This window comes from Kitasatospora sp. NPDC032757 (assembly GCF_055579305.1).
This window is the reverse complement of the sequence record NZ_JBVINN010000020.1, coordinates 1-57,671: the sequence shown is the minus strand read 5'-3', so window position 1 is coordinate 57,671 and position 57,671 is coordinate 1. Positions and strand designations below refer to the sequence as shown.

Genomic DNA, 57,671 nt, shown 5'->3' with positions numbered 1-57,671 from the left:
ACGGCCGGGGCCGCCGTGCCGTCCGCGATCTCCCGGCAGAGGCGGGCCAGGGGAACCCGTGTGCCCCTGCGGGCCGTGGTGATGGCTTCGCGCCGGATGATGTGCTGCATGTTACGGGTTACCCCCCTGAGCCTTGACCAGGCCGAGCTGGTCGAACGTGCCGGAAAGAAGGACGTCGAGGGCCGCCATGCCGTCGGCGGGCTCGATCGAGGCCGCGCCGGCCCTGCTCATCCGCTCCTGGTACTCCTGCGAGGCGACGATGCCGACGCTGCCCCAGTAGCCCCAGTTCATGGTCTTCACCGGGGCGGAGAGAGCGGAGCCGAGCCGGTGGGCGTAGGCGTCCTTGAACACGGAGCCGGCCACGTAGTTGCACTGCCCGGGCGCCTTGAGGAACGAGTTCATCGAGGAGAAGAAGAGGACGAAGTCCAGCGGCTCGGCCCGGAAGACCTGGACGAGGCGCACGCTGACGTCGACCTTGGCGGTGACGGCGGCGCGGAAACGCCCCTCGTCCATCCGCTCCAGGCTCTGGTCGAGCAGGACGATCGCCGAGTGGATCACGCCGTGGACGACCGGGTGGCTCTGCTTGATGCGCTCGTACGCGCCCTGCAGTGACTCCCGGTCGGCGGCGTCGGCCTGTACGTACCGGGGCTCCGGGCCCAGCCGGCCCAGGCGCTCCAGCTTCTCGCGGATCGCCGCGTCCTCGGCCCGGCGGCCGATCCAGACGACCTGCGCCCCGTAGGTGCGGATCATGTGCTCGGTCCACGCCTCGCCGATGCCGCCCGCGCCGCCGATCACCACGTACGTGCCGCCCTGCCGGTACACCGGGTGGGCGCCCGGCGCGGAGTGGTCGGCCGCGACGCTCTCCCGGATCGGGAGGAGCGCCTGCTGGTACCAGCGCTTGCGGCGGTACGCCCAGACGCTGCCGCGCTCCTCGCAGGGCAGCGCGAACAGCTCCGCGAGCGGCCAGTCGTACCCCTTGTCGAGGTCGGCCAGGCGCACGTTCCAGCCCGGGTACTCCTTGGCCACCGAGCCCAGCAGACCGTGCAGGCCGGCGTGGGTCGGGTCCACGGTGTCGCTGCGCCGCACCGGCAGGCTCTGCTCGGTGACGACGGTCAGGTCGAGCGTGCGGCGGCCGTAACCGAGGCCCAGCAGCGCCTTCAGCGTGCGGAAGCAGGCGTAGAGACCGCCCTCCTGCGCGTCGACCAGCGCGTCGTCGGTGACGCCCGGCGACGTCTGCTGGGGGGCCAGCCAGACCAGGTGGGCGAGCGGGCCGCCGGCCTCGTCGAGCCGGGCGGCGATCGTCTCCACGGTGTCCGCGGGGCCGACGGGCAGGCGCTCGGCGGTCGGGTGGACGGTGCGGATCCGCTCCCAGTGCTCCTCCGTGCCACCGGCCACGAGGACGCGGCCGTTCGGCGCGGCGGGGGTCTGCAGGGCGGGCTTCGGGACGACGTCCCAGACCGGCTTCAGCAGGATGTTCGCCGCGGCCGCCGGGGCGGAGGCGGGTGACCCGGCCGACGGGGCCCGGGCGGGTGCCACGGCCGCGGGCGCGGCGGGCACGGGTGCGGGTGCGGCGGGCACGGCCACTGCGGGCGCGGGCCCGGGTGCGGCGGGAGCGTCGGTGCCGTCCTCGGCGGGCGTGAACCAGTAGCTCCCACGGGCGAAGGGGTACGTGGGCAGCGGGACGCGGCGGGGTCGCCCGTCCGCGTACAGCTGTGCCCAGTCGACGGCCGTCCCGGTCACCCAGAGCTCGGCCAGCCGCTCGCACTCCGCCGCGGACGGGGTGCCGCCCGGGGCGGGCGGGGGGACGTGCACGGCGCCCCTCCCCCGGACCTTCCTCGCCTGACCGGTGTGGACACCGCCGGCCCGGCCGCCCTCGGCGAACCGGCTCAGCTTCTCCGCCAGCTCCCCGAGGGTGGCGGCGACCAGCGCCAGACGCTGCGTCATGGCCTCGCGGCCCAGCTGGAGCGAGTACGCCAGGTCTTTCGGGTCCAGCGACGGGTGCGACCGGACGTGGTCGCCGAGGCGGGCGGCGGCCGTCCTGAGCTGCTCCTCGCTCCTCGCCGACAGGACGAAGAGGCGGGGGGCGTGCAGCGGCTCCGGCGCCGTGTCCCCGGCGGCCTCCTCGTACTCCTCCAGGACGAGGTGGGCGTTGGTGCCGCTGAAGCCGAACGAGCTCACGGCCGCACGCCGCGCGGTGCCGGCCTCCGTCTTCCACGGCGTCAGCCCGGTGTTGACGTAGAACGGCGAGCGCTCGAAGTCGAAGTGCTCGTTGTGGCGCTCGAAGTTCAGCGTCGGCACCAGGTGCTTCTGCTGCATGCAGAGCACGGCCTTCTGGATCGAGGCGATGCCCGCGGCCGCGGAGGTGTGCCCGAGGTTGCTCTTCACCGAGCCGATGGCGCAGTACCCGACCTTGTCGGTCTGCTCGCGGTAGACGGTGGCCAGCGCCTCCAGCTCGATCGGGTCGCCCAGCTTGGTGCCGGTGCCGTGCATCTCGACGTAGCCGATGCCGGCCGGGTCGATGCCGTGGCGCCCGTAGACGTCGCGCTCCAGCTCCATCTGGCTCACCACGCTCGGCGCGGTGATGCCATTGGTCTTCCCGTCCTGGTTGATGCCCGAGCCGAGGATGACGCCGTGGACGTGGTCGCGGTCGCGCACCGCGTCGTCGAGCCGCTTCAGCACGAGCGCGCCCACGCCCTCGCCCGGTACGAAGCCGTCGGCGCCGTTGTCGAAGGTCTTGCAGCGGCCGTCCGGCGAGAGCATCCCCGCGCCGCACATGCTGATGTACGCCTCGGGGCTCAGGTAGAGGGTGACGCCGCCGACCAGGGCCATGTCGATCTCGCCGCTCTTGAGCGCCTGGGAGGCCAGGTGGGTCGCGACGAGCGAGGAGGAGCAGGCCGTGTCCAGGGCGATGGCCGGGCCCTTGAGGTTCAGGAAGTAGGCGATCCGGCCGGCCGTGATGGCGTTGCTGTTGCTGGTGGCCGAACTCGCGTCCGCACCCTGCTTCTGCATGAGCATGCTGTACTCGTTGCTCATGATCCCCAGGTAGACGCCGCACTTCTCCCCGCTCAGCGCCCGCGGGTCGTACCCCGCGTCCTCGAAGGCGTGGTACGCCTCCTGGAGGAAGATCCGCTGCTGCGGGTCCATCGCCTCGGCCTCGGCCGGCGGGATGTTGAAGAACAGCGGGTCGAAGACCTCGATGTCGTCGAGGACACCCATCGACCGGCAGTAGACCTTGCCCTTCTGGCTCGGGCGCGGGTCGTAGTACTCGTCCACGTCCCAGCGGGACTTGGGGATCTCCCGGACGCAGTCGCGCCCGTTGGCCAGGTTGTCCCAGTACTCCGCCAGGTTCTCGGAGCGCGGGTAGCGGCCGGCCATGCCGACGATCGCGATCGCGTCCCCGCGGCGCGGGTCGGCGGCGCGCGCCTCGGCCCGGGCGGGCGCGGGGGCGGAAGCCGCCTGCTGCACGGCCGGCTGCACCGCCACAGGAGCCGGCACGGGCTCGGCGGCCGGCACGGGCTTCGGCGTGGGGGTCGGCAGGACAGCGGGTGCGGCACCGGGGGCCGGTACGGCGACGGGTGCGACGGCGGCGGAGGCCGTCCCGGCGGAGACCGTCTCGGCGGGGGCCGTCTCGGCGGGGGCGGTCAGCCCGCGAAAGGGACGCCCCTGAGGGGCGCCTCCCTTCTCCAGCTCCCGGAGGATACAGGCCGTCAGCTCCTGGATGGTCGGGTGGTCGTAGAGCCTGGTGGCGGGCAGGTCCAGCCCGTACTGCTTGTTGATCGCCTTGATCCACTCCACGCCGATGATGGAGTCGAGGCCGAAGTCGGTGAAGCTCCGGTCGAGGTCGAGCTCGTCCTCCGACACGTACAGGGCGGCGGCCAGGCTGCTCAGCAGGTCCGCCTGGACGTCGTCCTCCGAGAGGGCCGGCTGCGGCTGCTCCGCCGGCACGACGGGCGCGACGGCCACGGGCGCGACGACGGCAACCGGCGCGACGGCCACGGCGGCAACCGGCGCGGCCGGGGGCGCCGCCGGGGCGGGCGCCGCGGTGCGCAGCAGGTTGTGCAGGTAGGCCGCCAACTGGCGGACGGTGGGCGTGTCGTAGAGCCTGGTCGCGGCCAGGTCGAGCCCGTACTGCTTGTTGATCGCCTTGATCCACTCGACCCCGACGATGGAGTCCAGCCCGAGGTCGGTGAAGTTGGTGTCGGTGTCGACGTCCTCCTCCGCCATGTACAGGGCCTGGGCGAGGCTTACCGCCAGCTCGTCGACGAGGGTCTCCTCGTCCGGGCCGGCGAACGCCGCTGCCACCGGGGCGGGCGCCTCAAGCGGAGCCGGGGCCGGGGCGGCGGCCGGCGCGGGCGCCGGGGCGGCGGCGGCCGCGCCCACCGGCGCGAGGGTCACCGCCGGGGCGGGACGCCGCACGGGCGCCGTACCGGACGCAGTGGCCGGCTCGCCGCCGAGCGGGGCGAGGCCGATCCCCCGCGGCTTCGCGACGGCACGGGCGCCGCCCGACGGGAGGGGCACGGTGGCGGTGACGGCGGGCCGCACCGGCGCGACCGGCTTCAGCGCGACGGGCTCGGCCACCGCGGCGGCGGCCGCGACCACGGCGGCGGGCGCGGCAGCGGAGACGGGCGCGGCGGCGGAGACGGCGGGCGCGGTCACGGCCGGGGCGGCCGGCGCGGACGCCGGGGCCCAGAACCGCTTGCGGGCGAACGGGTAGGTCGGCAGCGAGACCCGGCCCGGCAGCGGCGCCGGGTAGAAGCTCCGCCAGTCCAGGCCCAGTCCGTTGACCCAGAGTTCGAGCAGCTTGCCGAACTTCCGCTTCCGCACCCAGGCCTCGATGGTGTGCGCCATGTCCTCGTCCTCGGCGAGGAACGACACGGCGTCCTTCGCGCGCTTCACGCGCCCCCGGTACACCTCGCCGACGGCGTCCTTGCCGTCCAGGTGGTCGCGGAGCCGGGCGAGCAGCTCCTCGGCGGAGCCGGCCAGGAAGGCCAGCCGCTCGTCCAGGTGCTCGCGCCCGGTCTGGAGCGTGAAGGCGATCCCGGGCACGTCGGCGTCGCCGATCCGCTCCTCCTGCGCCCAGTCGAGGAGCCGCTGCGCCTGCTCCCGCAGCTGTTCGGCGGTACGCGCGGTGAGCACGACGACGGACGCCAGCGGCTGCCCGGCCGGGTCGGTCTCCGCCGGGCGGGCTGCCGGGACGTACTCCTCGACGACGACGTGCGCGTTGGAGCCGCCGGCGCCGAAGGAGGAGACACCGGCGATGCGCGGGTACTCGCGGGGGCCGTCGGCGGTGTCGATCACCGGCCGCTCCCAGTCCCCGAGTTCCCGCTGGACGCGGAAGGGCGTCCCCTCGAAGTCGATGTGCGGGTTGAGCACCTCGGAGTGGAGCGAGGGGGCCAGCTTGCCGTGCTTCAGCTGCAGCAGCACCTTGGTCAGCGCCGATATGCCGGCGGCGCTCTCGGCGTGCCCGATGTTGCTCTTCACCGAGCCGATCGCGCAGAACTGCCGGTCGTCGGTGTGGCGGGAGAACGCCTTGGTGAGGCCGGCGATCTCGATCGGGTCGCCGAGCGACGTCCCGGTGCCGTGCGCCTCGACGTAGCTGACGGTGCGCGCGTCGACGCCCGCCTTGTCCAGGGCGTGCGCGATCACACCGCTCTGGGCGGTCGGGTTGGGCACCGTGTAGCCGTTGGTCCGGCCGCCGTGGTTGACCGCGGTGGCCTTGATGACGCCGTGGATCCGGTCGCCGTCGGCGATCGCCCGGTCCAGCGGCTTCAGCAGGACGGCGCCGACGCCCTCGCCGGGCACGTAGCCGTCGCCGCCCTCACCGAAGCTCTCGCACCGGCCCTTGCTCGACGCGAAGCCGGTCTGCCCGAGCAGCAGGTACTTGTTCGGGTGGAGCGACAGGTTGACGCCGCCGGCGACGGCGACCTCGCAGTCGCCGAGCTGCAGGCTCTGGCAGGCGAGGTGGATCGCCGTCAGGGAGGAGGAGCACATGGTCTTGAGCGTGATGCTCGGGCCCTGCCAGTTGCAGAAGTACGAGACCCGGTTGGCGATGTTCGCCGCGTTGCCCGGGATCACCCGGCCCTCGGCCATCGCCTGCTCGGTCGCACCGTACAGCTGGTACTCGTCGTACATCGCACCGACGAAGACGCCGACGTTGCCCTCCACGCCGTTCGAGCGGTGCCGGAGGAGGTCATGTCGCGTGTACCCGGCGTCCTCCAGCGTCTCGTAGACGCACTCCAGGAACAGGCGCTCCTGCGGGTCGGTGAACTCGGCCTCGCGGGGCGACATGTTGAAGAACAGCGGGTCGAACCGGTCGACGTCGTCCAGGAACCCGCCCCACCTGTGCGAGGTCGTACCCGGCTCGGCCGTGTCCTCGGCGGAGTGGGCGCGGTGGTCCCAGCGGTCCGCGGGCACCTCGGTGATGCTGTCCCTGCCCTCGGCCAGGTTGCGCCAGAACTCGCGGAGGTCGCGGGCCTGCGGGTAGCGGCCGCCGAGGCCGATGACGGCGATGTCGGCGCTGCGCGGTGCGACCGCCGCACGGGGCTCGGACACGACGGCGGGCGCCGGAGCCGCCGGGGCCTCGACCACGGCGGCGGGCGCCGCGGCAGGCACGGACACCGCAGCGGGCACCGCCGCGGGCGCGGGAGCCGCGGGCGTCACGCCCAGCAGCTCCGCCAGCCGCTCCCGGTGCGCGTCGACCAGGTAGCCGGTGAGCTGCTTGATGTCGCGGTACTCGAAGAAGAGCGTCTTCGGCAGGCGGCCGAAGACCGCCTCCAGCTTGGCGGTCAGGTTCATCGCCATCACCGAGTCGATGCCGTACCGCTCCAGCGGCAGGTCGGCCTCGATGCGGTGCGCGGGCACCTTGAGCGCGCCCGCCAGCAGCGAGGTCACGTACCCGACGGCCCTGTCCTCCAGGCCGTCGTCCTGCCGCTCCGGTTCCGCGACGGGGATGTCGGTGCTCACTGGTCCTGTGTCCTCACCGGCCTGCTGCATCGTCAGCGCCTGCCTGATCCGGGCCACGTCGCCTGCGGCGACGAGCACTTGGTGGTGGTTCGTCTGGAGGCTGCGGGAGAGGGCCTCGATCCCGGCCGCGCGCTCCAGCAGGGAAATCCCGAAGCGGTCGCGGAGCACCGCCTCCGTGGCGGCGTCCGGGCGCATGCCGCCGTCCGCCCAGAGCGGCCAGTCGACGGAGAGCGTGCGGCCGTGCCGCAGTCCGGCCGCGACCAGGCTCTGCCGGTACTCGGCGAAGCCGTCCATGAAGGCGTTGGCCGCCGCGTAGTCGGCCTGGCCGGCGTTGCCGGTGACGGCGGCGCCGGAGGAGAAGGCGACGAAGAAGTCGAGGTCCGCGTCCTTGGTGGCCTCGTCCAGGTTCACCAGGCCGCCGACCTTCGGCGCCAGGACGGCGCGGAACTCGCGGACGGGCTTCTTCAGGATGAAGTTGTCCTCGATCACGCCGGCGCTGTGGATGACGCCGTGGAGGTGCCCGGCGGTGCGCACGATCCGGTCCACCAGGGCCACGACGGCGTCCCGGTCGGCGACGTCGAGCCGGGCGTAGGAGACGTCCGCCCCCGAAGCCCGCAGCCGCTCCACGATCCGCCGTGTCCGCGCGCTCTCCGGCGAGCGGCCGGCGAGGACGAGCGTGGCGTCCTTCACCTGGCCGGCGATCTCCTCGGCGAAGATCTGCCCGAGGCCGCCGAGGCCGCCGGTGACCAGGTAGACGCCGCCGGCCCGCCAGGGCGGCCCGGGGCGGTCCGCCGCGGGCTCCTCGGCCCAGGTCAGCACCTCGCGCCTGCCGTCGCGGTACCGGACGGCCGTGCCGGCGGCGTGGTCCTCGGCGGTGCCGTCGCCGGTGCCGGCCGGGGTGCGGCGCTCGGCCGCGAGCAGCGCGCGCAGGGCCTCCGCTCCCGTGGCGGCGTCCACGAGGACGACCTGACCGGTGATCCGCGGGTTCTCCAGGCGGGCCGTCCGCAGCAGTGCGCCCAGCCCGGAGAGGGCCGATGCCTGTGGCCCGTCCGCCAGCAGGACCTGGACGAGCAGCTCGGACCGCGTGCCGTCGGTCAGGACCGCCTTCGTCCGATCGAACACCTGGAGCGCGTAGTCGGTGTAGCGGCCGCCGAGGCCGGCCGCCGGGGAGGTGAGCACCTCCACCTCGCAGCCGCTGTCCGCGGCGATCGCGTCCGCGAGGGCGCCCCCCTCGGCGAAGACCAGGGTGCGCCGCGCCCCCACGGTCGCCGGCGCGGGCAGCGCCCGCTCGCGCCACTGCGGGAAGGCCAGGACGCTGCCCGCCGCGGGCCCGGACGGCACAGCCCGGACGGCGAAGCCGGTCAGGCGCACCCGGACCTCTCCCGCGTCGTCGCACAGGTCGAGGTCGAAGCGGCGGACGGAGGTCTCCTGCGGGCCCGCCGCGCTCGGGCGGATCCAGACCCAGAGACCGGGCGTGAGGGCGCCGAACACCTCGACCCGGTCGACGGCGAACGGCAGCAGGGTCTGCTGCGGGGCGTCCGGGTCGGCGGCCGGCATCCCCAGGCAGGCCTGGAGTGCCGCATCCGTCAGGCCGGGGTGCAGACGGGTGGAGTCCCAGCCCGGCTGCGCGGCGGCGGGGAGCACGAGGCGGGCCAGCACCTGGTCCGCGCCGACCAGCAGGTGGTCGATGCCGCGGAACGACGGGCCGTACTCGATCCCGGCCGCCGCGAACGCCGCGTAGACCTGGTCCGCGTCGAGCCGGCGCGCGCCGCACTCGGCCCGCAGCCGTGCCAGGTCGACCCGGCCGGGCGTGCCGCCGCCGGGCACGACCGTGCCGGTGCTGTGCAGGACCTGGGCCGTGGCCGGCCCGTCCGCGTCCTCGTCCGCGGCGAAGACCTCGAACCGGACGCCCTGCGCCTCGTCGGGCCGCAGCGCGACGTGGAGCTCGCGCGGGCTCCCGCCCACCCGGAACGGGCGGGCCCAGACCACGTCGGTGAGGGCCGTACCCGCCGACGGCGTCCGCCCGCCGGCCGCGGCCGCCAGCGCCATCTCCAGGTGGGCGACGCCGGGCAGGATCCGCTCGCCGCGGATCCGGTGGTCGCCGAGGAACGCCTCCTCGCCGGTGAACGTCGAGGTGTAGCGCTGCCGCCCGAACTGGGAGGTGTCACGGTGCACCAGCGGGTGCGGCGCCGCCGGAGCGGCCGCCGCGGGGCCGGCCTGCGCGCCCGGCTGCGCCTCGACCCAGTACCGCTCCTTGGCGAAGGGGTAGGTGGGCAGCGGGATCCGGAACGGCCGGTCGGGCGCGTAGAGCAGCGGCCAGTCGACGGCGCAGCCGCCGGCCCAGGCCTGCGCGACGGCGGCGTGGTCCCCGGCCGCGATCCAGGAGCGGACGAGCGCCTTGCGGTCCTCGTCCTCCTCGTCCCAGGTCAGCTGCTCGGGGGCCCGGCCCCGGAAGAGGGCGGTGTCGCCGCCCCGCCCCAGGTGGGTCCGCAGGCCCCGCGCGACCGCGGTGGTGGAGTCGGCCACGAAGGCCAGCCGGTGGTCCATCGCCTCCCTGCCCACCTGGAGCGAGAAGGCCAGGTCGGTCAGGTCGAGCCCGGGCTCGTCCGCCAGGAAGGCGAGCAGGTTCTCCGCCGCGCTGTCCAACTGCGCCTCGGTCTTGGCCGACAGGGTGACGACGACGGCCGCCGAAGCGGTCCGCACACTGCTGTCACGCATTGCGATACTCCTCCAGCACGACGTGGGCGTTCGTTCCGCTGAATCCGAACGAGCTCACGGCAGCGCGCCTCGGCGCCCGGCCGGCCTGGGGCTCCCAGGGTTCGAGGCGGGTGTTGACACGGAAAGGGGAATGGGCGAAGTCGAAGTGCTCGTTGGGCGTCTCGAAGTTCAGCGACGGCACGAGCAGGCCGTGACGCATGCTCAGCAGCGCCTTGTGCACCCCGGCCACCCCGGCGGCCGCCGAGGTGTGCCCGATGTTGCTCTTCACCGAGCCGATCGCGCAGGAGTTGGTGGGCACGCCCCGCTCGCGGTAGACGGTGCCCAGCGCGTCGAGCTCGATCGGGTCGCCGAGCTTGGTGCCCGTGCCGTGCATCTCGACGTAGCCGATGGACGCCGCGTCGATGCCGTGCCGGTCGTAGACCGAACGGACCAGCTCCATCTGGCTGTTGGCGCTGGGTGCGGTGATGCCGTTGGTCTTGCCGTCCTGGTTGGTGCCCGAGGCCGCGACGACGCCGTAGACGTGGTCGTGATCGGCCTCGGCGTCGCCCAGGCGCTTCAGCACCAGGGCGCCGACGCCCTCGCCCGGCACGAAGCCGTCGGCGCCGTTGTCGAAGGACCGGCACTGCCCGTGCGGCGAGAGCATGCCCGCCTCGGACATCCCGACGTAGGTGTCCGGCAGCAGGTAGAGCGAGACGCCGCCGACCAGTGCGATGTCGATCTCGTGGCTCGCCAGCGCCTGCTGGGCGAGGTGCAGCGCCACCAGCGAGGAGGAGCAGGCGGTGTCGATCGCGATCGCCGGGCCCTTGAGGTTGAGGAAGTAGGCGATGCGCGAGGCGGCGATGGCGTTGCTGCTGCTCGTCGCGGCGTTGGTCTCCGCGCCGTTGCGGAACACCAGGAAGCTGTACTCGTTGCCGCTGATGCCCAGGAAGACGCCGCACTTCTTGCGGCTGAGGGACTGTGGGTCGTAGCCGGCGTCCTCGAACGCCCGGTAGGCCTCCTGGAGGAACAGCCGCTGCTGCGGGTCCAGCCCCTCCGCCTCCAGCGGCGAGATGTTGAAGAACAGCGGGTCGAAGCAGTCCGCGTCCTCCAGGTAGCCCAGCCACTTGCAGGTGGTCCTGCCCTTCTGGCCGGGGCGCGGGTCGTAGTACTGCGCGACGTCCCAGCGGGACGGCGGCACCTCGCGGACGGAGTTGCGGCCGTTGCTGAGGTTGTCCCAGTACCGGCGGAGGTTCTCCGCCCCGGGGTAGCGCCCGGACATGCCGATGACGGCGGCCCGGTCGCCGGTTCGGACGGCGGGCGGTGCGGCCTCGCGCGCGGCCGGGGCCGGGGCGGGGGCGGGGGCGGGGGCGGACACGGCGGGCGTCGACACGGCGGGCGTCGACACGGCGGGCGTCGACACGGCGGGCGCGGGGGCGACCGGGACGGCGGGGGCGACCGGGACGACCGGCGCGGGCTCCGCCGGAGCGGCGGGCGCAGCGGGCGAGACCGGAGCGGGCGCCGGGGCCGGCTGGACGGCGGCGGGCTCGGCCGGGGCCGGGATCTGCGTCTCCAGGTGGCCGGCCAGCTCGCGCAGCGTCGCGTAGTCGTACAGCCGCGTCGCCGTCAGCGACGTGCCGTACATCCGGTTGATCGTCTTCACCCACTCGACGCCGATGATGGAGTCCATGCCGAGCTCCACGAAGTTGCGGCCGGCGTCGATCTCTCCCGACTCCAGGAACAGGGCCTCGGCGAGGCTGCTCCTCAACTCGTCGATGAGGACGGACTTCGGGCGCACCGGCCGGGCCACGACGGGCACGGGCTGCGCCGCGGCCTCGGGCGCCGGCTCGGCCACGACGGGGGCGGGCTCCGCCACGGGCGCGGGCTCGGGCGCGGGCGCGGGCGCGGCCACCGGTACTGGCGCCGGCGCGGAGGCCGCCATCTCACCGTTCAGGAAGTCCGCGAACTCCCGCACCGTCGGGTAGTCGTAGAGCCGCGCGGCCGTCAGCGCGGTGCCGTACTTCTTGTTGAGGGTCTTGATCCACTCGACCCCGACGATGGAGTCCAGGCCCAGCTCGATGAAGTTGCGGTTGAGGTCGATGTCGCTCTCCGGCAGGTACAGCGCCTCCGCGAGGCCGGCCCGCAGCTCCTGCCGCAGGACGCTCGTGGACCGCACCGGCGCGGCCGGGGGCTGCACCGCAACGGCGGAGCCCGCGGCAACCGGGCTCACAGCCGCCGGACTCGCGACCGCCGGACTCGCCACCACCGGGCTCGCGACCGGCGCGGGCCGCTCGGCCGGGCGGCCCAGCTCGCCCAGCCGGACGTTGCGCGGCTTGGCGACGGGCGAGGTGGGCGCGGCCGCCTTCGCGCCCGGGCTCTGCAGCACGATCTTCGCCCGTCCGGCGATGCCCGCCTTCACAGGCGCCGCGGGTACAGCGGGTGCGGCGGGAGCAACAGGTGCAGCGGGAGCAACGGGAGCCGGCGCCACGGGAGTCAACGCCACCGCAGCCACCGGGGCCACCGGCTCCGCCGCCACGGGACGCTGCTGCGTGGCCCAGTACCGCTTGCGCGAGAACGGGTAGCCGGGCAGCGCCGTCAGGTGCGGCCGCTCGCCCGCGAAGAGCTTCTGCCAGTCCGGCGTGGCGCCCTGGCAGTAGAGGGCGCCGAGGGCGGCGAGCACGTCGCGGTGCCTGGCCGCCGGAACGCCGGCCGCCGCGAGCTCGGTGAGCAGTGCCTGTGCCTGGATGTCGAGCAGCGAGCGGTCCTTGCGGTCGCGCGGCACCTCGCCGCGGCGGACCGCCGGCAGCTCCTCGCCGCGCGCCGCCGCGTCCAGCGCGGCGAGGGCCTCGCCGGCGTCGCCGGCGACGAGCGCGCAGCGGTGGGCGAAGTGCTGCCTGCCCTCCAGCAGGGTGTACGCGGCGTCGCCGAGGCGGGTGGCGTCGAAGTCACCCGCCCGCAGGGCCTCCCGCAGCTCCCGGATCCGCTCGTCCAGCGACTCGGGGGTCTTGGCGGACAGGACGAGCAGCCGGGCCGGGGCCTCCGCGGTCGGCGCGGGGCGCACGGCGGCCCGGTGACTCTCCACGACCATGTGGACGTTGGTCCCGCTCATGCCGAACGAGCTCACCGCGCCGAGCCGGGTGCCCTCCGCGCCGGCCGGCCAGGCCTTGGCCGCCTTGTTGACGTAGAAGGGGCTTTCCTTCCAGGCGATGTAGTCGCTGTCCTGCTCGCAGTGCAGGCTGGCGGGGATGACGCCGTGGCGCAGCGACTGGACGAGGGCGATCAGGCTGACCACGCCGGAGGCGGCCAGGGTGTGGCCGACGTTGGTCTTGGTCGAGGTCAGCGCGCAGTACCCGGCCCGGCCGGTGCGCTCCTTGAAGACCTCGTTGAGCGCGTTGACCTCCACCGGGTCGCCGAGCCTGGTGCCGGTGCCGTGGGCGACGATGTGCTCGATGCGCCCGGCGTCGATCCCGTGCCGGCGGTAGACGCTGCGGTAGAGGTTGGCCTGGGCGGCGCCGTTCGGCGCGGTGATGCCGTTGGTGCGGCCGTCGTAGTTCATGCCGCTGCCGCGGATGACGGCTAGGACGTTGTCGCCGTCGGCCTCGGCCTGCGACAGGCGCTTCAGGACGACGACCGCGACGGCCTCGCCGAGCACCATGCCGTCGGCCCGCGTGTCGAACGCGTGGCAGACGCCGCTCTCGGAGAGCATGCCGGCCTTGCTCGTCTCGGCGAACACCCTGGAGGTGGTCGCCAGGTTGACCCCGGCCACCACCGCGGCGTCGCACTCGCCGCTGCGCAGGCTCGCGCACGCCTGGTGGGCGGCGGCCAGGCCCGAGGAGCAGGCGGTGTTGATGGCGAGCACGGGCCCGGAGAAGTCGAGCAGGTAGGCCAGGCGCGAGGCCATGATCGCCTCGTGCTGGGCCGTGATGCTGCCCTCGCCCTGGGTCAGGTGCAGGTAGTCGCCCTGCTCGGCGCCGACGAACATGCCGATCTGTTCGTCACGGAGCCGGCGCTCGCCGTAGCCGGCGTCCTCCAGGGCCCGCCAGGCCTCCTGGAGCAGCAGCCGCTGGCGCGGGTCCATGCTCTGCGCCTCGCGCGGCGAGATCTCGAAGAACGCGGGGTCGAACTCGGCGATGCCGGGGACGAATCCGACCCTGGTCCGCTCCGGGTCCTGGGCCTGCGGGTCGCTCCAGTCGGCGCGGCGGTCCTCGGGGACGGGCGACAGCACGTCCCGGCCCTGCTCCAGGATGCTCCAGAGCTCGTCCACCGACCGGGCGGCGGGGAAGCGGCCGCTCATGCCGATGACGGCGATCGCCTCCGGGCCGTCCTGCTCGCTGCGCCGCCGGGCCGGCGCGGGCCGGTCCGCGCGCTCGGCCTCGGGGGCCGCCGTGACCTCGGGGGCCGCGGCGGCCGGGCGCTCGGGCCGCGCCGTGTAGCGGGCCCGCAGGGCCTCCTGCTGCTCCGCCACCAGGTGCGCCACCAGCCGCTGCGGGGTGGGGTGGGAGAAGAAGACCGAGGGCAGCACCTCGAAGCCGAAGTGCCGGCTCATGGCCCCGGCGAGCTTCGCCAGGTTGACGGAGTCGAATCCGAGGTGCGAGAGGTTCTCGTCGGCATGGATCTGCTCGCGGGGTACCCGGAGCGTCTCACCGATCATCGTTTCCAGGTCCGACAGGACAAGGGCGTCGAGGTCCACGTGCTCCGATCCCGGGACAAGCGCGGTGTGCGCGGTGGTGGTGGCAGGTGCGGCCGGTGCCGCGGGTACAGCGGGTGGGGCGGGTACAGCGGGTGGGGCGGGTACAGCGGGTGTGGCGGGCCGTTCGCGGCCGGCGGGCGTCCGGTCCACGCCGAGCAGCCGCCGGACGCGGTCCGGTTCCCCGGCCAGGACGAGCTGTTGGGTCGAGCCCTGCCCCAGCAGCCGTTCGAAGAGCGCGATGCCCTCCTCCCGGTCGAGCAGGCGCAGCCCGCTGGAGGCGAGGTACAGCTCGGCGCCCTGCGCGTCGGCGAACCCCATGCCGCCGTCGCGCCACAGCGGCCAGTTGACGGCGACGGTCGCGCCGGAGAGCGACCCCTGCCGCACCAGCTGGTCGCGGTGCCGGGCGTAGGCCGTCTGGAAGCGGTTGCCGACGGCGTAGTCGCAGCTGCCGAAGTCACCGAGGACGGCCGCAGTGGACGAGAAGTAGCAGACGAAGTCGAGGGGTTCACCGGCGAGGACCTCGTCCAGGACGAGGGTGCCGTCCACCTTGGAGGCGAGCCGGTCCCGGAACTCCCGGGCGTCGCTGGTGAGCAGGCTGCCCTGCCCGGCGACGCCGGCGGCGTGGATGACGCCGTCGATCGCCCCGAAGCGCTCGTGGGCCGCGGTCACGACGGCGCGCACGGCCTCCCGGTCGGCGACGTCGGCCCGGCCGTACAGGACTTCGCCGCCGAGCGCCTCGATCCGGGCGATCAGCTGCTCCCGGCGGGCGTCGAGGGGCGAGCGGCCGGTCAGCACCAGGCGGGCGGAGCGGGTCCGGGCGAGGTGCTCGGCGAAGAGCAGGCCCAGGCCGCCCAGGCCTCCGGTGACGAGGTAGGTGCCGCGCTGCTTGAGGAGGTCCTTCCCGGCGCCGGGGGTGCTCGGCCGGACCTTGCTGACGTGGCGGACGCCGCCGCGGTACAGGGCGCTCGCCGGCTCGGCGGCGGTCAGTTCGTCCAGGAGACGGGCGAACCAGTCCCCGGGCGCCGTCCGGCCGTCGCCGTCCCGGGCACCCCGTCCACCCCCGGCGTCCTGGGCGTTCTCGACGTCCTGGGCGTTCTCGACGTCCTCCAGGACGGCGGTGAACCCGACGCCCGGAAGCACCCGGCCGAGGGAGCGCTCGAAGCCGAGCCAGGACTCCAGGTACGCCTCCTCCGTCCCGTCACGGAACTCCCCGGCCTGAAGGATCCGCCGGACCGTCAGCCCGGCCGCGGCCACGGCCCGGAGGAGGTGGACGGTGGCGGGGTAGGCGGCCGGACCGGCGCCGTCCGCCGGCGCCCACAGGTTGAGCAGGGCGTCGACCGGGCCGTACTGCGCCCCGATCTCCTCGAAGGCGCGGACGCAGTCGCCCGCCTCCCGGACGTCGACCTCGTAGGAGCGGTCGGAGGTCTTCCGGAAGGCCTCGCCCCTGGTCACGAACACCAGCGTGGTGGCGGGGTCCAGGCTGCGGGCGGCGCGCGCGAGCTCCTCCTGAGCGGCGCGGTCCGCGCAGAGGCAGACCAGGGTGCGCGGCGCCGCGGCCGGGCCTGCGGGCAGTGCCTCGGGCTCCCAGGACTCCGTGAACACCAGCGCGGACGGAGCCTGTTCCACCGGGGTGCCGGCCACCGCCGCGGCGGTGCGCGAGGTGTCGATCCAGTAGCGGTCCCGGCTGAACGGGTAGGCGGGCAGGGCGATGCGCGCCGGCGCCTCGCCGTCGTCCAGCCCGGTCCAGTCGACGGTGACGCCCCTGACCCACAGGTCCAGCAGCCTGGCGAGGTCCCGGCCGGTGAGCGCGTCGTCCAGCCGCTCGTCCGCGGCGAGCCGCGCCAGGGCCTCGGAGTCCCCGCTCGACCGGCCGCGGACCAGGCCCTCGGCCTCCTCGCCGGCGGCGAAGGCCGTGAGCCGCGCGACCAGGCCCGGCAGGGAGTCCACCACGACGCCGAGCCGCTCCCGCATGGCCTCGCGCCCCACCTGCAGCGTCCGGGCGAGCGAGGGCAGGTCGGCGTCGGAGAGGCCCTTCGCCTCGATCCAGTCGGCGAGTCGGCGCGCCTTCTCGGCCAGGCGGTCGGCGCTGCGGGCGGAGAGCACGACCAGGACGGGCGCTCCGGAACCGGCCTCTGCCGCGGCCGCGGGCTCCGCCCGGTACTCCTCGACGACCAGGTGGGCGTTGGACCCGCCGGCACCGAAGGAGGAGATGCCGGCGATCCGGGGCAGCTCCCGCTCGGCGCCGTCGACCGTCATGACGGGCCGCTGCCAGTCGGCCAGGGTCTGCTGGACGGTGAAGGGCGTGCCGTCGAAGTCGATGTGCGGGTTGAGCTCGGCGGAGTGCAGCGAGGGGGCGAGCTTGCCGTGCCGCATCTGCAGCAGGACCTTGGTCAGGCCGGAGATGCCCGCCGCGCTCTCGCAGTGCCCGATGTTGCTCTTGACCGAGCCGATCGCGCAGAACCGGTCGTCCTGGGTGTGCTGCCGGAACGCCTTGGTGAGCCCGGAGATCTCGATCGGGTCCCCGAGCGCGGTGCCGGTGCCGTGCGCCTCGATGTAGCTGACCGCGCGCGGGTCGACCCCGGCCTGCTGCCAGGCGTCGGTGATCGAGCGGGCCTGCGCCAGCGGGCTGGGGACGGCGTAGCCGTTGGTCCGCCCGCCGTGGTTGACGGCGATGCCGCGGATGACGCCGTGGATGCGGTCGCCGTCCGCGACGGCCCTGGCCAGCGGCTTGAGCAGGACGGCGCCCACGCCCTCGCCCGGCACGTAGCCGTCGCCGCCCTTGCCGAAGCTCTCGCACCGGCCCTTGCTGGACACGAACTTGCCCTGGCCGAGCATCAGGTACTTGTTGGGGTGCACCGACAGGTTGACGCCGCCGGCGAGCGCCACCTCGCACACACCGGACCGGATGCTCTGGCAGGCGAGCTGGATGGCGCTGAGCGAGGAGGAGCACATCGTGTCGACGCTCATGCTCGGGCCGCGGAAGTCGAAGTAGTAGGAGACCCGGTTGGCGACGGCCGAGGGGTTGCCGGAGAGCGCCACCGGGCGCCCGAGGGCCTGCTCCTGGGCGCCGTAGAGCTGGTACTCCTCGTACATCACGCCGACGTAGACGCCGATGTTGGGCACCGTGCCGTTCTCCGAGGGCGCGTTCAGGCCGGCCGGGGTATAGCCGGCGTCCTCGACGGTCTCGTAGGCGCACTGCAGGAAGAGCCGTTCCTGAGGGTCCATCAACTCGGCCTCGGAGGGCGAGATGTGGAAGAACAGCGGGTCGAACTCGGCGACGCCGTCGACGAACCCGCCCCACTTGCTGTACGTCTTGCCGGGCGCGTCCTTGTCCGGGTCGAAGTAGGCGCGGTGGTCCCAGCGGTCCGCCGGGATCTCGGTGACGCTGTCGCGGCCGGCGGCCAGGTTGGCCCAGAACTCGTCCAGCGTGCGGGCCTGCGGGTAGCGCCCGGAGAGGCCGATGATCGCGATGTCGAGCCCCCGCGACGCGTCCGGCCGGGCCGGAGGCGCCGGCTCGGACGTCCGGGCCGGCTCGGGTCGGCCGGCCGGCGCGGGTGCCTCGAACCGCGTCGCCCACCGGCTCGACGCCAGGGGCTTGCGCGGCACGGCACCGCCCGGCACCGCCTTGGCCTGCGCGGCACCGCCCGGCACGGCCTTGCGCGGCCGGCCGGTCGCGGCGGGCGTCTCCTCCTCGGCACCGCCGAGGAGGCGCAGCAGCGCCGGCCGGTGGGTGGCGAGGAGGTGCCGAGCCAGCCCGTGGAGGTCGCGGAACTCGAAGAAGAGGGTCTTCGGCAGCGACCCGAGGACGGCTTCGAGCTCTGCCGTCATGGTCATCGCCATGACCGAGTCGATGCCGAAGCTCTCGAACGCCCGGTGGGCGTCGACCCGGCCGACCGGCACCTTGGTGGCCTGGGAGAGCAGGCCCTTGAGGTACGCGGTCGCCTTCGCTTCGAGCTCGTCGTTGTCGTTGTGCGTCACGGATTCGTCCCGACGGCAGAGGTGACAGGGAGGGTCTGGTGCGAGGCAGGCGAGGCAGGTGTTCCAGGTGGTCCGGACGGGTCGGCCGCGGTGACCATCACCTGGCTGTGCGGGGAGTTGAGGATGCGGTGGAACGCCGTGACCCCTTCGGCCGTCCCCAGCGGGACGACGCCGTGGCGCGAGCGCAGCAGGGCCTCCGTCTCCGGCGTGACGTGCATGCCGCCGTCGGCCCAGAGCGGCCAGTTGACGGACTGGCTGTGCCCGGCGCGCTCGCCGCGGGCGACGAGCTCCTGCCGGTACCAGGCGTAGGCGTCGAGGAAGGCGTTGGCCGCCGCGTAGTCGACCTGGCCGACGTTCCCGGTGGCACCGGAGACGGACGAGAAGGTCACGAAGAAGTCGAGCGGGAGGGCGCGGGTCGCGGCGTCGAGGTTCACCACGCCCGACACCTTGGGTGCCAGGACGTCGCGCAACTCCCCCGCCTGCTTGCGCAGGATGAAGCCGTCGTGCGTCACGCCGGCGCCGTGGATCACGCCGTCGATCCGGCCGCACCGCTCCAGCGTCCGCGCGACCAGCGCGTCGGCGTCGGCGCGGCTCGCCGTGTCGGCCTGCTCGTAGTACGCGGCGCGGGCGCCGAGGGCCACCAGCTCGTCGAGCGTGCGGCGCTTTTCCCGGTCGGACGGGGAGCGCCCGGTCAGGACCAGGGTGGCGTTCCCGGTCTGCGCGGCGATCTCCCGGGCGAACACGAGGCCGAGCGCCCCCATGCCGCCGGTGACCAGGTACACCCCGTCCTCCTTCCAGGGGAGCGGAGTGGCGGACGCCGTGGCGTCCTCGGCCCAGACCTGCACCTCGCGCCGGCCGTCGCGGTAGCGCACGAGGGTGTCCTCCGGGTGGGCGCGGTTCTCCAGGATCCGTCCGACGGCCGTCGCCGGGGTGTCGGCCGGGTCGAGGAGAAGCAGCTGGCCGGTGACGTTCGGGTTCTCCAGCCCGGCCGTACGGAACATCGCGGCGAGGCCGGAGAACGGGAGTGCGTCCGGGCCGCCGGCGAACGCCAGCTGGAGGTGGGCCTTGCCGGCCGTACCGCGCACCTCGGACTTCAGCCGCTCCAGCAGCTGCACCGCGTAGCCGGCGTACCGGCCGTCGAGGGTCCCGCCCTCGGGGGTCAGGACGACGACCTCGCTGTCGTCGCTGCCGCGGAGCAGCTCCGCCGCCTCGGGCAGTCCGGCCAGGAGCACCGTCCGCCGCGCGCCGTCCACGGTGGAGGGCCCGTCCTGCGCGGGCCTCGCCTGCCACGACGGGTAGGAGAGTGCCGCTGCGCCGGGGATCCCCGCGGGATCGACCGGAATATGAGGCAACGTCACTTGAGGAGACGTTACATGATCACCAGTCGACTCCGGGATGGAAATCGGATCATGATTTTTCGTCAGATCCAGCGTGCGGAACGACAGCCCGCCGATGCGTACACGGACGCATCCGTGCTGGTCGGCCAAGTCCACGTCGAGCTTGCGGGTGGCCGCGTCGCCGCCCTGGTCCGCGCTCGGACGCACCCACGCCCACATCGCGTCCGTGCAGGCGTCGAGGACGAGGACGTCGTCCACGGCGAACGGCACGGCGAGGCCGGAGCCGTCCGCCGCCGCCCCCTCGGCGCCCGGCCGGCCGAGGACGCCGACACAGGCCTGGAGCGCCGCGTCGAGCAGGCTCGGGTGCAGGGTGAAGTCGCCCTCGGTGCCCCGGAGGACGTCCGGCAGCGCGAGCTCGGCCAGCGCCTGCTCCGGCCCGGTCCGGATGTGCCGGACGCCCCGGTGCGCGGGCCCGTAGGCGATGCCGGCCGCCCGGTAGAGCTCGTAGCACTCGTCGGCGGAGAGCCCGGGGAGGTCGCAGGCCTCCCGCAGGGCCTCCAGGTCGAGCACGGTCTCCTCGACGCCCTCCACGAAGTAGAGGGCCCCCTCGCTGTGCACGACGGGCTCCGCCCCCTCCGGGGAGCTGTAGGCCCGGAACCGGATGTCGCCGTCGGCCTCGGGGTGGAGGCCGACGTGCAGCTCCTGCGGCCGGTCGCCGACCCGCAGCGGCTGCGCCAGCACGATGTTGCGCAGCGCCACCGGCGCGGACGGCCCGACGGCCGTACGGCAGGTGAGGCAGGCGGCGGCGACCGCCATCTCCAGGAACGCCGTGCCGGGCATCGTCCGTGAGCCCTGCACGACGTGGTCGCGCAGGAAGAACTCCTGGCCACTGAAGACCGAACTGAACCGCTGCTCCGCGAAGTCCGAGGTGTTGGCCTGCACCAGCGGGTGCAGCCGGTCCGGGGCCTGCGGGGCCCGCGCCACGACGGGCGCGCCGTCGAACGGGAAGCAGCGCTCGCGGGCGAACGGGTAGGTCGGCAGCGCGATCCGCCGGGGGGCGCCGGCGCCGTGCAGCAGCCGCCAGTCCAGCGGCACGCCGTTGGCCCACAGTTCGAGCAGTTTCTCGTACTTCCCCTTGGCGGCCCAGGCCGCGATCATCGCGTCGAGGTCGGTGTCGGGGACGAACAGCGAGAGCACGCCGCCGTCGCGGGTGGCGGTGCTCCGGACGACCTCCTCGCCGCCGGCGCCGCCGTCGAGGAAGTCCCGCAGCTTCGCCACCAGGTCGGGCACCGACGTGGCGAGGACGCCGAGGCGCTCCTCCATCGCCTCGCGGCCGACCTGCAGGGTGTGGGCGACGTCCGCGAGGGCGAGCCCCGTGTGCTCCGGGCGCTCCAGCCAGTCCAGCAGGTTGCGGGCCTGCGCCCGCAGCTGCTCCGGCGTCCGCGCCGAGAGCGGGACGATGGCGGGCTGCTCGTCGCCGGCCGGGGCCGGCTCCGCCGTCTCGGGCAGGTACTCGGCGATGACGATGTGGGCGTTGGAGCCCCCGGCTCCGAAGGACGAGACGCCGGCGACCCGCGGGGCCGCGGTGCCCGTGCCGTCGGCCGGCCCGGGGCTCGGCCAGTCGGCCAGCTCCCGCTGCACGACGAACGGCGTCTGCGCGAAGTCGATGTGCGGGTTGAGCGTCGTCGCGTGCAGCGAGGGGGCGAGCTTGCCGTGCTGGAGCTGGAGCAGGACCTTGGTGATCCCGGCGATGCCGGCCGCGCTCTCCGCGTGCCCGATGTTGCTCTTCACCGAGCCGATCGCGCAGAACTGCCGGTCGTCGGTGTGCTCGCCGAACGCCTTCGCCAGCCCGGCGATCTCGATCGGGTCGCCCAGGGCCGTCCCCGTGCCGTGCGCCTCGATGTAGCCGACGGCGCGCGCGTCCACGCCCGCCGTCGCCAGGGCCCGGCCGACGACGTCGGACTGGGCCTGCGGGTTCGGTACCGAGTAGCCGTTGGTCTTGCCGCCGTGGTTGACGGCCGTGCCCTTGATGACGCCGTAGATCCGGTCGCCGTCCGCGACGGCCTTCGCCAGCGGCTTGAGCAGGACGGCGCCCACACCCTCGCCCGGCACGTATCCGTCGCCGCCCGCTCCGAAGCTCTCGCAGCGGCCGTTGGTCGACGCGAACCTGCCCTGGCTGAGCAGCAGGTACTTGTTCGGGTGCAGCGAGAGGTTCACCCCGCCGGCGACCGCCACCTCGCAGTCGCCCCACTTCAGGCTCTGGCAGGCCAGGTGGACGGCCGACAGCGACGACGAGCACATCGAGTCGACGCTCATGCTCGGGCCCCGGAGGTCGAAGTAGTACGACACCCGGTTCGCGATGGACGCGGGGTTGCCGGCCACCGCCAGCGGCGTGCCGCCGAGCTGCGCCTGGGCGCCGAGGAGCTGGTACTCCTCGTACATGACGCCGACGAAGACGCCCACCCGGCCGTCGAGCACATTGCCCGTCCGGCCCTTCGCCGACGCCCGGGTGTAGCCGGCGTCCTCCAGGGTGTCGTGGACGCACTGGAGGAAGAGCCGCTCCTGCGGGTCCATGATCTCCGCCTCGCGGGGGGAGACGTTGAAGAACATCGGGTCGAAGTCGTAGGCGCCGTCGAGGAACCCGCCCCACTTGCTGTACGTCCTGCCGGGGGTGCCCGGGGCGGGGTCGAACACGGCGCCGACGTCCCAGCGGTCGGCCGGCACCTCGGTGACGCAGTCCCTGCCGGCGGCGAGGTTCTGCCAGAACTCCCGGACGTCGGCGGCCTGCGGGTAGCGCCCGGCCAGGCCGATGATCGCGACGTCGCCGCTGCCGGCGGCGGCGTCCCCGGCCGGGGCGGCCCCGGCCCGGGCCGGGGCCAGGGTGCGCCAGGTGCGCCCGGGCGCGGACGCCGTCCGCTCCGGGGCGGCCGGGGAGGGCTGCGGGCGGGTGCCCGTGGTGGGCAGCAGCTCGCGCATCCGGTCCGGCTCGGTCTCCAGGAAGTGCCGTGTGAGCGCCGCGATGGTCCGGTGCTCGAAGAACAGCGTCTTCGGCAGCGAGCCGAAGACCGTCTCCAGGGTCCGCGTCATGTCCATCGTCATCACGGAGTCGACGCCGTAGTCCTCCAGCGGCGCCTCCGCGTCGATCTTGGCGGCGGGCAGGTCGATGACCGAGGCCAGGAGCTTCCTGAAGTACGCCGTGGCCTTCCGGGCGGTGTCCTCGTCCGGGCCGGTCCCGCCCGCGGCCTTCTCCGGTGCCGCCGGACGGCTCGCGACCGGGGCCGGGGCCACGACCGGGGCCGGGGCCGGGGCGGCGGCGGCCCGGTCGGCGAGGAGGCCGGCGAGCAGGGTCTCCCGCAGCCGGGGCCGGTCGCCCTCCAGCACCAGCACCTGGCTGTGCGGCGAGGCCAGCGCCCGGTGGAGGGCACGGACGCCGGTCTCCGTGCGCAGCGGGACGAGGCCGAACCGCTCGCGCAGCGACTGCTCGGTGCCCGCGTCGACGTGCATGCCGCCGTCGGCCCACAGGGGCCAGCCGAGCGACACCGTCCGCCCCTGCCGCTCCCCCGCCGCCACGAGGGCGTTGCGGTGGTGCGCGTAGGCGTCCATGAAGGCGTTGGCGGCCGCGTAGTCGCACTGGCCGACGTTGCCGAGGGCCCCGGCGACGGAGGAGAACGCGACCAGGAAGTCGAGTCCGTCCTCGCGGGTGGCCTCGTCCAGGTTGACCAGCCCGGCGACCTTCGGTGCCAGGACGCGGGCGAAGTCGTCCGCGTCCTTGCGCAGGATGAACGCGTCCTTGATGAACCCCGCGCTGTGCAGGATGCCGTCGATCCGGCCGTGCGCCTCACGGACCCTGCGGACGAGCGCCTCGGCGTCGTCCCGCACGGCGACGTCGGCCCGCTCGTAGGCCGCGTGGGCGCCGAGCCGCGTCAGCTCCGCGAGGAGCGCGTCCTTCTGCCCGTCGCGCGGCGCCCGGCCGGCGAGGACGATCCGGGGCTCGCGCACCCGGGCGGCGATGTCCCGGGCGAAGACGGCGCCCAGCCCGCCGGCGCCACCCGTGACCAGGTAGACGCCGCCGTCCTTCCAGGCCGGCTCGGCCGCGGGGCCGTCCTCCTCCTCGCGCCACCGCAGCACCTCGCGCGTGCCGCCGTGGTGGCGGACGGCGGTGTCGGACAGCGCGGCGCGGTCGGCGGCGACGTGGGCCGCCGCCTGCTCCGGGCCGTCCTGCGGGTCGACCAGGACGAGCTGGCCGAGCACCTTCGGGTTCTCCAGCCGGGCCGACCTGAGCACGGCGGCCAGCCCCGCCCACAGGGACGGCTCGTGGGCCGCCGAGGCGACCAGCTGGACGGGGACGCTCCGCTGCCCGCGCTCGCCCAGCACCTCCTTGACGGCGGCGAGGACGGTCAGCGCGTCCTCGGTGTAGCGGGCGTCGACGCCCGGCGCCGCGGAGTCCAGGCGCACGACGCGGGCCGTGCCCTGCGACTCCAGCGCCGCCGCGACCTCGGGCAGCCCGGCGACCAGCACCAGGCCGGCCTCGGTCGGCCCGGTACGCTCCGCGCGCTCCGCGGGGACCCAGCACGGCGCGGCCAGCAGCTCGCCGACGGCCGGCTGCCCGCCGGCGGGCGGCTCACCGGTGGCCTGCGCCGTGTAGGCGCGCAGGGAGACGCCCTTGAGCCGGACGCACACCCGCCCCTCGTCGTCGCAGAGGTCGATGTCGAGCCGGCGGACGGCGTCGCCCGCCCGGCCGCCGCCCTCGCGCACCCAGGCCCACATCGTGGGGGTGCACGGGCCGCCGGCCTCCACCTCGTCCACCGCGAAGGGCAGCAGGAGCGGCCCGCCCTCGCCGGCCGGGGGCAGCAGGCCCGCACAGGCCTGGAGGGCGGAGTCCAGCAGGGCCGGGTGCAGGCCGTAGCTGTCCAGCGTCCCCCGCACCGCGGCGGGCAGGACGAGCCGGGCGAGCACCTGGCCGTCGCCGGTCCAGAGGCGGTCCAGCCCGCGGTGGCCGGGGCCGTAGGCGATGCCCCGGGCGCGGAACGCCTCGTAGGCCTCGTCCGCGTCCAACTCGGCGCCCCGGCAGGCGGCCTGCAGCTGCGGCAGGTCGAGGACGGTGGCGGCGGCCGGGCCGGCCTCCGGGGCCACCCGGACGAGGCCCTCGCTGTGGATCACCGGCTGCGCCGCCGGAGCGTCCTCGTCGCCGGTGCTGTAGATCTCGAAGCCGACCTCGTCCCGGCCCTTCGGCAGCAGGCGGACCTGGACGGTCCGGGCCCGTCCCTCCACCGTGACGGGCCGCGACCAGACGACGTTGCGGATCCGCAGGGAGCCGTGCGGCTCGTCCAGCGAGGCCGCCACCGCGGCCCGCGCCAGCTCCAGGCAGGCCGCGCCGGAGAGCACGCGCTCGCCCTGGACCTGGTGGTCCTTCAGGAAGAACTCCTCACCCGTGAAGACCGAGGTGAAGCGCTGCTCGTTCAGGCTGGAGGTGTTGGCGTGGAGCAGGGGGTGGAGCCGCCCGGCGCCGGTGGCCGGCTGCCGGTCGGCGCCGGGCCCCGGGGAGAGCCAGTAGCGCTCGCCCTGGAAGGGGTAGGTCGGCATCGGCACCCGGCGGGCGGTGCCGTCCTGCAGCTTCGCCCAGTCGACCACCAGGCCGGTGACCCAGAGCTCCAGCAGCCTGCCGTACTCGCGCTCGGCGATCGAGGCGTCCAGCGCCCGGGCCAGGTCCTCGTCGGCGGCGAAGACGGCGAGTGCGCCCTGCCGGCGCTCGACCCGCCCCCGGTGGAGCCCGGCGACGCCCGCCTCGCCGGCGAGGAACGCCCGCAGCTTGGCGGCGAGTTCGCCGGTCGTACCCGCGACGAGGCCGAGCCGCTCCTCGTACGCCTCCCGGCCGGCCTGGAGGGTGTGGGCGAGGTCGGCGAGCGCGACGCCGGCGCCCTCCTCCTCGGTCGTCCAGCGCAGCAGCTGCTCCGCCTGGGCCCGCAGACCGTCCTCCGTCCGCGCGGAGAGCACCACGGCGGCGGGCCGGCCGGCGGCGGGCGCGGCGGCCTCGGCGGCCCGCGCCGGGACGTACTCCTCGACGATGACGTGCGCGTTGGAGCCGCCCGCGCCGAAGGACGAGATGCCGGCGATCCGCGGCGTCTCGGTGCCGTCGGCGGCGACCGGGCGCTGCCACGGCGACAGCTCGCGCTGCACGTAGAACGGGCTGTTCGCGAAGTCGATGTGCGGGTTGAGCACCTCGGAGTGGAGCGAGGGCGCCAGCTTGCCGTGCTTCAGCTGCAGCAGCACCTTGGTCAGCGCCGAGATGCCGGCCGCGCTCTCGGCGTGCCCGATGTTGCTCTTCACCGAGCCGATCGCGCAGAACTGCCGGTCGTCCGAGTACTCCCGGAACGCCTTCGTCAGGCCCGCCACCTCGATCGGGTCGCCGAGCGACGTCCCGGTGCCGTGCGCCTCGACGTAGCTCACCGAGCGCGCGTCGACGCCCGCCTCGCGCAGCGCGTGGCCGATCACGTTGTGCTGCGCACGGGGGTTGGGGACGGAGTACCCGTTGGTGCGGCCGCCGTGGTTGAGGGCCGTCCCCCGGATGACGCCGTGGATGGTGTCGCCGTCCGCGATCGCCCGGTCCAGCGGCTTCAGCAGCACCGCGCCGACGCCCTCACCGGGCACGTAGCCGTCGCCGCCCTCGCCGAAGCTCTCGCAGAGCCCCTTGCTGGACGCGTACTTGCCGTTCCCGAGCATCAGGTACTTGTTCGGGTGGAGCGACAGGTTGACGCCGCCGGCGACGGCGAGCTCGCAGCCGCCGGTCCGCAGGCTCTGGCAGGCCAGGTGCAGGGCGGTCAGCGAGGACGAGCACATGGTGTCGACGGCCAGGCTCGGGCCGTGCAGGTCGAAGACGTAGGAGATCCGGTTGGCGATGGACGAGGCGCTGCCGGACAGCGTGACGTTGCGTCCCTTCGCCTGCTCCTGGGCGCCGTAGAGCTGGTACTCCTCGTACATCACGCCGACGAAGACACCGACGTTCCCGGCGAGCCCGCGGTCGCCGTAGCGGCTCAGCGTCTCGCGGGTGTGGCCGGCGTCCTCCAGCGTCTCGTGCACGCACTCCAGGAACAGCCGCTCCTGGGGGTCCATGAACGCGGCCTCGCGCGGCGAGATGTTGAAGAACAGCGGGTCGAAGTGGTCCGCCCGGTCCAGGAAGCCGCCCCACTTGGTGTAGGTGCGGCCCGGCACGTTGCCGTCCGGGTCGAAGTAGGCGCTGTGGTCCCAGCGGTCGGCCGGGATCTCGGTGATGCAGTCCCGGCCCTCGGCCAGGTTGCGCCAGAACTCCCGGACGTTGCGGGCCTGCGGGTAGCGCCCGGCCAGCCCGATGACGGCGATCTCCGGGCCCCCGGAGGCCGCTTCGGTACGGCGGGCCGCGCCGCGCCGTGCGCTCCGCCCGCGGCGGCCGGCGGTGCGGGCCGGGGCGACGGCCGCAGCGACGGCCGCACCGGCGGTGGCGGGGATCGCGGCGGGGGTGGTGGCGGGCTCCGGGTCGTCCGTGCCCAGGAGCGCGGCCAGCCGCTCCCCGTGGGCGTCGAGGAAGTACTCGGTCAGCGCCCGGATGCTCTGGTACTCGAAGAACAGGGTCTTGGGCAGCGAGCCGAAGACCTGCTCCAGCTTGTTGGTCAGGTTCATCGTCATGATGGAGTCGATGCCGTAGTGCTCCAGGGCATCGTTCACATCGATCCGGTCGGCCGGCAGGCGCAGCTGGGAGGCCAGCAGGCCGACCAGGTAACGTCCGGCCCGCTCCGCCTGCGTGGTGGCGGGCTGCGGCGGCTCGGTGTCCCGCGCCGGCTCGGGCCCGGTGCGCTCCACCGGTGCGGGGGCGGCGTCCCGGGCCGCGTCCGGGGCCGCGTCCGCGTCGTAGGCCCGGGAGGTGAACCCCCGCAGCCGGCAGCGGACGGCGCCGGCGTCGTCGAGGAGGTCGATGTCCAGCTTGCGGACCCCGAGGGCCGGCCGGTCGTCCGCGCTGTACCGCACCCACGCCCACAGCTCCGGGGCGAGCGGCCCGAAGACCTCCAACTCGTCCAGGGCGAAGGGGAGGTGGAGCACCGTGCCGTCGGCCCGGCCGAACAGGCCGACGGAGGCCTGGAAGGCGGAGTCCAGCAGGCCCGGGTGCAGCACGAACGCGTCGAGCGCCTCCCGCGCCACGGCGGGCAGCACCAGGCGCGCCAGCGCCTGGCCGTCGCCGATCGCGATGCTCTCGACGCCGCGGTGCGCCGGCCCGTAGTCGAGGCCCATGGCCCGGTACGTCCGGTAGCACTCCTCGGCGTCCAGCCGCGCGGTGGAGCAGGCGGCCAGCAGCGCGGCCACGTCCACCGGAGCGGCCGGTGCGGCCGCGACGGGGACGGCCACGCCCTGGCTGTGCACGACGGGCTCGGCCCCGGCGTCGCCGTCCGGCAGGCTCGCGATCTCGAAGGCGACCTCCCCGCCCTCCTCGACCGCCAGTGTGGTCCGCACGTGCACGGGCTGCCCGTCCACCGTGACGGGGCGGGCCCACACCACGTTGCGCAGCGTCACGCCCTGCGGGCGGGCGTCGAGCGAGGCCTCCACGGCCGCCCGCGCCATCTCCAGGTACGCGGCGCCGGGCAGGACCTTGCGGCCGCGGACGACGTGGTCGGTCAGGAAGAACTCCTCGCCCGAGAACACCGAGCCGAAGCGCTGGGCGTCCAGGCTGGAGGTGTTGGCGTGGACGAGCGGGTGGAGCCGGACGGCGCCGGGGACGGCAGTGGCCCGGCCGGTCGTGAGGTCGCCCACCCAGTAGCGCTCGCGGGCGAAGGGGTAGCCCGGCAGCGGGAGCATCCGGGGGCGCCGCCCGCGGTGGAGGCGGCTCCAGTCGACGGCCAGGCCCTTGACCCAGAGGTCGAGCAGCTTGTCGAACTTGCCCTTCTCGATCCACGCGTCGACGGTCGACGCCATGTCGGTGTCGGTGGCGAAGACGGCCAGGGTGTCCCGGTGGTCCTTGACGTTGCCCAGGTGGAGGTCCTCGACGGTGTCGTCGCCCGCGACGAACGCGGTGAGCTTGGCGGTGAGTTCGACGGCCGAGGTGACGGGCAGCGCGAGCCGCGTCTCCATCGCCTCGCGGCCGGACTGCAGGGTGTGGGCGACGGCGTCGAGGTCCGGGCCGGCCTCGCCCTGGCGGGCGATCCAGTCCAGCAGGGCCTGCGCCCGTTCGCGCAGCCGCTCGCCGTCCTTGGCCGAGAGCACGATCAGCCGCGGGGTGCTCGCGTCCGCGGTGGCGCCGGCGGTGCCGGCGCGGCGGTACTCCTCCACGACGACGTGCGCGTTGGAGCCGCCCGCGCCGAAGGAGGAGACGCCGGCGATCCGGGCCCGCTCCGCCGTGCCGTCGCCGCCGGCGGGGCGCTGCCAGTCGGCGGGCTCCTGCTGGAGCCGGAAGGGCGTCCGGGTGAAGTCGATGTTGGGGTTGGGCTCCTGCGCGTGCAGGCTGGGGGCGAGCCGGCCGTGCCGCATCTGCAGGACGATCTTCAGCAGCCCGGCGATGCCGGCCGCGGCCTCCAGGTGGCCGATGTTGCTCTTGGCCGAGCCGACGGCGCAGTACTGCCGGGCGTCGGTGTCCTTCGCGAACGCCCGGGTGAGCCCGTCGAGTTCGATCGGGTCGCCGAGCTCCGTCCCGGTGCCGTGCGCCTCCACGTAGCTGACGTCGCCGGCCGGGACCCCGGCGCGGTCCAGCGCCTCGCGCACCACCTCGGCCTGCGCGCCCGGGTTGGGCACGGTGTAGCCGTTGGTCCGGCCGCCGTGGTTGATGCTGCTGCCGCGCAGCACGGCGTGGATGACGTCACCGTCCCGCTCGGCGTCCGCCAGCCGCTTGAGCAGCACCACGGCCGCGCCCTCGCCGGGCACGAAGCCGTTGCCGCCGGCGCCGAAGCTGCGGCACTTCCCGTCGTGCGACAGCATCCGCTTGCCGGACATCAGGGTGTAGTTCGACGGGTGCAGGTAGAGGTTGACCCCGCCCGCGAGCGCCAGGTCGCACTCGCCGCGCCGCAGGTGCTCCATCGCCTCGTGGACGGCGCTCAGCGAGGACGAGCACATGGTGTCGACGGGCAGGCTCGGGCCCCGGAGGTCGAGCAGGTAGGAGACGCGGTTGGCGACGGAGGCGAACGAGGTCAGCGGGTGGAGGTTCTCGTTCTGCTCCCGGAGCGCGGGCCCGTAGAGGTCGAACCCGGTCTTGGAGACGCCGGCGAAGACGCCGACCCGCCCGCGGTGCGCGTCGGCCAGGCGACGGCGGGTGTAGCCGGCGTCCTCCAGCGCGTTCCAGGACTCCTGGAGGAACAGGCGCTCCTGCGGGTCCGTGTTCATGGCTTCCTGCGGCGAGATGCCGAAGAAGAGCGGGTCGAAGTCGGCGAAGCCGTCGAGGAAGCCGCCCCACTTGCTGTAGCTGCGGCCGAGCGCGACCGCCTCGTCGCGGTCGGGGTGGTAGAAGCCCTCCAGCCCCCAGCGGTCGGCGGGGATCTCCGTGACGCAGTCCCGCCCGGCGGCGAGGTTCTGCCAGTACTCGTCCAGGTTCGCCGCCTGCGGGAAGCGGCCGCTCATGCCGACGATCGCGATGGCGTCGGCGGACGGGGCCTCGGGCGCGGGGGCGGGCTGCGCGACAGCGACGGGCTCTGCGGCGACGGCCGGAGCCGCGACCGGGGCCGCGGCGGGCTTTGCGGCGGCGGGCTTTGCGGCGGCGGGCTCTGCGGCCGCGGCCGGCTTTGCGGCGGCCGCCGGTGCGGCGAGCCCGGTCCAGGTGAGGCACGTCCCCCGGTGCTCGCGGAGGAAGTAGTCCGCGAGGGCGTCCAGCGAGTTGAACTCGTAGAGGACCGTCTTCGGGAGCCCCGCGAAGGTCTCGGCGAACTTCCGGTTGAGCCGGGTGACGACGATGGAGTCGATCCCGTAGCTCTCCAGCGGGGCCTCGGCGTCGATCTTCGCCGCTGGGAGGCCGATCACGCCGCCGAGCACCTGCCGGAGCCGCTGCACGACCTTGTCGCGCAGCGCCCCCTCGTCGACGGCCGCGACGGTCACCGGTGCGGCCGTGGGCACGCCTGCGGGTTCGGCGGCGACCGGGGCGGGGCCGGCCGCCGGCGAGGCCGTCGGCTGCCCCAGCAGGGCCCCGCGGATGCGCGCCCCGTCACCCTCGACCGCCATCACCTGGTGGTGCGTCAGGGAGAGGCTCTCGTGCAGGACCAGCACGCCGGACTCGGTCCGCAGCGGATGCATGCCGACCTGCTCCAGCAGGGCGCGCTCCGTCTCCGCGTCCGGCGCCATGCCGCCCTCGGCCCACAGCGGCCAGTTGAGCGAGACGCTGCGGCCCGAGCGCAGGCCCTCGGCGACCAGCCCGGCGCGGTGCCCGGCGAAGGCGTCCAGGAAGGCGTTGGCGGCCGCGTAGTCGGCCTGGCCGACGTTGCCGGTGACGGCGGCCGCGGAGGAGAACAGGGCGAAGAAGTCCAGCGCGTCGCCCTGGCTGGCCGCGTCGAGGTTGACCGTCCCGGCCACCTTCGGGGCGAGAACGGCGCGCAGGTCGTCCTCGCTCTTGCGGAGGACGAAGCCGTCCCGCAGGACGCCGGCACTGTGGATGATGCCGTTGATCGCGCCGTGCTCCTGCCGCACCCCGGCCAGGAACGCCTCCACGCCCGCGGCGTCGGCGGCGTCGAGCGGGGTGTAGTGCACCTGTGCCCGCGGGCGCCGCAGCGACTCCAGCAGCTGCCGCCGGCCCGCGTCGAGCGGGGAGCGGCCGGTGAGGTGGACGGTGGCACTGCGGACGGAACGCAGGACGTCCCGGGCGAAGATCAGCCCGAGGCCGCCGAGGCCGCCGGTGATGACGTAGGTGCCGCCCTCCTTCCAGGGCAGCGCGGGCCGCTCCGGGGCCGGCAGCTCCTGCCAGGCCAGGACGGAGCGGCCGCCGCCGTGCAGCCGCACGGCGCGCTCGTCCGGGCGGTCCCGGACGGCGAGGAGCTGCGCGGCGGTGGCGGCGGCCGGCGCGGCGGCGTCGACCAGGACGAGCTGGGGCACGAGCCGGGGGTTCTCCAGGGCCGCGCTCTTCAGCAGGCCCAGCAGGCCGGCGCCGAGGGCGTCCTCGCCGTTCCACGGACAGACGAGCTGCACCAGCGTCCGGGGCAGCGAGGGGAGGGCGAGGAGCCGGCGGAGGGCGTCGAGCGCCTGGCCCGCGAGGTCGGTGTAACGCTCCGCGACGCCGGTGGCGGGGCTCTCCAGGAGGCGCACCACGGCGGTGGTGTCCGACTCCTCCAGGGCCGTTGCCAGGCCGCGCGGGCCGGCGAGCAGCACGAGGTGGCCGGGCTCGCGCCCGGTCGCCGGGGTGCCGTCCGCCGGCTGCCAGACCGGGTGGAACCGGACCAGCTCCGGGCCGGACTGCTCCGGGCCGGCCTGCTCCCGGACCGGCTGCTCCTGGGCCGCCTGCTCCTGGCCGGCCTCCTCCTGGCGGCGCCTCAGGAACTCCTTGACGTACTCCTTGGAGACGCGCTCGGCCTTGAGATCCAGCAGCAGCTGCTCGAGTTGCCTGTCCATGGTCAGCGACCCCCGTTGTCCGTGGTGCGGCCGGCGTCGTCGAACGACCGGCGGATGTGCTCTGCGGCGGCTTCCATGCCGAGGGAGTCGTTCAGGTAGCTGTCGAGGACGTCGTCGAGCAGCGCCCCCGGCAGGCCGGCCTCGGCCGCGCCGGTCGCGCCCTCGGGACCGCCCGTCCCGGCGGCGTCCGTCCCGGGACCGCCCGTCCCGGCACCGTCGATCGGCTTCTCCGCGATCCAGTACCGCTCGCGGGCGAAGGGGTAGGTGGGCAGCGGGACGACCCGGGCCGTGCGCCCCGGGTGGAGGCTGCGCCAGTCGAGCTCGAAGCCGTTCACCCAGAGGTCGAGCACCTTCGCGAACTTCCCCTTGGCGATCCAGACTTCGAGGATCGCGCCCATGTCCTCGTCGGCGGTGAGCGCGGAGAGCGCGCGGTCGTGGCGCTTCACCCGGCCGCGGTGCAGCCCCTCGGTCCGCTCCGGGTGGCTCAGGAAGCCCTGGAGCCGCTCCCGCAGCTCGCCGAGCGAACCGACGACCGTCCCCAGCCGCTCGGGCATGGCCTCGCGGCCGAGTTGCAGCGTGTGGGCGACGTCGGTGACGGACACCCCGCGCCGCTCCCCGGTCGGCAGCCAGCGCAGCAGGGCGGCGGCCTGCTCCCGCAGCCGGTCCTCGTCCTTGGCGGAGAGGACGACGACGGCGGGCCCGCCGGCCGGAGCGCCCGCGGCGGCCGGCGCCTTCGGGACGTACTCCTCGATCACCACATGGGCGTTGGCGCCGCCCGCCCCGAAGGAGGAGACACCGGCGCGGCGCGGCACCTCGGCGGTGACGCCGTCCACGGTGACGACCGGGCGCTTCCACTCCGCCTGGTCCCGCTGGACCACGAAGGGCGTGGAATCGAAGTCGATGTGCGGGTTCAGCTCCTCGGCGTGCAGGCTGGGGGCCAGCTCGCCGTGCTGCAGCTGGAGCACGACCTTGAGCACGCCCGCGATGCCCGCCGCGGCCTCGGCGTGGCCGATGTTGCTCTTGGCCGAGCCGATCGCGCAGTACCGGACGTCCTGGGTGTCGCCGGAGAACGCCCTGGTCAGGCCGTTGATCTCGATCGGGTCGCCGAGCGCCGTCCCGGTGCCGTGGGCCTCGACGTAGCTGATGGTGCGCGCGTCGACGCCGGCCCGGTCGAGCGCCTGGCGCACGACCTTGCCCTGCGCCACCGGGTTCGGCACGGTGTAGCCGTTGGTCGTCCCGCCGTGGTTGATGCCGGTGCCGCGGATGACGGCGTGGATGTGGTCACCGTCCCGCTCGGCGTCCTCCAGTCGCTTGAGCACGATCGCGCCGACGCCCTCGCCGGGGACGAAGCCGTTGCCGCCGAGCCCGAAGCTGCGGCACTTCTCCTCGTCCGAGAGCATCTGGAGGTTGCACAGGTTGAGGTAGCTGGACGGGTGCAGGTAGAGGTTCACGCCGCCGGTCACGGCCAGCTCGCAGTCGCCGCGGAGCAGGTGCTCGCACGCCTCGTGAAGTGCCGTCAGCGAGGACGAGCAGAGGGTGTCGACGGGCATGCTCGGGCCGTTCAGGTTCAGCTTGAACGAGACGCGGTTGGCCGCCGACCCGAAGGAGGTGTACGGGTAGGCCGTGTCGCCGCGACGCCACCGCTCGGGCCCGTAGAGGTTGTGCCCGGCGCGCGTGATGCCCACGAAGACACCGACCCGGCCGTCGAACTCCTCCTCGATGCGCGCCCGCGTGTAGCCCGCGTCCTCGAAGGCCTTCCAGGTCTCCTGGAGGAAGAGCCGCTCCTGCGGGTCGATCTCCAGGGCCTCGTTGGGCGTCATCTCGAAGAACAGCGGGTCGAAGTCGGCGAAGCCGTCGAGGAAGCCGCCCCACTTGCTGTAGCTCTTGCCCTCCGCGGCGGCCTTCTCCTTGTCGGGCTCGTAGAACCCGTCGAGGGGCCACCGGTCGGCGGGGATCTCGGTGACCGAGTTCCGGCCGGACCGCAGGTTCTCCCAGTACGCGTCCAGCGTCTCGGCCTGCGGGAACCGGGCGCTCATCCCGACGATGGCGATGTCACCGGTGCGGGCGGGCGTGGTGGCGGGTGCGGGGCGCGACGGCTCGGCCGCCACCACCGGGGCCGTCCGGACCGCCTGCACCACCGGGGCGGCCGGGGCCTCCTGCACGGGTTCGGCGGTCGCCACGGCCGGGGCCGCCGGCACCGCTGCGGGGGCGGGGGCGGGCGCGAGGCCGACCGCCCGCTCCAGGGCCTCGTCCTGACGGCCGGCGAAGTGCTCGGTGAGCGCCTCGATCGTGCGGTACTCGAAGAAGAGCGTGCTGCTGACCTCCCCCAGGTCCTTCTTGAGGTTGTTGAGGAGCTGGAGGATGAGGATGGAGTCGATGCCGTAGGCGGACAGCGCCTCCCGGGCGTCGATGGACTCCGCCGGGATGAGCAGGGTGCGCGCGACCAGCTCCGTCAGGTAGGTCCGCATCGCGCCCTTGAACGCCGCCTGGTCCGCCGGCACGGGCTGCGGCGCGACGGCCGGCACGGACTGCGGCGCGACGGACTGCGCCGCGACGGGCCGGGACGCGACCGGCTGGGGCGCAGGCTGCGCCACGGCGGGTGCCGCCACCGGCGGCCGGCCGCCGTCGGCCTGGCGGATCACGCCGTCACTGAAGGCGACGACGACCTGCTGGCCGAGCGGGTGCGCGTCCCGCGCCGGGAACTCGACGGCCGCGAAGCCCTCCCACTCCAGGACGAACTGCCACATCCGGGGCTCCAGCCCCGGGCCGCCGGCGTCCCGCAGCTCCGGGTCGTCGTACAGCCACCAGCCGTCCAGGAGCGCGAAGGTCAGCATGCCGAACACGGTGTAGCCGTCGATCTCGTTCACGACGACGGCGCCGCCGGGCCGCAGCAGGGCCTTGCTGTTGCGCAGCGACACGCGGATGTCCTTGGTCGCGTGGAGCACGTTGGTCGCGATGACGAGGTCGTACCCGCCCTCCTCGAACCCCTGCTCCGCCACCGGGCGGCCGGCGTCGTAGAGCTCACAGCGCAGGAACGGGTTCTCCGCTCCCCACTGCTGCCTGCCGTGGATGAGGAAGGCCCGGGAGAGGTCGGTGTAGCAGTACTCCCCGATGTGCTCCGCGTACGGGCGCAGCCGGCGCATGATCGTGGCGGTGGTGCCGCCGGTGCCGGCGCCGACCTCCAGGATGCGGAACTTCGCGCCCGGGTCCTCCGCCAGCCGGCGCTCGACCAGGGCGACGGTGCAGTCGCCGACGACGTCGTTGAAGTAGTCGGCGATCATGTTCCGCTTGTAGATGCCCTCCACGAGGTCCAGGGAGGATCCGGGGAAGATGACGTCGACGGCGGAGGTCTCCCCGGTGAGGATGGCGGTCAGCGCCCGGAGGGTCTTGTCCACCAGGTCCACCGAGGCGCGCAGCTCCGGGTCGGCGAGCCACGCCCGCTTGTTGCGCTCCCACTCGGCCGCGGTGGCGGCCGGGTCGAGCGGGCTCACGGCGCCGGCGCGGTAGCCGGCGCCGGTCTCCACGAGCCAGCCCTGCCGCACGAAGAGTTCGAGGGTCTCCTGGAGCCAGCGGTCGTACTTGCCGGTGATCCCGTTGGCCCGCTGGAGGGCGGCCGCATCGAAGGCCCCGCCGGCGAACCAGCCACGGCCGTGCAGCTCGCACCAGAGCAGCTTGGCCAGCAGCGCGTCCAGCTCCCGGAGCTTGTCCTTCGCCTGCGTCTCCACCGTCCGCAACGCGCTCTGGCGCGACGGGAGTTCGGGAGTGATCGGGCCGGCCTGGGCGGCCGCCGGGCTCAGCACCCGGACGGACTCGTGGTCCGCGTAGGCCTCGAACCGCTCCGGCTTGCGGGTGTTGACGTAGACCAGCTGGCCGAGCGGGGCGGCCAGCAGCCGCTCGACCGCGTCCATGGCGAGCGCCGGGTCGATGTCGCCTAGGCCCTCCTGCTGGTAGATCCGCTCCCGGACGTGCTGCGGGACGTCGAGCCCGCTCCCGACGGCACCCCAGTAGCCCCAGTTGACGACCTTGACGGCGTAGCCGCGCCCGGCCGACAGGCGGTCGGCGAGGGCGTCCTCGAAGGCGTTGCCGGCCACGTAACTGCAGTAGCCCATGGTCTGGTTGATCGACGCGATCGAGGAGAAGTACAGCAGGAAGTCGAGGCCCTCGGCGTCGAACACCTCCGCCATCCGCACGCTGGCGTCGACCTTGGCGCTCAGGCCCCGGCGGAACTGCTCCTCGCTGGTGTTGGGCAGGCTCTGGTCCACCAGGCCGAAGACCGACTGGACCACGCCGTGGACGGTGCCGAACCGCTCCCTGACCTTCGCGTACGCGGCCCGCAGCGACTCCGGGTCGGCCGCGTCCGCCGGGACGTACCAGGGCGCGCGGCCCAGGGCCGCCAGCCGGTCGATCTTCTGCTGGATGGCGTCGTCCTTCTCCCGGCGGCCGATCCAGACCACCTGGGCGCCGAAGCGCCGGATGACGTCCTCGCTCCAGAGTTCGCCGATCCCGCCGGCCCCGCCGAGGACGACGTAGACGCCGCCCTCCTTGTACGGGGTCCGGGCCGGCGCGGGGAGCTCCACCCGGGCCAGGCTGCGGCGGAACCACTGCCCGCCCCGCAGCGCCCGCACCGTCCGCGCGGGAGAGCCGAGCAGGGCGGCCATGGGGGCCGGCTCGGTCGCGCCGAGGTCGAAGGACTTCACACCCCAGTCGGGCAGCTCCCTGGCCATCACGCCGGCCAGGCCGAGCACGGCCGCGTCGGCGGGGTGGACCGTCTCGCCCTGCAGCACGGACTGCGTCTGCCGGGTCACCACCGTCCAGCTCAGCTCCTCGCTGCCGTAGCCCAGTGCGAACAGGGCCTTGGTCAGGCGGAAGAACGTCACCACGCCGGCGTCGGTGCGCCGCAGCAGCGCGGTGGCCTCGGCGCTGTCGTCGGCCGGCGAGATCCAGACGAGGTGCCGGACGGTGCCGACGCGCCGCAGCGCCGCGGTGAGCGCCTCGGTGCTCTGCGTGTCGCTGGTGGTGAGGAAGTGCGGCGTGGCACAGAGGGCGGCGATGGCGGCGTGCTCCGCGGCGTCTCCCCCGACGACCACGACGTTGCCGTCCAGGGCCGGGACGATACCCGGGCCGGCGGCCGGCTCGGGGGCCGGCTCGCGGACCCAGAGCGGCGCCAGCGACAGGTGGTCGCCGTCCTCCGGGCCGGCCGTGCGGGCGGCGGGCAGGGCCGCTGCGGGGGCGGCGACAGCAGGGGCGGCGGGCAGGGCCGGACGCTGCGTCCGGGCCTCCTCGGGCAGCCAGTAGCGCTGCCGCAGGAAGGGGTAGGTCGGCAGCGGGACGCGCAGGTGCGCGCCGGTGGCGAAGAGCCGCGCGTACTCCAGCTCGTAGCCCTGGAGGTACAGGTCGCGCACGGCCTCCAGCTGCTCCGTCCGGGCCGTCCCGGCCGCGCCCTCGGCGCACTGGCGGATGCAGCTGTTGCCGAACTGCTCCAGGGATGTCTGCGGGCGCGGCGCGTGGTCCGCGAGGTCGGCGACGCGCACGTGCTCCTCGCGGCCGTCCGCGAGCCACTCGCGCAGCCGCGCCACCAGCTCGGCGGTGTCCCGGGCGACGCAGGCCAGGCGGACCGGGCAGTGCCGCCGGCCCAGGAGCAGGGTCAGGGCGATGTCGCCCAGCCCGACGCCCGGGTTGCCGTCCAGGTGGTCCAGCAACTGAGCCGCCTGGGTGCGCAGTTGGTCCCGGGAGAGCGCGGAGAGCACCACCAGCTGGCCGGCGGCGGCCGGCGCGGTGCGCGGCCGCTCGGGGGCCTCCTCGATCACCAGGTGCGCGTTGGTGCCGCTGAAGCCAAACGAGCTGAGCGCGGCCAGCCGCGGGCGGCCCGGCCCGGCCGTCCAGTCGCGGTGGACGGTGTTCACGTAGAACGGGCTGCCCCGGAAGGCGATGTGGGCGTTGCCCTGCTCGAAGTGGAGGGAGCGCGGCAGCTCGCGGTGGTGCATGGCGAGCAGGATCTTGGCGAGGCCGGCGACGCCGCTGGCCGGTGCCGCGTGCCCGATGTTGGTCTTCACCGAGCCGATCGCGCAGTACTCCTGCTTGTCGGTGTAGTGGCGGAACGCCCGGCTCAGCGCCTGGAACTCGATCGGGTCGCCGAGCTTGGTGCCGGTGCCGTGGGCCTCGACCAGCTGGATGCCGGCCGGGTCGATCCCGAAGGTGTCGTAGACCGTACGCTCCAGCCGCTCCTGCGACCTGGCGCTCGGCGCGGTGATGCCGTTGGAGGTGCCGTCCTGGTTCAGGCCGGAGGCGCGCACCACCCCGTGGATGTGGTCGCCGTCGGCGAGGGCGTCCCGCAGGCGCTTGAGCACGACCATGCCGACGCCCTCGCCGGGGACGAAGCCGTCCGCCCGCTCGTCGAAGGTGTGGCACTGCCCGGTGTCGGAGAGCATGCCGGCCTTGTGGGCCGCCAGGTAGTAGTCGGGCGCGCACTGCACCGAGACCCCGCCGGCCAGCGCCAGCTCCACCTCACCGGCGCGCAGCGCCTGGCACGCGAGGTGGATGGCGACCAGCGAGCCGGAGCACGCCGTGTCGACGGCGATGGCGGGGCCCTGGAGGTCGAGGTAGTAGGAGATCCGCGCCGGGATGATCGCCTCGGCGTTGCCCCACATGGCCTGGGCCGGGGCGTCCTCGGCGGGCGCGGTCAGGTAGTCGCTGACCTGGGTGCCGATGTAGACCCCGCAGGCCCGGCCGCGGACCGCCTCACCGGCGTAGCCGGCGTCCTCCAGCGCCTTCCAGGACTCCTCCAGCGTGAGGCGCTGCTGCGGGTCCATGTAGGTGGCCTCAAGGCCGGATATCTGGAAGAACATCGGGTCGAAGAGGTCGATGTCGTCCATGAGCGAGGCGTACCGGGGGTGGCCGGCGCCGGGGGACACGTAGGTCGAGAGGTCCCAGCGGTCGATCTCGCCGACCAGACTGCGGCCCTCGGCGAGGTGCTGCCAGAGCTGGTGGACGTCCTTGGCGGTACCGAACCTGCCGCTCAGGCCGATGATCGCGATCGGCTCGGTGGACGGGTCCGCCGCAGCGGCGGGGGCGACGGCCACGGGGGCCTCCGGCGCGGGGGCGGTGACGGGGGCGGCGGTGACGGGGCCGGCGGTGGCCGAGGGCACCGGCGCGGGAAGGACGGCGGTAGCGACGACCGGAGCCGGGGCGACGGCGGCGGGCACGACGGCGGCGCGGGTCGAGGCGGCCGGCGCGGGCTCCCCGACGAAGGCGGCGGCCGCCTCGTCGCGGTGGTACTCCACCACGTAGCGCGCCAGCGCCCGCACCGAGCTGTGGTCGAACAGGTCGGTGGCCGCCAGCGTGATGCCGAGGGCGGTGTTCAGATCCTGCGTCAGCCCGACCCCGAGGATGGAGTCGACGCCGTAGTCGGCGAACGCGTCCTCCTCGGAGATCTCCCGGCGGTCCAGGCCGAGGGAGTGCTCGATCTGCGTGACGATCACCTCCCGGACGCGTGCCTCGGCAGCCGCGGCGTCGAAGGCACCGGCCTCCCGGGCCCCGGCCGGAACGGCCGGGATCACGATCGGGACCTCGGCCGGAACCACCGTCGGAGCTTCGGCCGGGGCAACGGCCGGGGCCGCCACCGGGGCCACCAGCGCCCGCGCCTGCTCCGGGAAGGCGTCGGCGACGTACGCCGCCAGCCGGCGCACCGAGCCGTGGTCGAAGAGGTCGGTGGTCACCAGCACACCGCCCAGCACCTCGTTGAGGTCCTGGATCAGCTGCACGCCGAGGATGGAGTCCACGCCGTAGTCGGCGAACGCGTCCTCCTCGTGGATCTCGCTCGCGGCCAGCCCGAGGGAGGTCTGGATCCGGTCGACGATCGTGCGCTGCACCTGCGCCCGCACCTCGCCCTCGCCCGGCACGGCGGCGGTCACCGCGACCGGCACCGCGGCGGCCACGGCAGCGGGCCCGGCCAGGTCGGCAGACCCGGCCAGGACGGCGGCACCGGCCTGCGCGGCCACGGTGGCACCGGCCCGGGCCACGACGATCTGGTGCCCGGCGTCGTGCACCGCGGCGGCCGGGAAGGCGACGGGGCCGAACCCCTCCTCCTCCAGCACCGTCCGCCAGGTCGCGGGCGCCAGGCCGGGGCAGCCCTCGATCCGCAGCTCGGCGTCCTGGTAGAGCCACCAGCCGTCGAGCAGACCGAAGGTCAGGTGCAGGAACAGCGTGCGCGCGGCCATCTCGTTGAGCACGAGCTCGCCGTCGGCGCCCAGCAGCGCCTTGGCGTGCCGGACGGCCGCCCGCACGTCGCGGGTGGCGTGCAGGACGTTGGTGGCGAGGACGATGTCGTAACCGCCCTCGGTCACGCCCTGCGCCGCGGGCTCGCGCTCCACGTCGAACAGGCCGAACCGCACGTACGGGTGCTCGGCGCCGAACTCCTTCTGCCCCTTGAGCAGGAAGTACCGGGAGAGGTCGGTGTAGCGGTACTCGGCGACGCCGTCGCGGTACGGGGCGAGCCGGCGCAGCACCTTCTCGCTGGTGCCGCCGGTGCCGGAGCCGATCTCGAAGATCCGCACCTTGCGGGCCGGGTCCCGGTCGAGCAGGGCCGCGACCCGGGCCGCCACCTCGTCCGCCATGATCTCGTTCAGGGCGTCGGCGCTGTCGCAGTGCCGGTAGACGCCCTCGACCAGCGCCATGGACGAGGCGGGGAAGATGACGTCGGTCGCGGGCCGGCGGCCGGTGAGGACCTCCGGGAACGCGCGCAGCGCCGGGTCCAGCAGGTTGACGTAGGCGCTGGCGCCGTTGCTCTCCCGGCACAGCGCCTCCCAGCGCCGCCACACGGCGTCACCGTCGGCCGGTGCTTTGGCGGTCGGCGTGTAGTGCCCGGCGCCGTGCCCGTCGTACGCCAGGTAGCCGTGGCCGGCCAGGATGCGCAGGCTCTCGTCGAGCCAGCGGTCGTAGCCGCCGCCCGGCTTCAGGGCGGCCCGGAGCTCGGCGACGCTGCCGCCCGCCGCCTTCAGCCCCAGGGCCCGCAGCTGCGTGAAGAGGAGCTCGCAGAGCAGCTCGTCGTCGAAGCCCCGGGCGCTGCCGGAGTCGGCGAGGACGCGCTGCAGCCGGCGCTCGTCCGCGGTCCGCACCGTGCCGGCGGCACCGGCCGCCCGGTGCCCGGCCCGCTTCGGGGTCGTGGTCTTCTCGACGGCGAGCTGGTCGAACGGGCCCGAGAGCAGCACGTCCAGGGCCGCCATGCCCTCGGCGGGCTCGATGGAGCCGATGCCGTCCAGCTCCATCCGCCGCTGGTAGGCGTCGGCGGCGACGACGCCGACGCTGCCCCAGTAGCCCCAGTTCATCACCTTCACGGTGGCGGGCCAGGTCTGCTGGAGGAGCCGGGCGAAGGCGTCCTTGAAGACGCAGCCGCAGACGTAGTTGCTCTGCCCGGCGGAGCGCTGGAAGGAGTTGAGCGAGGAGAAGAACAGCACGAAGTCCAGCGGCTCTCCGGCGAACACCTGGGCCATCCGGACGCTGACGTCCACCTTGGCCCGCACGGCGGCCCGGAACCGGTCCTCGGTCATCCGCGCCACGCTCTGGTCGAGCAGGGCGATGGCGGAGTGGACGACGCCGTTGATCTGCGGGAAGCGCGCCTTGACCCGGGCGACGGCGGCCGCGAGGGAGTCCCGGTCGGTGGCGTCGGCCTGGAGGTACCAGGGCGCGGGGCCGAGCCGGCCCAGCTCGGCGATCCGGGCCCGGATCGCCTCGTCCTCGGGGCGGCGGCCGATCCAGACCACCTGCGCCCGGTAGTCGCGCACGACGTGCTCGGTCCAGGCCGCCCCGAGGCCGCCGGCGCCGCCGATGACCACGTAGACGCCGCCGTGCTTGTACGCCGTGGCGTCCTCCCGGGCGGCCGCGTCGGCCGGCACGGGCACCAGGGTCTGGCGGTACCACCGCCCGCCGCGGTGCGCCCAGGTGGCGGCCACCGGTTCGGCCGGGAGGTCGAGCGCCTCGCGCAGGACGGACTCGCGCAGCTCCTCGACGTCGGCGAGGCGCACCCGCCACCGCGGGTTCTCCTTCGCCAGCGAGCCCAGCAGGCCGTGGACGCCGGCGTGGGTCGGGTCGACCTCGTCGGCGTCGTCGACGAACTGGCTGCGGACGGTCACGGCGGTCCACTCCAGGGCCCGCTTCTCGTAACCGAGCGCCAGCAGCGCCTTGGCGAGCCGGAAGCCGGCGTACGCGCCCTCCTCCTGCCGCTCGACCAGGGCGTCGCTCTCCGGCCCCACCGGCGTGCCGCCGCCGGCCACCCAGACCACCTGGTCGTAGGCCGCGCCGCCGCGTGCCAGGCGGGCCCGCAGGCCCTCGACGGTGTCGCCGGCCCGCAGCAGCAGGACCTCGACGCCCTCGTGCCCGGTGAGGACCGAGCCCAGCGCGTCCGGCTGGTCGCCGACGAGCAGGATCCGGCCGCCGGGGCCGCGCTGCGCGGCCGGCGGGAACGGCGGCTCGGCCTGCTCCCAGCCCGGCTTGAGCAGCGTCAGCCGCCCCGCGGCCGGGGCCTCGGCGGGCACCGCCTGGGTGTCGCGCCTGACGGGGCGGGTGCTGAACGCCCTGATCCGCACGCTCACGTTGCCCTGCGCGTCGCACAGGTCGATGTCGAGCTTGTCGCCGCCCTGCGCCCCGCCGCCCTGCGCGGCCGCCCGGCCGCTGCGCCGCAGCCAGGCCCACATGGTCGGCGTGCAGGGCCCGAGGATCTCCAACTCCTCCAGCGCGTACGGCAGGTGGGCGCCGTCGGTGGCGTCCAGCAGGCCGACGGAGGCCTGCAGCGCGGCGTCGAGCAGGCTGGGGTGCAGCACGAGGCGCTCGAGGCCGTGCTCCGCCTCCTGCGGCAGCGCCAGCTCGGCGAGCGCCTGCCCCTCACCGACGAGGATCCGCACCAGGCCCTGGAAGGCCGGCCCGTAGGCGATCCCCCTGCGCCGGTACGAGGCGTAGGCCTCGGCGGCGGCGATCTCGAAGGATCCGCACTCGGCCCGCAGCCGGGCCAGGTCCAGCGGGGCCGGGCGCGGGGTGTCGGCGACGACGATGCGGCCCTGGCTGTGCACGGCCGGCTGCGCGCCGGCGACCGGGGCGAGGATCCGGTAGCGCACGCCGGTGGCGTCCGGTTCGAGCTCGACCCGCACGTCCGACGGGGTGTCACCGACCTTGACCGGCCGCATCCAGACGACGTCCCGGATCGAGACGCCGCCGGTCCGCCCAGCCCCGTCCGCCCGGTCGGCGGCGTGGGCGGCCCGGGCCAGCTCCAGGTGGGCCACACCGGGGAGGACCTTCTCCCCGGCCACGACGTGGTCGCGCAGGAAGAACTCCCGGCCGGTGAGGGTCGTGCCGGCCGGCCGGCCGGGCTCGGCGGCGCGCAGCAGCGGGTGGCCGGGCACGCCCGGCGCCTGCGGCGCGACGTCCTGCCACAGCTGCTTCCGGGCGAAGGGGTAGCCGGGCAGCGAGACCGGGGCCGGGCGGCGGCCGCCGAACAGCCGCAGCCATTCGAGGTCGTTCCCCTGGCAGTAGGCCTTGGCGGCGGCGCGCAGCGCGTCGGTGTGGAGCGCGGCGTCGTGGTGCAGCAGGGCCGCCTGCTCCAGCAGCCGGTTGCCGGCCTCGCGCACCTCCTCCTTCGGCGCGAAGCCCTTGGGCACCCGTGCGGTGAAGACGTCCGGCGCCTGTCCGTCCCGGCTCCACTGCCGCAGCAGGCGCACGGCCTCGGCGGCGTCGCGGGCCACCACGGCGCAGCGGTGCCGGAAGTGCGGCCGGCCGTCGAGCAGGGTCGCGCCGACCTCGCGCAGGCCCTGCGGGCGGGTGGCGTCCTCCAGGAAGTCGATCAGGTCGGCGACCCGCTGCCGCAGCGACTCCTCGGACTTGGCCGACAGGGCCAGCAGGTGGGCGGGCATCGTCGCGGCCTCGTCGTCGTTCTGCACCGGATAACTCTCCACAACCATGTGTGCGTTGGTCCCGCTCATCCCGAACGAGCTGACGGCCGCGACGCGCCTGCGCCCGGGGCGCTCGGGCCAGGCCCGGTTCGCCTTGTTGACGAAGAACGGGCTGTCCTTCCAGGCGATGTACTCGCTCTCCTGCTCGCAGTGCAGGCTCGCCGGGATCGTCTCGTGGCGCATGGCCTGGACGAGCCCGATGAGGCTGACGAGGCCGGAGGCCGCGAGCGTGTGCCCGACGTTCGACTTGACCGAGGTCAGGGCGCAGTACTGCTGCTTGTCGGTGAACCCCTTGAAGGCGTCGTTGAGCGCGTTGATCTCGACCGGGTCCCCGAGCCGGGTGCCCGTCCCGTGCGCGACGACGTACTCGATGTCCGCCGGGTCGACCCCGTACTGCCGGTAGGTGGAGCGCAGCAGCTCGGTCTGGGCGTCCCCGTTGGGGGCGGTGATGCCGTTCGACCGGCCGTCGTAGTTGATTCCGCTGGCGCGGATGACGGCGTGGATCCGGTCCCCGTCGGCGACGGCCGCGGAGAGCTTCTTCAGGACGACGACGGCGACGGCCTCGCTGAGCACCATGCCGTTGGCACGCTTGTCGAAGGCGTGGCAGACGCCGTCCTCCGAGAGCATGCCGGCCTGCTGGGTGCCGGTCAGCAGCTGCGGGGTCGTGATCAGGCTGACCCCGGCGGCGAGGGCGGTCTCGCACTCGCCGTTGCGGATGCTCGCACATGCCTGGTGGGCCGCCACGAGCCCGGAGGAGCAGGCCGTGTTGAGGGCCATCACCGGGCCGTTGAGGTCCAGGAAGTAGGAGAGCCGTGCGGCGAGGATGCCGTCGTGGTTGGCGGTGATGCTGCCGGTGCCGCGGGCGAGGTCGCCGTAGTCGCCCTGCTCGACGCCGACGAACATGCCGACCCGGCGGGTGGCCGCCGGCTTCCAGCCCGCGTCCTCCAGCGCCCGCCACGACTCCTGGAGGAGCAGCCGCTGGCGCGGGTCGAGGCTCTGCGCCTCCTTGGGGGAGAGCTCGAAGAAGAGCGGGTCGAACTCGTCCGGCCCGGACAGCTGGCCGACCCGGAAGGCGCCGAACGGGCTGTCCTCGGGCTCGCCCCAGAGGGCGAGGCGCTCGCGGCCGACCGGGGTCACGGTGTCGCGGCCCTCGGCGAGGACGGACCAGAGCCGGTCGACGTCGTCGGCGCCGGGGAACCGGCCGCTCATGCCGATGACGGCGATGGCGTCGTCGTCCCCGCCCCGCCCGAACGGTGCCCGGGCGGCGGGCTCCGGCAGGGTGCCGGCCGTCCGCTGCCCGGCCGTGGCGGCCTCGACGGCGGCGATGGCCTCGGCCACCTCACCGGTGGCGCCGGTGGCGACGACGGTGGGGCGGGCCGGGGCGGCCTCGGGGGCGGCCTGGTCCAGCGCCTCCCGGAACCAGTCGGGCTCGGCCACCTCGACGACGGGCGCGGCGTCGTCCGCGCCGCCGCCGTAGAACGCGGCGAGGACGTCCTTGTGCTCGGCCGCGTACCAGCCCCTGAGCTTGCGCAGCGTGGAGTGGCTGTAGAAGAGCGAGGGCGAGACCTCGACGCCGTAGTGCGCGCCGAGCCGGGCCGCCAGCTCGGCCAGGCTGACCGAGTCGAAGCCGTAGTCGGAGAGGTTGTCGTCCTCGTAGATCTTGTCGAGGGCGATGTTGACGGCCCCGCTGATGATCTCCCTGAGGTCCCGGTCCAGGCCCTCCTCGGGGCTCATCGCCGGCACGGCGGGGACGGCCGGCCGGGTCGGGACGGCGGCCGGCTGCGGCTGCGTCAGGCCGAGGAAGCGGACCACCCGGCTCGGCCGGCCCACCAGGATCATGTGCTGGGAGGCGTCCTGGGCCAGCAGCTGCTCGAACAGCGCGATGCCGTCCCGCGTCTCCAGGAAGTCCTGGCCGCTCGACCGCAGCAGCATCGTGGTGGTGTCCTGGTCGAAGCCCATCCCTCCCTCGCGCCACAGCGGCCAGTTGACGACCACCGTCCGCCCGGAGAGCTGCCCGGCCCTCACCCGCGCGTCGCGGTGGGCGGCGTAGGCCATCTGGAAGCGGTTGCCGACCGCGTAGTCGCAGGTGCCGAAGTCGCCGATGACGGCCGAGGTCGAGGAGAAGTAGCAGACGAAGTCGACGTCCTCGCCCGCCAGCGCCTCGTCCAGCGCCAGCGTGCCGCGGATCTTGGGCTCCAGGATCCCCTCGAAGGCGCTCAGCTCCTTCTGGAGGACGCTGCCCTCGCCCTGGACGCCGGCCGCGTGGACGACGCCGTTCAGCGCTCCGAAGCGCTCGCGGGCCTGCGCCACGACGCGCTTCATGTCCTGCGCGTCGGCCACGTCCGCCTGCACGTACACGGCCCGGGCCCCGGCGGCGGTCAGGCCGTCGAGCTTCTCCTGCCGCGCCGCGTCCAGTGCGGAACGGCCGGTCAGCACGAGGTTCGCCGCGTAGTTCTCGGCGAGGTGGCGGGCCACGATCATGCCGAGGCCGCCGGCCCCGCCGGTGACCAGGTAGGTGCCGCCGCGCCGCAGGGCGCCGGGGCGCTCGGCGAGGGCGACGGGCCGGACCCGGCTGACGAAGCGTCCGCCCGCGCGGTAGAGCGCGCTGACGGCCTTCTCCGTGCGCAGTTCGGCGAGCAGCCGCTCCGTCCACGCGGCCGCGGTGGCGGGCCGCTGCGGGTCGGCGGCGTCCTGGAGCACGGCCACGACGGACAGCTGCGGCATCACGAGGCCCAGCGAGCGCTCGAAGCCGAGGTTCGCCTCCAGCAGGGCGCGCTCGACGCCGTCGCGGTACTCCCCCGCGAGCACGAGGCGCCGCGCGGGGAGCTTGGCCGCGGCCACGGCCTGGAGGGTCAGGACGACGTCGCCGAAGTCCTCGAGGTCCGAACCGGGCTCCAGCGCCCGGAGGTCGACGACCGCGTCGATGCCGGGCCGGTTCGCCGCGAGGTCGCGGAACGCCTCCCGGTAGTCCTCGGGCTCACCGCGCCGGACGTCGTAGGAGTCCGGCGAGACCTTGCGGCAGGTGTCGCCGAAGCCGACGAAGGCGACCGGCAGGGCGGGGTCGAGCGCCCGCACGGCCCGGGCGGTCTCGGCCTGGCGCTCCGCGCCGGTGCAGAGGAAGACGATCCCGCCGACCTTGCGCGCCGCCGCCCCGTCCAGGGCCTGCGGCTCCCAGCCCTCCACGAAGGCGAGCGGCCTGGTCCGCTCCCCGGACACGGGGACCGTTGCGGCGACGGTCGACGCCGCACCGGCCGGCGCGACGGCAACCGGCACGACGGCGGCCGGCTCAGCCGCGACCGGCCCGGCCGGTGCCCGGCCAAGGGACAGCGGCCTGGGCGCGTCCAGCCAGTGCCGCTCCTGCGCGAACGGGTACGTCGGCAGCGGGATGCGGCGCACCTCGGCGCCTCGGGCGAGGGCGTCCCAGTCGAGGGCCAGGCCCTTGACCCAGAGCTCGGCCAGCTTCTCGCCCCGGCCCCGCTCCAGCCACCGCGCCACCACCTCCTGCATCTCCTCGTCGGCCTCCAGGAGGGCGACGGTGTCCTTGTGCTGCCGCACGCCGGCGTGGAAGACGTCCTCGACGTCCTGCCCGCCGTCCAGGAAGGCCCGGAGCTTCTCGCGCAGCGCGTCGTGGCCGTCGACCACCAGGGCGAGCCGCTCCTCCATGGCCTCCCGGCCGACCTGGAGCGTGTACGCGATGTCCGGCAGAGCGGCGTCGCGGCCCTGCTCCGACAGCCACGTCAGGAGCGCCCGGGCCTTCTCCCGCAGGCGGTCGCCGTCCTTGGCGGACAGGGCGACGATCTGCGGCTGCGCGGTGCGGCCGGTGCGCGGCTCCTCCGCGGGGACGTACTCCTCGATGATCACGTGGGCGATGGCGCCGTGGGCACCGAAGGAGGAGACGCCGGCGATCCGGGGCAGCTCGCGGGTCACGCCGTCGACCGTCCGCGTGGGGCGGGTCCACGGCTCCAGCTCCTGCTGGACGTAGAACGGCGTGTTCGCGAAGTCGATGTAGGGGTTCAGCTTCTCGGAGTGCAGGGACGGCGCGAGCATCCCGTGCCGCATCTGCAGCAGCACCTTGGTGACGGCGACGACGCCGGCCGCGCCCTCCAGGTGGCCGATGTTCGACTTGACCGACCCGATCGGGCAGTACTGCTTCTTCGCGGTGTGCTTGCGGAAGGCCCGGGTCAGACCGGTGATCTCGATCGGGTCGCCGAGCGAGGTGCCCGTCCCGTGGCCCTCGATGTAGCTGATGTCCTCCGCCGAGAGGCCGGCGTCGGCCAGGGCGGCCGTCACCATCTCCGCCTGGGCCAGCGGGTTGGGCACCGTCATCCCGTTGGTCTTGCCGCCGTGGACGGTGGCGACGCCGCGGATCACGCCGTGGATGTGATCGCCGTCGGCGACGGCCTGGTCGAGCGGCTTGAGCAGGACGCAGCCCACGCCCTCGCCGGGCACGTAGCCGGTGCCGCCGTCGCCGAAGGAGCGGCAGCGCCCGTCCTTGGCGAAGAAGTTCATCTGGCTGAGCGACACGTACTTGTTGGGGTGCAGCGAGAGGTTGGCCCCGCCGGCGAACGCCAGCGAGGCGGTGCCGTTGCGGATGCTCTCGACGGCCATGGCGATCGCGTAGAGCGAGGACGAGCAGGCGGTGTCGACGGTCAGGCTCTGCCCGTGCAGGTTGAAGAAGTAGGAGACGGCGTTGGAGGCCGCGGCACGGTCGGAGAGGACCACCTCCTGGCCGCTGAGCAGCTGGTACTCGTTCCACATCATGCCGAGGTAGACGCCGACCTTGCGCGCCTTGTCGGGGCTCAGGGTCTTGCGCGTGTACCCGGCGTCCTCCATCGCCTCCCAGGCGGACTGGAGGAACAGCCGGCTCTGCGGGTCGGTCAGCGCGGCCTGGTTCGGCGACATGTTGAAGAACAGGGCGTCGAAGTTCTCGGCGCCGTCGATGAACCCGCCCCACTTGCTGCTGCTCTTGCCGGGCGTCTTCTCGGCGGCGTAGTGCTCGTCCTTGTCCCAGCGGTGCGGCGGGATCTCCTCGATGCAGTCCTCGCCGCGCTCCAGGACCTTCCAGAACTCGTCGAGGTCCCAGGCCTTCGGGTAGCGGCCGCTGACGCCGATGATCGCCACGTCGCGCGACCGTCCGGCGGCCTGCGGGCGCTCCTGCGCGGCCGGCGCGGCGGTGGCCGCCGGGGTGACGGAGACGGCCGGAGCCGGCTGGGTCCGGAGCGGCTGAGCGGGGGCGGCCGGGGCCGCGGCGGCGGACTCCCCGAGGCCCAGCAGCTCGCGCAGCCGCTCCGCCTGGTTCTCCGAGAAGTACCCCGCCAACTCGTCGATCGTCCGGTACTCGAAGAACAACGTCCCCGGGATCGACTCGAAGTCCTTCCCCAGAAGCCGCATCAACTCCATGATCTGGATCGACTCGATCCCGTACTCACCCAACTCCGCAGCAGCGTCGATCCGCCCCTTCGGAATCCGGAACACCTGCGACAACCGGTCCTTCAGGTACTCGACCGTCCGCCCCAGCAACTCCTCCGAACCACCACCCGCAACCACCACCGGCTCCGGCACGGCCGGCACCGGCTGCGCGGAGACCACCGGGGCGGACGGCGCCGCGGCGGCGGACTCCCCGAGGCCCAGCAGCTCGCGCAGCCGCTCCGCCTGGTTCTCCGAGAAGTACCCCGCCAACTCGTCGATCGTCCGGTACTCGAAGAACAACGTCCCCGGGATCGACTCGAAGTCCTTCCCCAGAAGCCGCATCAACTCCATGATCTGGATCGACTCGATCCCGTACTCACCCAACTCCGCAGCAGCGTCGATCCGCCCCTTCGGAATCCGGAACACCTGCGACAACCGGTCCTTCAGGTACTCGACCGTCCGCCCCAGCAACTCCTCCGAACCACCACCCGCAACCACCACCGGCTCCGCGGCCACGGGGACGGAGACGGTCACGCGTGCCCGGACCGACGGGCGGACCGTCGCGGCGGGCACCGCGGCCCGCGGCGCCGGGGCCTTCCGGGCGGCCTTGGCCCGGTCCGCGCCGGCCACCCGCAGCACCTTCTCGATCTTCGCCCGCTCGCCCTTGGTCACGACGACCTGGGTCTCGCCGGAGACGAGGATCGTCAGCAGCGCCCGGATGCCCTCGGCCGTCCTGAGGCCGCGCATGCCCGAGTAGTCGTAGTACAGGGTCTTGGCGGTGCCGTCCTGCTCGATGTCGCCGAGCATCCCGCCCTCGTCCCAGTAGGGCCAGTTGATCGAGATGCTCCGGCCGTGGCGCAGGCCCTCGGCCCGCAGCGCCTCCCGCTGGTGGGCGTAGGCGTCGAGGAAGCGGTTGGCGGCGGCGTAGCTGCCCTGCCCGAAGTCGCCGACGTAGGCGGCGATGGACGAGAAGAGGACGAAGAAGTCCAGCGGGTCCTGCTGCGTCAGCTCGTCCAGGTGGACGGTGCCGTGCAGCTTCGGCGCCAGGACGGCGTCGAACTCGGCCTGCCCGGCCTCCATGACGCCGGCGCTGCCGACGAGGCCGGCGCTGTGGAAGACGCCGTCCAGCGTGCCGAAGCGCTCGCGTGCCGCGGCGAGTGCCCGGCCGACGTCGTCGCGGTCGGCCACGTCGCAGGCGAGGTAGAGGACCTCGGCTCCGGCCGCCTCCAGGGCGGCGAGCTTCCCGCGCCGCTCGGCGTCGGGCTGCCGGCGGCCGAGCAGGACGAGCCTGGCCCGGCACTGCTGGGCGAGGTAGCCGGCGAGGTGCAGCCCGAGCGCTCCGGCGCCGCCGCTGATCAGGTAGACGCCGCCCTCCTTCAGGGGCAGCGCCGAGGCCGCGGGCCGGCCGCCGCCGTTCCACGGCTGGAGGACCCGCTCGGAGCGGGTGCCGTCGGCGTGCCGGATCTCGTGCCCGCCGCGCGCGGTGGGGCCCTCGGCCAGGCGCAGTTCCCGCAGCACGCCGTCGGCGACGGCCCCGGCGCCCGCGGTCGCGTCGAGCTGGAGGCTGTTCATCCGGAAGAGGTGGTTGACGGGCGTCATGGCGCGCGCGAACCCGGAGAGCGCCTCCGCGGCCGCACGGGCCTGTCCCGGCTCGCCGGGAAGGACGGCCAGGTACCGGATCTCGTGCTCGATGCCGACCTGGTGCACGGCACGGAAGAGGTGGCGCAGGCTCTCCAGCCCGAGGGTGAGCCCGGACGGGCCGGGCGTCAGCGCCCAGAGGTCGGCGATCGCGTGCGGCAGCTGCCCGCGCTCGTCGAGGGTGCGCAGCAGCCGGTCGAAGTCGGCGCCGCTGCGGCGGTCGACGGTGAAGACGCCCGGGGACGGCTCCGCGAAGGCGGGCCCGGCCGTCACCCGGAGGACGCGGCCGGGGTGCGTGTCCGCGAGCCGCGCCGGGCGCGCCTCGTCGTCGTCGAGGACGAGCAGCACGTGCTCCGCGCCGGCGGGGTCCGGCTCCTGCCCGGTGCTCTCGCCGGTGCCCTCCGTCCAGCGCGGGACGTAGAGGTGCAGTTCCTCGTCCTTCTTGGCCGCGAACTCCTTGAAGACGAGCCCGGTGGCCCGCACGCACTCGGCGCCGTTCTCGTCGCAGATCGCGAGGTTGACGCTGACCGCGCCGTCGCGGGCGATCCGGTGGATCGTGGCGTGGCAGTAGGAGACGCTCGGGATGGGGGCGAAGACGACGAGCTCTTCGAGGCTGAACGGGATTCTCAGCACGCCGTCCTGCTCGCCGATGCCCCGCAGGGTGTTGAGCGCGGCGTCGAAGAGCGAGGGGTGCATGGTGAACTCGGGGAACTCGCCCGCCAGGCCGTCCCCGAGCACGATCCGGGCCAGGGCCTCGGTCTCGCCGCAGTGGAGCGTCTCGATGGCCTGGAAGGTCTCGCCGTAGCCGAAGCCCAGCTCCCGGAAGCTCGCGAAGATCTCCGCGTTCTCCTGGCGGCCGGTGCAGCGCCCCAGGATGCCGGGGATGTCGATGCTGCCCCGCACCCGCGAGGGCTGTTCCGCGGCGTAGTTGGCCCGGCCCTGGGAGAAGACGGTCCGCCTGCCGTCGCTCTCGCTGTAGATGAGGTACTCGAGCGAGTCCTGCTTGAGCGGGCTGAGCTCGATGTTGACCGCCCGGGAGTCGTCCTCCATGACGATCGGGTGGCCCCAGATGATGTCCTGGAGCGTCACGGCCTCGGAGCCGCTGGAGAGCCGGGCGGCCGTGTACGCCATCTCCATGTGGGCGACGCCCGGGAGCAGGATCTTGCCGTCCACGACGTGGTCCCGCAGGAAGAACTCGTCCTTCGACAGCTGCTTGCCGAACCGCTGGGCGTGGAGCGTGGATTCGTTGCCGTCCAGCAGCGGGTGCAGGCGCGGGCGGGGCCCCGGGCCGGCCGCCGGCAGGGCGCGGCGCGACCCGTCCGCCGCGGCCTCGGCCCAGTAGGTCTCGCGTGCGAAGGGGTAGCCGGGCAGCGAGGCGCGCAGCGGCGGCCGGTCGCCGAACAGCCGCTCCCAGTCGAGCTCGTAGCCCTGGGTGTAGAGGTCGGCCAGGGCGCGGACGGCGTCCTGGTAGCGGCCACGGTCCGCGGCCGCGCCGGCGGCGCGCGCCACCAGCTCGTTGCCGTACTCGGTGAGGGCGACCTGCGGCTGGAAGTCCCGGCCGGCCACCCCGCGGAACAGCTGGGGGGCCTTCTTGCCGTCGAGGAACTGCTGGAGCAGCTGCTCGGCCTCCGCCCGGGTGGCGGCGACCAGTGCGCAGCGGTGGGCGAAGTGGTGCCGGCCGCCGAGCAGGGTGGCGCTGATCCGGTCGAGGCCGGTCTCGCCGGCCCCGTCGTTCTGCAGGAAGGCCAGCAGCTCCGCGGCCCTGGTCCGCAGTGCCTCGTCCGTCTTCGCGGAGAGCACGAGCAGCTGGGAGGGCCGGTCACCGGCGCCGGAGCGGACCGGCTCGGCGCCGTGACTCTCCACCACGACATGGGCGTTGGTGCCGCTGATACCGAAGGAGCTGACCGCGCCCATCCGCTTGCGGCCCGGCTCGTCCTTCCAGGGCCGCGCCTCGCGGTTGACGTAGAACGGGCTGTGGGCCCAGTCGATGTAGTCGCTCTCCTGCTCGCAGTGGAGGCTGGCGGGCAGCGTCTCGTGCCGCAGGGCCTGCACCAGGCCGATCAGGCTGACCACGCCGGAGGCCGCCAGGGTGTGCCCGACGTTGGTCTTGACCGAGGTCAGGGCGCAGTACTGCTTCTTGTCGGTGTGGCGGCCGAAGACGCCGGCGAGTGCGTTGACCTCGATGGGGTCGCCGAGCCGGGTGCCGGTGCCGTGCGCGACCACGTGGTCGATGCCGGCCGGGTCGATGCCGAACCGGTCGTAGACGGTGCTCAGCAGGGCGGCCTGCGACGGCTGGCTGGGCGCGGTGATGCCGTTGGTGCGGCCGTCGTAGTTGACGCCGCTGGCCCGGATGACGGCGTGGATCCGGTCGCCGTCGGCGACCGCCTTCGACAGCGGCTTCAGCACGACGACGGCGACGGCCTCGGCCATCACCAGGCCGTTGGCGCGCCGGTCGAAGGCGTAGCAGACGCCGTCCTCCGACAGCATGCCGGCCTGGGTGGCGTGCTCGAAGAACCTGGAGGTCGACAGGAGGTTGACGCCGGCCGCGACCGCGGTGTCGCACTCGCCGCTGCGCAGGCTCAGGCAGGCCTGGTGCACGGCCGCCAGGCCCGCCGAGCAGGCGGTGTTGATGCTGAGCACCGGGCCCGAGAAGTTCAGGAAGTAGCCGAGGCGGGCGGCCAGGATGCCGTCGTGGCCCGAGGTGAGCGTCTCCTCGTCACCGGTCAGGCGCTGGTAGTCGCCCTGTTCGGCGCCGACGAACATGCCCATGGTGTTGTCGCGGAGCTGCTTCGCCCCGTACCCGGCGTCCTCCAGTGCCCGCCAGGACTCCTGCAGCAGCAGGCGCTGCCGCGGGTCCATGGTCTCGGCCTCCTTGGGGGAGATCTCGAAGAACAGCGGGTCGAACTCGGCCGCGCCGGGCAGCCATCCGGCCCTGACGCCGGTCACGTCGAGGGGGCCGCGCCAGCTCTCCACCCGGTCGGCGGGTATCCGCCCGATCGCCTCCCGGCCCTCGGCGAGGAGGTTCCAGAACTCGTCGACGGTCCGGGCCTGGGGGAAGCGTCCGCTCATCCCGATGACGGCGATGGCGTCGTCGGCGGCGGCCGTACCGGTCGGCGCGGGGGCGGGGGCGGCTTCGGCCCGGGGCGCCGCCGGCTCGGCCGCGGCGGGGGCGGCTTCCCCGGCCACCCCGTAGGTGCGCCGCACCGCGTCCCGGTGGTCCCGGACGAGGTGGTCCCGGACCATCTCCAGCGTGAAGTAGGTGTAGAAGAGCTCGGGCGTGACGTCGATCCCGAAGTGCCCGCTCAGCCGCAGGGCCAGCTGCGTGTTGCCGACCGAGTCGAACCCGAGGTCGGTCAGCCGGTCCTTCGGGTGGATCTCGTCGGCCGCGAGCTTCAGGACCTGGCCCGCGATGCTGCGGAGATCCGCCTCGACACTCTCTTCGACGCCCAAACCTGCCCACTCCCCGCGGCGCGCGTTCCCGGCCGCATCCGATGCTGGTTCTTCGTTCCCGGCTTCCTGGTGCCCGGCTTCTTCGTGTGCGGCTTCCCCGTGCCCGGCCGGCGCCGGAGCGGCGTCGGTGGCGTCCGGGGTGATCCAGAAGCGCCGCCGGTCGAACGCGTACGTCGGCAGGCGGAGCCTTCGCGCCCCGGCGGCCGGGAAGAGGTCCGCCCAGGGGCGGTCGGCTCCCTCGCTGAAGGCCTCGGCCAGGGCCAGGAGTTGTTGCGTGTACTCCTCGGCGGGGAGGTCCACGCCGAGGTGGAACGTGTCCGGGACGTCCGGACGGGGTGCTTCGGACCGCTCTCCCCCGGCCGGGGCCGGCTGCCCGGCGGAGCCCCGGTCGTGGAAGCAGTTCCGGGCCCGGCCGGCCTCCAGCAGGCGCTTCAGCTTCACCCGCAGTTCGTCGGCGCTGCGCACGACCAGCGCCGTCCGGCGGTCGAGGTGCTCGCGCCCGAGGAGCAGTGTGGCGCTGAGGTCCGTCAGGTCGGTGCCGGGCCACTCCTGGTCGAGCCAGTCGGACAGGTCGCGGATCCGCTGCTCCAGCGCCGTCGTGGTCCGGGCGGAGAGGCAGATCAGGTAGCCGGGGCGGGGCTGCCGGGCGGCGTCGGGGCGCGGCGGCGCCTCCTCCAGCACGACGTGCGCGTTGGTGCCTCCGAAGCCGAAGGAGCTCACGCCGCAGCGGCGCGGAAGGGGCTCACCGGTCTCCGAGAGCAGCGGCTTCCAGGGGCGCAGGGATTCCACGATGTGGAACGGCGTGCCCTCCAGCTCGATGCGCGGGTTCAGGCTCCGGAAGTTGTTCAGGCCCGGCAGCTGCCGGTGCTCCAGCGCCAGCAGGGCCTTGATGAACCCCGCGATCCCCGCGGCGGCCTCCAGGTGGCCGATGTTCGGCTTCACCGAGCCCAGGCCGCAGTGGTTCGACCGGCCGGACTCCGCGTCCGCCTTCCGGCCCGCCTCCGCCTTCTCGCCCGCCTCCGCGTCCGCACCGGCCTGCGCACCGTCGCCGCGCGCCGCCCGGAACCCCTTCAGCAGGCCCTGGATCTCGACCGGGTCGCCGGTCGGCGTCCCCGTCCCGTGCGCCTCGACGTAGCCGATGGTGTCAGGGGAGATCCCCGCCCGGCGGATCGCGTCCGCGACGACCTGCGCCTGCGCCTCGTCGTTGGGGTAGGTCAGGGTGCGGGTGCGGCCGCTGTGGTTGGCGGCGCTGCCCTTGATGACACCGTGGACGGTGTCGCCGTCGCGGACGGCGTCGGCCAGGGGCTTGAGCAGGACGAGCCCCGCGCCCTCCCCGCGCACGTAACCGTCGGCCCGTTCGTCGAAGGTCTTGCAGGAGCCGGTCGGGGAGAGCATGCCGGTCTTGGAGAAGGAGACGTTCCGGCCCGGGGTCAGCACGAGGTTGATCCCGCCGGCGAGCGCGACGCCGCACTCGCCCTGGTTCAGCGACCGGACGGCCAGGTGCAGCGCGTGCAGCGAGGCGGACGACGCCGTGTCGACGGCCACGCTCGGCCCGCGGAGGTCGAAGAAGTGGGAGATGCGGTTGGCGATGACCGCGCCCGCGGTTCCGGTGGAGTGGTGCGCCGCCACCTCGCGGAGCTCCCGCTCCTGGAGTTCCTTGTAGTCCAGATTGTAGGAACCGAGGAAGACCCCGACGTCGGTTCCGGAGAGCGCGTCGGGCCGGACGGCGGCGTCCTCGATACACGACCAGGCGAGTTCCAGCATGATTCGCTGTTGCGGGTCCATGCTCTCCGCCTCCAGCGGGGAGAGATGGAAGAACGCCGCGTCGAAGGCGTCCACGCCGGTGAGGAAGCCGCCCCATTTACTGATGCCCGTACGCGCCCGTCCCGCGCCGGGATCACCGTCCGGAGAAGCGTATTTCCTCCAGTCCCAACGGCTTTGAGGGACTTCGCCGATGTGCGAGCGACCGTGTTTCAGGTTGTCCCAGAACTGGCGGTAGTTCTCCGCCCCGGGAAACCGGCACGCTATGCCGATGACAGCAACGTCGTTCTTCTGCATGGGAAGACCCCTCTTGACATCCCCGGTGCCCCGGCCGTAACGGACTGCTCCCATGGCTGTGCCACGGCAGCGGGCGTGCCTCGGCGTCGAGCGTCGAATTGCACGTGCCGGAGCCGGAACTCCGGACGGGGATCAACGGGCACACCGGACCGGCGTCATTGCCGGCATCCACCGACCGGTGTCTGGTTCTCGCCCGACCACGGCTTTTCGACGCGACACAACCCGACTCGCCCTTGGACGGCGATCAGCCGGATTGCGTGTCGCTTCGTGTTTTGATGCGCTCCCAACCGCGGCGGTCCTTCGCGCAGTCCTCGGCCTGCGCCTGCCGAATGCCCCTGAGATGTGTGGCATTCCGTCCGCCGGCAGCCCGGGACAGGTCGGCACGGGCGGGGGTATTCCATGATGTCCGTCGAGTCAAGGTCCTGAGGTGACCGCTTCCGGCCATGCAGGGACCTCCCCTCTTGTCGACATCCATGGACATGCCCTTCGCGGAACAGAATCCTGCAAGATCTAACCGATCGTCAAGTAAACGATTGGTGCACTGTGCTGACGAGGGGTGGACAGCGAGCGACGGAATCGGTCCCGCGGGACCGCCCCGGCCCTCCGCCGACTTCCCTTCCGTGCACCCGATCCACGCGGTCCCCCCGCCGCCCGATCACCCGTGGGCCGGCCCGCGAAAATCCCGGCACCGCCCGGTTCCGGGCCCATTCGGACCGCTGATTTCGGGCGCAGGTGATGCGGTATCAGCCAGATACCCGGGCAACACCCGTTCGTGGACACGAACTTGATCAACCATCCGCCATGATGCCTTCGCGTTCAGTAGTGTGCATGACCGAAGATGTGTTCGCCCAGCGGAGCGGATCGCCGCCTGCGGGCTCGGACGGTTCCCTCACCCTTGGAGTGGTTCGAGATGACGGTTGTGCATGAGGCGCCGGTCGGCGACGAGATCCCCGAGGTCCCGGCCGACGCCCACGGGCG

5 protein-coding genes (1 of these 5 running past the window's edge) are annotated in these 57,671 nt (G+C 74.0%); all 5 read right to left on the bottom strand.

Annotated elements, in window-relative coordinates; translation table 11 throughout:
• Tightly spaced (at most 2 nt apart), the 5 genes in view from ACZ5WK_RS22170 to ACZ5WK_RS22150 form a layout consistent with a single transcriptional unit that may run on beyond the window.
• A protein-coding gene (locus ACZ5WK_RS22170; RefSeq protein ID WP_465549226.1) for an SDR family NAD(P)-dependent oxidoreductase crosses the window boundary here: on the bottom strand, nucleotides 1–110 show its 5' end (the start). The gene continues 9,319 nt to the left of window position 1, outside the view; the window shows 110 of its 9,429 coding nt (coding positions 1–110); it begins with the start codon at nucleotides 108–110; its stop codon lies beyond the left edge, outside the window.
• A gap of 1 nt (nucleotide 111) precedes the next feature.
• Entirely contained in the window at nucleotides 112–9,681 is a 9,570-nt protein-coding gene (locus ACZ5WK_RS22165) for an SDR family NAD(P)-dependent oxidoreductase (protein ID WP_465549224.1), read from the bottom strand.
• On the bottom strand, nucleotides 9,674–18,325 hold the full coding sequence (locus ACZ5WK_RS22160) for an SDR family NAD(P)-dependent oxidoreductase (RefSeq protein ID WP_465549222.1): 8,652 nt from the start codon (nucleotides 18,323–18,325) through the stop codon (nucleotides 9,674–9,676). The genes ACZ5WK_RS22165 and ACZ5WK_RS22160 overlap by 8 nt, the downstream gene beginning before the upstream one ends.
• A complete protein-coding gene (locus ACZ5WK_RS22155; RefSeq protein ID WP_465549220.1) occupies nucleotides 18,322–32,202 on the bottom strand; it encodes an SDR family NAD(P)-dependent oxidoreductase in 13,881 nt (4,626 codons plus the stop codon). Before ACZ5WK_RS22155 ends, ACZ5WK_RS22160 begins: the two co-directional genes overlap by 4 nt.
• A 2-nt stretch (nucleotides 32,203–32,204) precedes the next feature.
• A complete protein-coding gene (locus ACZ5WK_RS22150) occupies nucleotides 32,205–56,693 on the bottom strand; it encodes an SDR family NAD(P)-dependent oxidoreductase (protein WP_465549218.1) in 24,489 nt (8,162 codons plus the stop codon).
• Between the last annotated feature and the right edge of the window lie 978 nt (nucleotides 56,694–57,671).

Excerpts from the sequence above, each read along its gene's own strand:
- ACZ5WK_RS22155 (WP_465549220.1), bottom strand. The coding sequence starts at position 32,202 with ATGGACAGGCAACTCGAGCAGCTGCTGCTGGATCTCAAGGCCGAGCGC.
- ACZ5WK_RS22165 (WP_465549224.1), bottom strand. The coding sequence starts at position 9,681 with ATGCGTGACAGCAGTGTGCGGACCGCTTCGGCGGCCGTCGTCGTCACC.
- ACZ5WK_RS22150 (WP_465549218.1), bottom strand. The coding sequence starts at position 56,693 with ATGCAGAAGAACGACGTTGCTGTCATCGGCATAGCGTGCCGGTTTCCC.